Source organism: Nonomuraea sp. NPDC048916 (assembly GCF_040649575.1).
Classification (GTDB): domain Bacteria; phylum Actinomycetota; class Actinomycetes; order Streptosporangiales; family Streptosporangiaceae; genus Nonomuraea.
Map to the genome: position 1 here is coordinate 1 of NZ_JBEZFS010000022.1, position 56,330 is coordinate 56,330.

The following is a 56,330-nucleotide window of genomic DNA, read 5'->3' on the forward strand; positions in this document are numbered from 1 at the left end:
GCACCGACCGCGGTTGCATCGACATCACATGCCCATCCTGCGGCCGGTCGAGGGGAGGGTCACGGCACGCAGGGGCGATCTTTCACCCCAGCGCCACCCAGAACTCGGAAGTCGCCCGGCGTGTCAGCAGAATTCGGCAACAGGGTCACCGGTGAAGAGTTTGTCGTCGTTCTTGCCGTAGGCGGTGTAGCCGTAGGTGGCGCGGGTGTCACCGGTCTCGGAGGTGATCTGTTCGACGTCGGAGTGCGGGTTGTAGCCGTAGTAGGAGGATTCCTCGCGGTTGTCGTCGGTGAATTTCACCTGGGACAGGCGTTCGCCCCACGGCGAGTATTGGAAGGACTTGACCAGCCTGCCGGACACCTCTTCGTCCAGCACTTCGGCGGACAGGCCGAGGTAGGAGTAGGTGGTGGTTTTCGCTGAGGCGGTTCCTTCTTTCTCGGTTTTGGTGGTGGTGCGGTCGAGCGGGTCGTAGGTGTACACAGGATGAATTCGTAGGGTCGGTCGGTCATGTGATCGAAGGGTGTTCGATCGCCAGGCCTGTCTGGGCGAGGCACCCGTCGAGCAGGTGGGGTCGATACTGAATCTTCTTGAGTTTGCGTTTGATGATCCGGACGAGTCCGTGCAGGTCGGCCACGACGAAGTTGGCCGTGGCCCGCTTGAGCAGTGACCAGACACCTTCAGTCGGCTTGTCACAGTGCGGTGAAAGATGGACAACCGGGTGTAACCGCGCCGATTATCAGCAGTGAGGGCTTGCTTCGGCTGGTTGAGGTGGTCGAGCAGTTGAGGGCCCGTGATCACGGCGAAGGTGGCGCATCTGGACAGCGCAGGCGAGGACGGTCCCCCCAGATCCCGGTAAGCACGCTGTGGGTGGCGTTCCCGGAGATGAACCGGCAGGAGGTGGTGCGGACCCTGATCATGCTGGTGGAGCGGGCCGCGGCCGATGCGGGCGGCCTGGCGGGGCAGGGCGGGGGTGAGGGCGATGCCGCGCGAGCGTGAGCAGGGAAAGATCCTGGGGCGGCATCGTGACCGGCTGGCGGTGGTGTATGTGCGCCAGTCCACCCGCCAGCAGGTACTTGATCACGGTGAGTCGACGCGGCTGCAGTATGGCCTGGTCGAGCGGGCGGTGGCGTTGGGCTGGCCGGCCTCGCGTGTGATCGTGATCGATGAGGATCTGGGACGATCGGCGGCCACTGCGGCTCAGCGTCCGGGGTTCGCGCGGCTGGTCACCAAGATCACGATGGGGCATGTGGGTCTGGTGCTGGGCACCGAGATGTCGCGGCTGGCCCGGGCCGGGCGCGATTGGCACCAGCTGATCGAGCTGTGCTCGCTGTCAGGAACGCTGCTGGCCGACACCGACGGGGTTACGATGGAACCTCCCCCCGGGGTGTGGACACCTTGAGTACCAGATGATGGAGATCCGGAGACAAGGAGTTCCACGTGGCGATGAAGTCGTATCCGCCGGAGGTTGTCCGCCGAGATGCTGGCCCTGCGCGGGGCCAACGCCCTGGCGGTCATCCGCACGATCAACCCGATCGTGCGGGGATGGGCCGCCTACCACCGAGGGGTGGTGTCCACAGAGACGTTCCACGCGCTGGATCATCATCTGTGGCGCCTCACCTACAAATGGGCGCTCTACCGCCACAACCGGTTCACGTCCAGGGAGATGGTGTGCGGGTGATCTAGCCCATGCTGTGGTGCGGGTGAGATCCATGTGACAAGAGACGGCCACTCCGTAATCCTTCGATTCGCTCACATCAACACGAAGGGGACGAAGTGGCCGTCAATGACATTGTGCCCGCTGCCGGGGAGTACTTGGAAGACACCCTCGCCACGGCGAGCCCGGACCTGCTCCGGACGATGATCCGCGAGTTCGCCCAGCGGATGATGGACGCCGAGGTCGAGCAGTTGTGCGGCGCCGGCTACGGCGAGGTCAGCAGCGAGCGGGTCAACGCAACGGCTATCGCACCCGTCCGTGGGACACCCGGGCCGGGTCGATCGAGCTGGCCGTGCCACGGCTGCGGACCGGCTCGTACTTCCCGGACTTCCTGCTGGACAAGCGACGCCGGGCCGAGCGGGCGCTCACCACGGTGGTGGCCACCAGCTACCTGCTCGGGGTGTCGACGCGGCGGGTGGAGAAGCTGGCCGAGGCGATGGGCATCACGAGCCTGTCCAAGTCGCAGGTCTCGGCGATGGCCACCGACCTCGACGGCATGGTGGAGCAGTTCCGCTCCCGGCCGCTGGACGGCGGCCCTTACACCTTCGTCTGGATCGACGCGCTGACGCAGAAGGTGCGCGAGGGCGGCCGCACGGTGACGGTGCACGCCCTGGTCGCCACCGGCGTCAACGCCGACGGCCAGCGGGAGATCCTCGGCCTGGACGTCGTCTCCTCCGAGGACGGCGCGGGCTGGCTGGCGTTCCTGCGCGGCCTGGTCGCCCGCGGCCTGTCCGGAGTGGTGATGGTCACCTCCGACTGCCACGCCGGGCTGCGCGACGCGATCGCCTCCACGCTGCCCGGCGCGTCCTGGCAGCGGTGCCGAACGCACTACGCGAGAAATTTGCTCTGCCGCGTTCCGAAGTCGGCGCAGCCGTGGGTGGCGACCATGCTGCGCACCGTCTTCGAGCAGCCCGATGCCGCCTCCGTCTACGCCCAGCACCGGCACGTCGTGCAGACGCTGGAGGCCAAGTACCCGGCCGCGGCCGAGCACCTGGACGAGGCGCGCGAGGACATCCTGGCCTTCGCCGCCTTCCCCAAAGCCGTCTGGCGCCAGACCTGGAGCAACAATCCCCAAGAGCGCCTGAACAAGGAGATCCGCCGCCGCACCGACGTGGTGGGAATCTTCCCCAACCGCGACTCGATCATCCGGCTCGTCGGCGCGGTGCTGGCCGAGCAGAACGACGAATGGACCGAGCAACGCCGTTACCTGGGCCGGGAGATCCTCGCTGAATGCCGGAAGAAGACCGACTCCAAGAATGAGACAAACGATGCTAAAGTGACCATTGAGGCGATTGCCTCCTAATAGTCCACCGGATTACAGGTGGCCTTCTCAAACACCATCTCCCTGGGCGCGGCCCACAACCGCAGGTCAAAGCACCGGATGGTCAGCCGGTGCTATGGCCAGTTCCATCCGACCAGACGAGATAAGTGGGTGTTCGGCGACCGGGAAACCGGAGCCTATCTGACTCGCTTCGGCTGGACGAAGATCGTCCGACATGACCTGGTCAAAGGCCGGACATCCCCTGATGACCCTGCCCTGACCGGCTACTGGTACCTGCGCCGTCGCAGGAACACCAGCCAACCGCCGATCGGCGGCCCCCGTTTTCGCCTCCTCAAGAGGCAACGAGGCCGCTGTCCGGTCTGCGGAGGTCTCTTGCTGCACGCCGACAACCAGCCGCGCAGCCCACACGAATGGGAACAGTGGGCATCGGCGATCCGTAAGGCGATCACCTTGAACGCGATCGCCATCACGGCCAACAGCCCGTCAGGCGAGAAGGAACAGCGTCTTGTCCACGAACACTGCCGACGGCGTCCCAACGCCCGAGGCAGTCAGGTACACCTGACAGCCTGCGAGCCTTCAGGGTTTGCTTGAGCCGTGATGCCCGGAAAGCGGGCACGTCCGGTTCTGAGGGGACCCTGGCGCAGCAATGCGCCGGGGTTACCTGACCGCGACATCCGACCGGCCAAGACCCAGCAGAAGATCTCCGGCTGCCACCAATCCGAAGACGGGGCCACCGCCTGGTTGACCGTCCGTTCCTACCTCGACAGCGCCCGCAAGCACGGCTTGGGTGCCTTCGACGCGATCCGCCGCGCCTTCACCGGAAACCTCTGGATGCCACCCGTCTCCCTGCCCGGATAACCAGCGCAGATCACACTCCGTCGATTCTGCTGCTGAATGCTTACCGGCTTCTTCGCCACTACCTTGCCTTCCGGGTGTCACGTAAACCCTACTTGGGTCCGTGTCCGGAAAGATCGGGGCACCCCAGCGGACTTCGGCGCAGGCTGCGCTGCTCCGGGCTGACTCACCCGAGCAGCCGATTCCTCGGCCTTCGATGCATGTCTGAGCACCCCGACCGGCGGACCCGGCTCGGTTCGACCAGAATTCCTGTCCGAACCGAGCCCGGCTTAGTACTTCGCCCAATAGATCATCCGACCATACGAACGCAGCATCGTCGGATTGGGGGCTCCATCATGGACTCTTGGCTCGATGAGCGGACCCTCTCCAGAAAGGAGAGCTTCCATCTCAGAGACCGCATCTTGAATGTCCTCGTCGAGTTCGCTCGTACGGCGTCGAACCCAGAAACTCAACTCGACGCGATCCTTCTCCACGCGGACCGCTACGGCAATCACATCTGGAGAGATAAGGCCCAATAGCGCCTGGACAGCGTCCAGAACTATCCCATTCTCTCGCTCGAGTTCCTCGGGACTCGCCATTATTCACTCTAGTTCGGGTTCATCGGCACCACGCTCGGACTCGTTGTACCTTTGATCATGAAGATGTTCGTGGGTACACCGAATCGGCCCATGCGTGGATTGTTGTCGTAGCCGGTAACGGAATTGACTCTGATTTTGATTTGCCCTCCCTTGGTAAGCCCCAGGATCTGCGCTTTTCCGCTGAGGTACGCATCAAGTACGGCCTGAGCATCATCGTGAGAGTTGAAATATCCACCGTCCCGATATCCTCGGCCATTCAGGATGTGCCGATCCTGCTTCTGTCGACTGATAGTGTTCTTGACCGCCGGAAGTTCGACTACGCTACCAGAGGAATCGACGACGAACCTTGGGCAACTCGAATTATGGACCAGGACGGAAGTCTTGCCAGCCAGCACGTAGTACGTGTGCAGGTCGGCGACTGTCATGTTGTGGACCCGTTGGACGGTGGCCCATCGTTTGATTGCCTTGATCTGGACGTGGGTTCCCGCGGAGGTGCGTAGCCACATTCCCGGCGCGAGGTCGCTCGCGTGGAGCCATCTCCGCAGTTCGGGGACCCAGAAGGGGTGGTGATCCGTGGCGATCACCGTACTGCCGGCCTCACCGTTGTCGATGCTGATCTGGACGAGGTGCTTGTCACCCTTACTAGTCATGATCGCTGTGACGGGTTCGGCCCTGGTCTCGCCGGTTTCGGGATCGGTTGCCAGTACCTCGTCGCCGACCATCACCTCTTCGATCGGCTTATGCGTTCCATCAGCCATAACGACTTGGGTTCCCGGCACGAAGCTATGGCAGGGAATTGCCTTGGATTTGTGGGGAGTGTCTGGGGCGTGGGGATTGTTCTTGAATCTGGTGTCGAGCGCGGTATCCAGACAGGCTTCGGCATCGCCCTCCTGCACGCATGTGGTAGCTGTTTTGGTGTTATTGAACCAGCTCCACATGATCAGGATGTAAGTCTGTTCCCAAATGTTGAATCCCTGTCGACATTCCCCGCCTGAACAATCCAGATATACGGTCGGAGTGTTGGCGTCCTCCCGCTTTTTGAAGTTCTTAAGCATCTGGTCATGCCCATCGCGGTTTTCCTTGTTCGCTGCCTCTATCTCTTTATCACTGGTCGGGCAATTCACACCCGGCTGGCAGTGGCCGGGGCGTGGTTCGTGCCCGTCCATCTCGATGCCGGTGATGGGGTTGCCGCCGGTGAAGGCGTAGCGGTTGCTGGTCCAGGGGTCGGTGCCGAGGTTGAGGTCGTCGAGGGCGCCGTTGTAGGTGTCGCGGAGGAGGTAGCGGTTGAGGCCGGGGTTGTAGTCGCGGAACCCCATGTCGTACATGCCGGTGGAGTTGTCCCAGCGCTTGGCGTTGAAGCGGTAGGGGTTGTATTCCTCTTTGGCGGTGGGGTCGATGGGGTCGGGTTTGTCGATGCCGGTGAAGAGTTTGCCGTCGTTCTTGCCGTAGGCGGTGTAGCCGTAGGTGGCGCGGGTGTCGCCGGTCTCGCTCGTTATTTGTTCGACGTCGGTGTGCGGGTTGTAGCCGTAGTAGGAGGACTCTTCGCGGCCTTCGTCGGCGATCTTCACCTGTGACAGGCGTTCGCCCCAGGCGCCGTACTGGAAGGATTTGGTGAGTTTGCCGGCCACCTCTTCGTCCAGGACTTCGGCGGATAGGCCGAGGTAGGAGTAGGTGGTGGTTTTCGCGGAGGCGGTGCCTTCCTTCTCGGTTTTGGTGGTGGTGCGGTCCAGCGGGTCGTAGGTGTAGCTGGTGACTGTGCTGGTGACGCCGTCGCCGCCGAGTTTCTCGTGTTTGGTGATGTGGTCGAAGCCGTCGTAGGTGTACTTCTCCCAGGTTTTGCCGCCGCCTTGAATGGTGCGCAGCCGGCCGTAGGGGTCGTAGGTGTAGGTGGAGGTCTGACCGCTGCTGACGGAGGTCATGAGGCGGTTGCGGTCGTAGGTGAAGGTGGTCTGCTTGCCCAGGACGGTTTCGTCGTAGACGTTGCTGTTGGCGTCGTGGGAGTAGGTTTCGGTTTCCGCGGTGCCGCCGCCGATCGGGGTTTTCACCGTTTTGGCGATGCGGTCGCGGGGGTCGTAGGTGTAGGCGTATTCGTGTTCGAGGTAGGCGCCTGGGGTGTCGGCGTTCTGGATTTTGGCGGTGTCGCGGGCGCGGTGCAGGTTGCCTTGGTAGCCGAGGGTGTGTTCGGCCACGACGGTGGCGTTGGGCTTGGTTTCCAGGCTGTGGCGTAGGACGCCGGACAGGAAGTAGTCGTAGGTGACGGTGTTGCCGTTGGCCTTGGTCTCGCTCAGGCGTTCGGCGCGATCTGCTGCGGCAGTTGCGGCAGGTGGTGGCTGGCCGATTTCCAGTTGTTGGTGACGGTGTCTTGGATGTCCCAGACGAGGGAGGCGGCGTCGGCCATGTTGCCGGAGTTCAGCACTGGGGCCTGGACCTGCGCCTGGACAGTGACCGTGTCGAGGGGTTCCAGATCGGCGGTCAGCGGGGTGAACAGCTGGGTGGTGCCGGTGACGTCGGTGCCGTCGGGCAGTTTCCAGAAGTAGCTCAGCCGGGTGGTGCCGGCGGTCCAGGTTTCGTTGGTCGGGTTGGTGATCGTCACCGGGACGGTCTGCTGCTCACCGCCGGACAGCCGGGCGGGCGTGTCCGGGGCGTGGTAGATCAGGGCAGGGTCGTAGTAGGAGACCGACAGCCACGCCCGCGTCTCCGGCTCGCCGGTCTCGGAGGAGGTGAAGGTGGCACCGTTGCCGCTGGCCGGGCAGGCCTTGCTGTTCTCCTGGTCAGCGCGTACCAGCAGGCCGTGGTTGGTGGCCGGGTCGCTCACCCAGCGCTGCGCCACCGAGCCGAAGCCGTCCATCTGCCACCAGATGGAGGAGTCATCCGGGAAGCCGACGTGACCCTCCCCCACAGCGGTGGCCTCGTAGTCGCCTCCCGCTTTGGTCCAGGCCACGCCGGGGGCGGCGCTGGTCCAGTTCGCGGCGGCTTCGTCGAAGGGGCGGGTCAGCGGGTAGGCGTGGAAGCCGGCGTCGCTGCCGCGGTAGCCCACCTGGAACAGCCGCAGATTCGCCGACACGCCCTGCACCCCAGTGGGGATCATCGAGGTGTCGAACTTCAGCAGCGCCCGGGTGTTGCCGTACGCGGTGCCGCCGAAACCCGCTGACAGGTTCGGCCGCCCGCCCAGCTCGTCGTGACCGACGCTGGGCTGACAGCTGGACAGTGTGGTGTCGACGCTGGCCGGGATGGTGGCATGGGTCACGCCGACGTTCGGCAATCCCTCCCGGATCGGGTTGGACGCCGAGGCCTGCCCATCGGCACGCACCGCCACGATCCGGTACGTCGCCGCGCCCTCAGGGGTGGCCGAGGTGTCGACGTAGGAGGTGGCCTGGCCATCCAGCGGCGCCACCAGCGTGGCCGGTGACGGAGTGAAGGCGGCGTCGGGGCTGCGATGCACCTGGTACTCCACCACCTCCCCAGGCCCGTCATACGCCTTCCAGGACAGCTCCGCACCGGTCGCGTGCACCACCAGCGCCCGCGCCAGCTGCACCGACGGCATGCCGTAGGTCAGCGTCAGCTTCGGCATCGGGTGCTCCGGGAACCCGGCCGCGTACTCGCCGCCGGAGTAGCTCGGCCCGCCGCCCGCGACGCTCTCGTCGACGGCCTTGACCATCACGCCGTGGTTGGGCCGCGAGCCGTCCACCCAGCCGCGCACCACATCGGTGATGGGGTAGCCGTGCCACAGGCTGGCTCGCGGCGGCTGGTAGGTGGCGGTGCCCGCCACCTCACCGATGGCGGCGCTGATCGAGTTCCAGGTCGCCGTGCTCTCCTCCCACGCACTGGTGACCGCCCGGGCCTCCAGCGGCACCGGGGCGGTGCCGGTGGCGGCCAGCGTCTGGTCGTAGTAGAGCCCGAGCTCCGCCTTGTCGATCACGGTCCCGGCCGGCACCAGCCCGGCTAGATCGAACTGCACCAGTGACCGGTTCACGCTGGTGCCCGAGCGGCCCACCATCAGCCGAAAGTCGTTGTAGTAGTTGGTGGTCGGCGCCGAGGAGACGATCGTGACGTCCTTGGATATCCCGGCGGTCGGCGCCACCACCACCGTTGGGTCGATCGTCACCGGCCAGGCACGCTCCGGCCCCGCCAGCCAGGAGGCGTCGGCGTTGATCGTGACGTTCACCTGCTCGCCCTGCTGACTCACCGTCTGGCCGACCGCGGCTGAGAACCGCTTGCCAGTCGGCGCGGCCGCGTCATCGGCCGAATCGACCATGAACGGCTTCGGGATCGTGAACATCGGCCTCTCACCCGACGGCGACAGGAACGCGATCGACCCGTCCTGGCCGGCCTGGGCCCGCAGCCCGCCCGCGACCGTCAGCGTGAAGGCGAACGACGGCGCGCCCGCCGGAGCCCGCGAAAGCACGATGCTCTCCTTCACCCCGGACGCGGTCACCTCGTACACCAGATCCGCGCCGTCCCCGAACGCGCCCCGGTAGGTCACCTTCGCCCCGTCCACCTCCGGCGTGATCGCCCGTGACTCGCCGGGCAGCGCGAACGTCAACTGCGCGTCGCCCTGCCCTACCCGCAGCAGCTTGTCGCTGCGCTCCCCGAACCGCACCACGAACCCGGTCCGCTCCGCGCCCAGCACGAACCCGTCCTCGGTCTGCTCGCGCACCCGGGTGTCGATCGGCCGCCACCGGCCGTCCTCGTCCTGGACGTGCTGCCGCACCGCCGCGATCTCCACCTGGCGGCGGCCGTCCTCCAGCTCGAAGGTCTTGCTCACCGCGGTGCGCTGTCCGGTCAGCTCCTTGACTCGTTTGCCCGGCTCCTTGACCGGATCCAGCTTCAGCGGCGCCGCCCCGCCGTCCCGCCCCAGCAGGGCGATCGGCGCCTCAGCCGGGCGCATCTCCCCTTCCGGTTCCTCGGCGAACCAGCCGCCCACCGTGCCCGCCAGCCAGGAGGCGACCCGGGTGATCAGACCTGGCTCGGCCGAGACCGCCGACGGCGTCTGGGCCAGCGCCGGGGTGGGTGGCGCCAAGGAGGCCACCAGGGTGAACGCGATCATCACGGCAATGGCGCGCCGCCGCCGTACGTGACGACGGCGACGGCGCGACACCTGCTCAGGACGCTTGTCGGGGGGTAACAGCGGCACAGGGCACTCCACTCTTCTCGCGACCGCCAGGGCCGCAGATAAAGAAGATCTAAAGATCAGAAGCGCCGTAATCACGCCACGGAATGACATATCCGGTCAAGAGTTACGGAAGGTGACGTACCGGACTTTCGACCACACGATGCAGGTGTCGGCGAAAGGTGTTCTCTGCCGTGAAGATCCACCCAAGAGCGACCAGAAGCTGACGAACAGTCAACATGACTGTCCGTAAACAGCGCAGGTCGCATCGACCGGCGGGTGCCGCACCGTGATCAGACTCCCAGCAAACTCACAGCAAACCGACAATCCCTAGAACGGCCGCCGAAACAACTCCCCACCTACACAAAGCCCCCAGCGCCCATGCATGCCACACCAAAGATCACGAATACGCGCTCCGATCAGATGGCCACGGGACCGTGCTCCCGAGAACCCACGGGCCACCGGCTCGCGAAGACGCCGCCTCGACAGAATCCCGTCAACCGTCTTGACGACATGCCGCATCCCATGTCTAGATCAATTCGGCTTCTCAGCAGATCCCGGAGGTCCAACTTGGCACCAACCCGGCACTCACCCTCGTGACCATCCGCAAACCACCACCGCCCGACGACCGCCCCAGCCTCGCCGCCGAAGCCCTCAAAATCGCCACCGTCCTGGCCGGGCTCATGCACCTGGCCCTCGCCGCCATCCTGCTCGGCATCCCCAGCAGCACCCCCACCCTGGACTCACTCGACACCCCCACCAGCAACACCCCCACCCACACCGCACCCCCCCTGCCCGCAGCCGCCCTGACCCGGGACCACGCCACCGCCACGCCCACCGCACGGACCATCCCCGCCACCTTCGTCACACCCTCCAGCACACGACCTACGCCCGAACAAACCAGCAAACCCACCCCTGAGAAGACCAGAGACCCCGCACACCCCACCACCCGCGCACACCCCACCACCCGCGCACTCCCCGACGACGACAACGCCCCTCGAACGACCGGCCGAACGCCGCACCCGACGAAACCAGTCACCACTCCCACAGCCGAAGATCCGCCGGCCACCACCCTCAAGCGGACGCCTCCGGGGCAAACTCGCGAACCTCCCGGCCAAGCCGCCGACAAAACACCTCCAGGCCAGACGAAACAACCCCCCGGCCAAGCCGCCGAGAAGCCTCATGGGCCGAAAAACAAGCCGCCCGGCAGCGTCGACCACCCCGGCGCACAACATGGCATCCCCAACAACACCCGGCACGGCAACACCGCCGCACCAGTGCGATGAGACCTCCTGGTCAACCCCCTGAAGGCGGCCGGACTCGTCTGCTGGAGGAGATGCAGGTCAAAGACGACGCGGTCGGCACTATCGAATGGAGCTTCGGCATCGCCTCCACGATCGCCCGCGCCCACCAGCACGCGGACACGCATCCGCCCCCGGCCCCGCCGCGCCCGTCTCCACCTGATCCTGCTGGTGGAGAACGGGCCGTGGCGGTGTCCGGGGGCGGATGCGCGGGCGCCTGATCGGCTACGGTGTCACTGGGTGAGGATCGCCTCGTACGCCTTGCCCTTGGGGCCGTCGCGCAGGTCGGCGCACTGGCCGGCGCCGGCGCCGCTGAGCTTGTTGGGCACGCCGAGGTCGGCCGGGGCGGGCGTGTTGCCGGTGCAGGCGAGCGCGCCCTCGACGGTGCTGCCGGAGACGATGGGCGCCTCGTTGCCGGTGAGCATCGCCGCGCCGCGGATGTCGGCGCCCACGATCTGCAGCGACGTGGTGCGGTCGGCGGCGAGCGCGCCGTCCAGCCTGGTGTTGAGCAGGTGCACGGCCGCGGCCTGGTCGGCGGTGAGCGTGCCGGAGACGTGCCCGCCGGTGACCACCAGCGACGCGCCCTTCTTCACGCTGACCGGCCCGGTGACGCGCGCGCCGTCCAGGCAGGTGACGCCGTCGGTGACGGTCAGCGCGCCGCGGTGCTCGCCGGTGACTGTCCGGGTGCAGGCGGGCGGCGGCGCGATCGTGGTGACGGTGAAGTCCTTGGCCGCGCCGTAGTTGCCCGACGCGTCGATCGAGCGGTACTCGATCGTGTGCCTGCCGCGCGGCAGCTTGCCGTAGACGAGGTGGTCGATCGTGGTGCCCCCCTCGCTGAACGTCCAGGGCAGCTCCGAGGACGTCGGCCAGCCGAAGTAGTTGAACCAGCCGTCGCCGTTCACCCTCGACTCCGACACCACGTACCCGTCCTGGTCGTCGGTGCCGGTGAGCCGCATGGTGAACGGGCCGTTGTAGACGTAGGTGTCGCCGGAGCGGACCAGCGGCTGCGACAGCTCGTAGGCGGTGGCCGGCGGCGCCGCGTCGATCGTCCAGGTGAGCGTCTGGTCACCGAGGCTCGCGGTGAGCGTGTGGGTGCCGGGCGTCAGGTCCAGCGACTTCAGGTCGAGGTCGCTGCCGTTGCCGCCGACGCTCTTGCCGTCCAGCTTCCAGGCGATTTCGGGCACGCCGGCCGCCGGGTGCGTGGTCTCCACGTAGACGACCTCGTCGCGGCCGACGGGCCGGTCGGTGGGCCTGGAGGAGACGAACGCGGGCGCGGCGCCGTCGGGCGGCGTGGTGATCGTGGTGTCCACCGTCCAGGTGCGGGTCCTGCTCAGGGCCGCGCGGATGGCGGGATCCCGGACGAACTCCGTGGGGTCGCTGACCGTGGCCGTGACCGTGTGGGTGCCGGGCGTGAGCCCGAGCGTGCGCAGGTCGAGGGTGTCGCGGTCGCCGGGCACCTGCTTGCCGTCCACGGTCCAGGTGGTGACCAGGCCGTGGCTGACGGGGCGCATCGGCTCCACCCACAGCACCCGGTCGGCGCCGACGGGCGCGCCGGAGGGGGTCGCGTCCTGGATGAGCATGGTCTTGGCGGTGATCTTCTGCACCATGATCTCGCGGCTGACCTGGTCGTAGTAGTAGCCGAGCGACTTCATGATGGAGTGCGCGCTCGGCCGCCACACGCCGGTGGTGTTGTAGAGGCCGCCTTCGTGACGGCCGATCGTGCCGCCCGACTCGCTGGGCTCGCCCAGCCAGCGCCACCACTTGCGCTGCTGGTCGCGCATCGCCTGCTCGGTGAGGAGCGTGTGGTGCGCCGACGACGGCTCCGAGCCGGAGTAGTTACCGCCGGGGACGCCGCGCTGGTAGTAGTCGTACTCGTCCTGCAGGCTGCCCAGGGAGTGGCCGATCTCGTGCGGACTGATCAGGGCCGACATGGCGTTGCTGCCGGAGGCGGTCGCGTACGTGCCGCCCGCGCCGCCGTAGGTGCCGCTGTTGCCCAGGGCGAGGATCTGCCGGTTGCCGGTGACGGTTCCGGTGACCAGGTTGGCGTACCGGATGGCCGCGCTGTTGTCCATGGTGATCAACCGCTGCACGCTGTTGGGGTTGCAGCGGCCCCAGAAGCCCATGCTGAGCGGCGTGGTCTTCCTGGGCGAGGTGAGGTCGGGGTCGCAGCTGATGCCGGACGCGCCGGAGACGATGTCGATCCGGTAGACGTTCAGGTAGTTGCGGTAGGACTTGTAGGGCTCAATGGACCACATCACATTGAGATGACGGTCCACGTCCTGGCGAAACTTGTCCTGTTCCGCCTCCGTGTAACCGTCGCCCATGATGATCAGGTTGAACCTCTTGTCGGGCGCGCCGGTGACCTGTACGGGCACCACCGTGGCGTCACCCGGCTCGACGGCCGCCTGGGCCGGAGGCGCGTACAAGAACGCCGCAGCTAAGACAAGAACCGCTAATTTCCGCATGTCATGCACTATCAGCCCGGTACCCCCATCAGGTCTCATCCCATAAGGGGATAACTTTGACGTGATAGCTTCTGCGGGATGCAGCTGGAGCTGAGGCACCTCAAGACGCTGCGCGCCATCGCCGACCAGGGGAGCGTGACCAAGGCGGCGGCCGTGCTCGGCGTCTCGCAGCCCGCGCTCACCGCCCAACTGCGCCGCATCGAGAGGGTGCTGGGCGGTGCCGTCTTCACCCGGCACCACCACGGCGTGACCACCACCGCGTTCGGCGAGTTCGTGCTGGCCAAGGCGCGGGTCGTGCTCGCCGGGGTGGACGACATGCTCGCCGCGGGCCCCGTGCAACTGGCCGGGCAGGCCGTGCGGGTGGGCAGTTTCGAGAACCCCGTCGTCGTCACCCTCGTCGCCAACCTCGCGCGGGCGCTGCCCGAGGCGCGGATCACGCTGCAGAGCGAGCACTTCGTCCGTGTCCTGGTCGACATGGTGATCAACGGGCGGCTCGACGTGGCGCTGGTGGCGGACTATCCGGGACACGAACTCCGGCCGCACCCGTCGCTCGGGCTGGAGGTGGTGGCGGTGGAGCCGGTGTTCGTGGCGCTGTCGGCGGACCATCCGCTCGCCTCCCGCGACGAGGTGGACCTGGCGGAGCTGGGGGCCGAGCCGTGGGTGATGCCGCCGCCCGACGGGATGGGCTGGCCGGAGCACCTGCTGCAGGCGTGCGCGCGGGCGGGCTTCACGCCGAAGGCCCGCTACCAGCTGGTCGAGGCGGAAGTGCGCAGGGAGCTGATCGGGGCCGGGCACGCGGTGTCGGCCTGCCAGGCGCTGCACGACCCGGGCAAGGGGGTCACGGTGCTGCCGCTGCGTGGCGACCCGATGTGGATGCGGCACGTGCTCATCTGGCGGCCGTCGTTCGCGCCGTACGCGCCGGCGCTGGTGGAGAGCGCTCGGGCGGCCCACCTGGCGGTCGCCTCCCGCCGTGCCGCCTACAGCGCCTGGCTCTCCCGCCACGGCACCCCGCTCCCCGGCTGACCCGGGCGGATTCCCGCGGCCCGGGCGACGGCCCGGCTCAGGCCGCGGGAAGTTCGGCGAACAGGATGGGCTGCGTCGTGGGCCGCTCGGATCCCCCGGCGGGCTCGACCGTGAGCCCGACGTGGCCGTCGTCGTGGAGCCGGGCGAGCACGGGCGTGGTGAGACCGTCCCGCAGCCGGTCGAGCGACCCCACCGGCCGCATGCCGTCCGGGCCCATCAGCCACAGCACGTAGACCTTGGACGGGGGCAGCTCGGGCAGTCCGGACGAGGTGAACACCAGGCGTCCCCGCCTCCGGGACAGCACGGCGACGCCGGTGCCGCCGGAGGCGACCCGCTGCCGTACGGTCCGCGCGTCGGGCGCGGCGAGCACGGCGCTCAGCGCGGCGGACGTCTCCGCGTCGCGGGTTCGAAGGTCGCCGAGGTCGCGGCGCGCCTCGAAGGCGACCACTCCGAACGCCACCGCGGCGGCCGTCGACACCGCCGCCAGCCCCGCCAGGGCCTTCGCGCGCCACCGGCTCGACGGCACGACCCCCGCTCCGGACGGCCCGCGCGCCTTCGGCCCCACGGGGAGCTCCTCCGGGAGGCGGACCGGCCGGCCGGGGGCGGCCCGGCGTGCCCGGTGCGCGGCGGCGAGGAGGCGCGGGCGGAGGGCCGCGGCCGGCGGCTCGGCGACCGCGAGCGCGAGCCGGGCGGCCGTCTCGCGCAGCCATCGCACCTCGGACCCGCACGTGGCGCATCCCGCCAGGTGCTCCTCGAACAGCACCTCATCGGCATCCGGCAGGGCGTGCACGGCGTAGGCACCGGACAAAGCGTGGAGGTCGTCGGTCATCGGTTCCCTCCCGTGTCGCTCCTTACCTTCTTTACTTCGGTTTCTCGGGCGTGCCGGATGGCGGGAAGCCCTTGTTTTCCCACGATGCGCGCGACTGGGGAAAGGCTGCGGAAAAGTGCGTTCTCATAACGTGGACATCGGGGTCGGTCAGGTCGGGTGAGTGGAATACCCTCGTATGTCGTGAGCGCACAGAGCAATCTCGATTCCTGGCGAGCCCTGCCCGCGGCCCAGCAGCCCGAATGGCCTGACCGCGGCCTGCTCGCGAAGGTCGTCGCCGAGCTCGGCGGCCTGCCCCCTCTCGTCTTCGCCGGTGAGTGCGACCTGCTCAAGGGGCAGCTCGCCGCCGTGACGCGGGGCGAGGCGTTCGTGTTGCAGGGAGGCGACTGCGCCGAGACGTTCTCCGGGGCGACCGCCGACAATGTGCGCAACAAGCTCAAGACGCTGCTCCAGATGGCGATCGTGCTCACCTACGCGGCCAAGGTGCCGGTCGTGAAGATCGGCCGGCTCGCCGGGCAGTTCGCCAAGCCGAGGTCCAAGGGCACCGAGACCCGTGAAGGCGTCACGCTGCCCGCCTACCGGGGCGACATGGTCAACGGGTTCGACTTCACCGAGGAGTCTCGCGAGCCCGACCCGTGGCGGCTGCTGAAGGCCTACCACTCCTCGGCCGTGACGCTCAACCTGGCCCGGGCCTTCACCAAGGGCGGCTACGCCGACCTGCGCCAGGTGCACGCCTGGAACCAGGACTTCGTGGGCGAGTCGCCGGCCGGTCGCCGCTACGAGCAGCTGGCCAGGGAGATCGACCAGGCACTGGCCTTCATGCGGGCCTGCGGGGCCGACCCCGAGGAGTTCCACACGGTCGAGTTCTTCTCCTCGCACGAGGCGCTGATCCTCGACTACGACCGGGCGCTGACCCGCATCGACTCCCGCACCAGCCTGCCGTACGACGTGTCGGCGCACATGGTCTGGATCGGCGAGCGCACCCGCCAGCTCGACGGCGCGCACGTCGACTTCTTCTCCCGCATCCAGAACCCGATCGGCGTCAAGCTGGGCCCGACCACCACGCCGGCCGAGGCCCTGGCGCTGGTCGAGAAGCTCAACCCGGCCAACGAGCCGGGGCGGCTCACGTTCATCACCCGGATGGGCTCCGCCAAGATCCGCGAGCACCTGCCCGCGCTGGTCAAGGAGGTCACCTCGGCCGGAGCGCAGGTCGCCTGGATCTGCGACCCGATGCACGGCAACACCTTCGAGGCGCCGAGCGGCCACAAGACGCGGCGGCTCGACGACGTGCTCGACGAGGTGGCGGGCTTCTTCGAGGTGCACCGCTCGCTCGGCACCCACCCGGGCGGCATCCACATCGAGTTCACCGGCGACGACGTGACCGAGTGCGTGGGCGGCGGCCAGGAGATCGTCGAGGACGACCTGTCGCGCCGCTACGAGACGGCCTGCGACCCGCGGCTCAACCGCGGCCAGTCGCTCGATCTGGCCTTCCGGGTGGCCGAGCTCTACCGCTCCAGCTGACGCGGGGCACGGGCCGCCCAGGTGGGCGGCCCGATCTTTCTCCCGATCGAGGGACGCTCGCGTTCGGCCGTCTCCTATGATCGTCCCCAAATACGTCTATTTGGGGAGAGCTCGTGGAAACCGCGCCAGAGGGAGTCGATCCGAGCGTGCCCAACGTCGCCCGGATGTACGACTACTACCTCGGCGGCAAGGACAACTTCGCCGCCGACCGGGCGGCCGCCGAGCAGATCCTGCGGCTCTTTCCCGACACCAAGGAGGGCGCCCTGGCCAACCGGGCGTTCCTGGGCCGGGCCGTCCGGCACGTCGCCGGCTCCGGCGTGAGCCAGATCGTGGACCTCGGGGCGGGCCTGCCCACGCGGGGCAACACGCACGAGATCGCGCCGGGCGCGCGCGTCGTGTACGTCGACTACGACGCGGTCGTGTGCTCGCACGGGCGGGCGCTGCTGGCCGGCGGCGAGAACGTCGACATCCTGCAGGCCGACATCCGTGAGACGGACAAGCTGATCGAGCGGCTGGGCGAGCTGATCGACTTCGAGCGGCCGGTGGCCTTCCTGATGCTGGCCGTCCTGCACTTCATCCCCGACGACGAGGCGTACGGCATCGTCTCGAGGTTGCGTGACGCGAGCGTCGCGGGCAGCCATCTGGTCATCAGTCACGCCGTCGACGCCGCGCCGGACACCAGCCCCGAGGCGCTCAAGGTCTACCGGCAGGCGACGGCCGCGCTCAACCTCAGGACACCCGAGCAGATCACCCGCTTCTTCGACGGCTACGAGCTGCTGGAGCCGGGCCTGACCTTCCCGCAGGACTGGCGGCCGGACGAGGATCCGTGGCCGGGCTCCGACAGCACCAACTTCGGCTACGTCGGCGTGGGCCGCAAGGCCTAGCGACGCGAAGGCCCCGCCGGGGAGGCGGGGCCGGTCGCCCGGGTCAGTTCTGCTCGGCCTGCTTCAGCTCCTCACTGAGCTCGGCCCTGATCGCCTCCATGTCGAGCGCGCGGACCTGCCTGATGAGGTCTTCGAGCGCAGGCGCGGGAATGGCGCCGGGCTGGGCGTAGACCACGATGCCGTCACGGATGGCCATCAGCGTCGGGATCGAGGTGATGTCGAAACCCTGCGCCAGCGCCTGCTGGGCATCGGTGTCGATCTTCCCGAACGTGATGTCCTCATGCTTGTCGGACGCCTTCTCGAAGATCGGCCCGAACGTCCGGCACGGGCCGCACCAGGCCGCCCAGAAGTCGAGCAGGACGATCCCCTTGTCGGCGATGTCGTTGAAGTTCGTCTCGGTTACTTCGATAGTCGCCACAAGTGGCTCCTCGTATGTGTCGTGGAAGTCTGTCGTAGGGAGTCGGAATCGTGGTGAAGATGCAATCGAGTCAACCACGTACCCACCGCCAGCATTCCATGCCGGGACCCGGCCGCGTCGGGAAAGGTTCAGCGGCCGGGCAGGGTGAGGCCGATGACCACCGGGTCGTGGTCGGAGGAGCGGTAGGCGTCCGGCCTGTAGAGGCCGGGCGGGTTGAACTCGGTGTTGTAGTCGAGGACGCGCGGCTCGTCCGCGTTGATGTGCCAGATCGTCGCGCTGGTCACCCGGTTGAGCAGCTGACTCCCGACGAGCGCGTGGTCGAGCTCGCCCGCGAGCCCCTCGAACAGGTAGCTGTAGCGCTGCGCGGCCGGCACGAACCGCTTGGTCACGCTGGTCAGGCCGCCCGCCTCCAGGGTGTCGATCGGGTCCTCCTCGCCGTAGGCGTTGAGGTCGCCCAGCACCATCGGGTTCGGCAGGTCCTCGACCAGCCCCAGCAGCGCCCGCGCCTGCTGGACGCGGGTGGCGTTCCAGCAGCCCTGCCCGTCGCCCTGGTCGGCGTCGGGGCCGCCCGCCGGGCAGCTGCCCTTGGACTTGAGGTGGTTGACGATCATGGTGAACGGCTGGCCGCCCGCCGTTGTGCGGAACGTCTGGATGAGCGGCGGCCGGCTGAAGACCGGGTCCTGCGACGCTTGGGGCTCGCCCACGGGCTTCAGCCTGCCGGGCTTGTAGATGAGCCCGACCTGGATCGCGTCGGTGCCGGGGTAGGGGTGCGCCAGCGCGGCGTAGGTGCCCGCCCCGACCTCGGCGTTGACGGCGTCCACCAGGGCCCCCAGGGCGGTCTGGCCGTTGTTCTCGACCTCCATCAGGGCCACCGCGTCCGCGTCGAGGCCCTTCAGCGCCGCCACGAGCTTGGCCAGCTGCCTCCGCTGCTCCTCCTCGGTGTTCGCGCCGCGGGAGCCGAGGGTGGTGAACCAGTTGAGCGTGTTGAACGAGGCCACCTTGACGTTGCCGATCACGGGGAAGGGCCGCGCCGGGCGCGGGTTGGCGGCGTGGTAGGCGATCGGCTCGGTGGGCTGCAGGCGGTAGGTGTCGAAGCCGTAGCCGAGCACGCCGGTGATGCCGGCGGCGAGGTCGCCGGTGCGCACGATCGGCGGCAGGGTCCCGGGGTTCTGCCTGGTCGAGCCGTCGTCGACGAGCAGCGAACGGCGCCGGTTCAGCTCCGCGTCCACGCCCTGCCGGTCGGTCGGCTGGAACAGCCGCCCGTGCGAGGAGACGGTCACCTCGCCGAATCGGCCCAGGTTGTAGTGCTCGGTGACGGTCAGCGGCTGCGGGAAGGTGAGCAGCATGTTCTCGACGGGCTCCAGCCCGTCGGAGGGCAGCGCGTACGGGAGCGGGGCGATCTCACCCGCGCCGCAGACGTCCACCGCGGTCACCGGCGACAGCTCGGTCCAGCCGTTGAACTCCGTCGCCCGGCCGGTCACGATGACCCGGTCGCCGGGCCGGACGTCCTTGACCGTGTCGCGGGCGAACGCGAACAGGCCCTCGGAGGTCTTCGGGTCGCCGTCCGGCTTCGGGTCCTGCAGGAAGAACCCGCTCAGCTGGTCGCCGCGCTGGAAGTCGCCGGTGACGACGCCCTCGACCCGCACCGTCTGGCCGGCCAGGGGGGTGGCGTCGCCGCTCCCCTGCACCTGCGCGATCCGGTGGGTCGGCGGGGTGTCGCACGGGGTGGCCGGTGCCGCCGCGGCGGCGGGGGTGGCGGTGAGGGCGGCCACGACGAGCGCGGCGATGGTGGCCCGGGATAAAACGCGCATGACCGGCACTTTAGGCGCAGAAGCGGTCACAGGTTTCTACATAAATATAGATATAGCCTTAAATTACCGAACCTTGACATGGACCGATTCCGGGTATGACCAGTCCATGGACTGGGTCACCTGCGCGCACTCGGCCACCTGCACGGGAATCGCGCGCCAGCCGTACGGTCGTTGCCTGTCTCATCTGTCCCTGGAACAACTCGCCGCCGCGCTGGCGCAGATGTCCCCCGGCCGTCCGCTCGACCTGCGGGGCACGGCGCTCGGCGGCGACCTGCTGGCCCAGGTGATCGAGGCGACCGGCGGACGGCCCGGCCGCACCCGGCTGGAGCACGCGCGGTTCACCGGAGACGTGCGGCTGGCGGGCGTGACGTTCGCCGGTGACGTGTCGCTCGACGAGGCCAGGTTCGACCGGCTGGCCTCGTTCTTCGGCGCCCGCTTCGAGGGCAACGTGTCGCTGGCCGGGGCCAGGTTCGCCCGCGAGCTGTCCTTCCACGGCGTCCGGGTCCGCGGCCACGTCTCGCTCGACCGGGCGGTCATGTCACGCGACGCGCTGTTCAGCCAGGCGGCCTTCGGGCACGGCCTGTCGTGCGAGCGGGCCAGGTTCGACGGCTACGCCACCTTCGACGGCGCCAGGCTCGGTCACGGCGCGACCTTCCGCGGCGCGCGGTTCGGCCGCACGGTGTCGTTCCGCAAGGTCAGCGGCAGCGCCGGGTTCGACGCCGCGCACTTCGCCGCCGACGCCTACCTCTCCGCCACCGGCAGGTTCTCCGCCACCCGGGCGCGCGCCGACGGCATGCTGGACCTGGCGGTCGCGGGCTGCGGGGTGAACCTGCGGCGGGTGGAGGTGGCAGGGACGACCACGCTGCGGCTCACCGACTCGCGGGCCGACCTGGAGGGCGCGGTCCTGCGCGGCCCCGCCACGGTGACGGGACGGGGCGACTCGGCGGTGACCTCGCTGCGCCAGGTCGACGCGGCCAGCCTGAGCCTGTTCGGGCTGGACCTGTCGGCGTGCGGGTTCGCCGGGCTGGCGCATCCGGCGGGAGTGCGGCTCAAGGACTGCCACTACGCGCTCAGCCCGCGCGGCGTGCGGGTGAACATGCGCTGGCCGATGTTGCGCTGGTTCTCCCGACGCGCCGCGTCCAAGGACGATCAGCACGTGATGATCCTGGCGGCCATCGCGGCGAGCGCGCTGCTGCTGCCGCCCGCGCCCACCGGCCGCCCCGAGGCCGGCCGGGCCGGCCCGGCCGCCCCCGTGCGCCCCCGTTAGAGCGTGTCCAGGACGTCGGCGAACGCTCGGATGTGAGACGAGCGCCAGCCGCCTCCCATGATCCTGCGCGACATCTGCTGCAGCTCGTCGTCCGGGTCGAAGCCCTCGTGGTCGAGGAACAGCCGGGTGCCGTGGCCCTCCGGCTCCAGCCGCCAGGTGACGGTCCAGTCGGCGGCCTTGCCGTCGCTCCAGCTGATCCTCAGCAGCTTCTCCCGTTCCAGCTCCAGCACCCGGCAGTGGACGATCCCGTCGAAGCCCACCGCCTTTCTCGGCTTCGTGGTGAAGGTGAAGCGGTGACCGACCTCGGGCCTGAAGTCGTTGGGCATCAGCCAGCGGGCGATCAGATCCGGCTCGGTGAGCGCCCGCCACACCTTGGCGGGCGGATGCGCCAGGAACTGGTCGAGCCGGATCGCGCGCGGGTCCTCAGCCATCGTCCTCAACCATCGTCATCGTCCATTGTCCTCAGCCATCGTCATCGTCCATCTCGTCGAGCAGCGTGCTCAGGCCGGCGAGCCGCTCTCTCCAGAAGCGCTCGTACGGGGTGAGCCAGTCGCGGATCTCCATCAGCGGCGCCGGCTCCAGCCGGTAGTGCCGTTCCCTGCCCCTGCGGGTCTCGGCCACCAGGCCCGCGTCTCTGAGCACCTTGAGATGCTCGGAGACGCTGGGGCGGGTCATGTCGAACCGCTCGGCCAGCCGGCCGGCGGGCTGCGCGCCCTCGTCGAGCAGCAGGCGCAGCAGTTCCCGCCGGGCCGGGCTGGCCAGCGCGGCGAACACGTGGTCGGCCGTCACGACTGGCTGACCACGAACCCGTTGCCGTAGGGGTCCTGGAACAGCAGCTGGCGTCCCCACGGCTGGTCGTCGGGCCCTTCGACGGCCGTGCCGTGCTCGCGCAGCCGGGCCGCCAGCGCGTCGAGGTCGGGCGAGGTGACGACGAGGCCGCCGATCGGCGCCATGTCGGGGAACCAGGAGGCGAGCAGGAGCGAGGTCTCGGCGCCTTTGGGCGCGACGGTCAGCCATCTGCCCATCGGGAAGGGGTTGTCGCTGCGGACCTCCAGGCCGAGCACGCCGGTGTAGAAGTCGAGCGCCCGCTCCTGGTCGGCGACGGGGACGGTCACGGTGAGGATCGATGAGATGTGCATGCCGGCCACTATATGTAGGAAATTTCCTACATATCAAGCATCCCTGGTAAATCAGGGAAAACCCTGATCGATCCCCAAGGGCCGGCTTCATAGACTTGGGGGCATGGTGATCGACGACTACGTGACCGACCTCGGCAGGGCGCTGTCCGGCCCTCCCGGCCCCAAGCGCGACCTGGTCGTCGAGGCCCGCGACAGCCTGGCCGACGCGGCCGACGCCCTGCAGGCCGCGGGGCTGGACCGCCTGGAGGCCGAACGGCTGGCCGTGCACGAGTTCGGCGAGGTCGCCGAGGTGGCGCCGGGCTACCAGCGGGAGCTGACGGCCACGGCCGGGCGGTGGCTCGCGACCCTGATCTTCCTCAGCGTGCCGGTGACCGTGCTCATGTGGTCGGCGCTATGGCACTTCTACCCCGTCGCCTCGGACACCTGGGCCGCCAGGCCCGATTGGTACTCCACCGTCTCGCTCCTGCTCGATCTCACGCAGCTCGGCATCGGCGTCTACGGCGGGCTCGCGCTCTTCGCCTTGGGCCGCGGCAACCGCTGGATCGGCGGGCCCCGCCTGGTGACGAGGTCACTGGGCATCGTGGTGCTGGTCGCGCTCCCGGTGACCGGAGGGCTGGGCCTGCTGCTCACCCTCGGCCCCAGCGTGCCGCACAGCGTGGGCGACTTCGCGCCCCTCGCGCTGGCCAACCTGCTGACCTCGGCCTCCTGGGCTCTGCAGCTCTACGGGGCGGCCCGCTGCGTCAGGCTCACCCGGCCGGCCTGACTCCGGGCCGCAGCACGTTTCCGATCGTGCTGGCGAACTCGTGCCACGCCGAGCGCTCCTCCTCCAGGTGTTTCCTGCCGGAGCCGGTCAGCCGGTAGGTGCGCCGCCTGCGCCCGCCGACCGTGGCCCACTCGCTGGTCAGGTGGCCGATGCGCTCCAGCCTGCGCAGCGCCGGATAGACCGTGCCCGTCGGCACGCTGAGCGCTCCTCCGCTCCGCTCCTGCAGCGCCTCGATGATGGCGTAGCCGTGCAGCGGCTCGTCCTCGATCACGGACAGCAGGAGGGCGTCCATGTGACCGCGGAGCGCGTCAGGGTTCATGGCCTCGATCCTAGGCAATCGCGCGTCATGTAGACAGTCTATATGTAGACTCCCTATATGTAGGCAGACGCAACTAGGGAGTTGACTTGATGGACGTGCTCGACCTGGCCCGGTTACAGTTCGCGGTGACGGGAAGCCTGCACTTCCTGTTCGTCGTGCTCACGCTGGGGCTGGCGCCGCTCGTGGCGATCATGCACACTCGCTGGGCGCTCTCCGGCAGGGCGGCGCACCAGCGGATGACCCGGTTCTGGGGCCAGATCTACGTCATCAACTACGCGCTGGGCATCGTCACCGGGCTGGTGATGGAGTTCCAGTTCGGGCTGTCGTGGAGCGGGCTGTCCCACTACGCGGGTGACGTGTTCGGGGCTCCGCTGGCCATGGAGACGCTAGTGGCGTTCTTCCTGGAGTCGACGTTCCTCGGACTGTGGATCTTCGGCTGGGGGCGGTTGCCGAAGTGGCTGCACGTGGCCTGCATCTGGCTGGTGACGGCCACGGCCTACGCCAGCGCCTTCTACGTCATGGTGGCCAACTCCTTCCTGCAGAACCCGGCCGGGGCGGTGGTCAGGGGCGACCGAATGGAACTGGCCGACATCGGCGCGCTGCTCACCAACAAGACGCTGATCTTCTCGTTCCCGCACGTGATCGGGGCCGGGCTGTTCACCGGGGCCATGGTGCTGGTCGGGGCCAGCGCCTACCAGCTGCGCCGCCGTACCGAGGAGACGGAGTTCTTCACCACCTCGCTGCGCACCGGCGTCGTCATGGCCTCGATCGGCATCATCCTCACCGTGGCCTTCGGCTACGCCCAGTTCGGCGGCATCCAGGACGGCAAGTTCGACAACGGCGCGGCCGGGGTGCCGCTGGGGCTGATGATGGGGGGCGGCGACCTGCTCTCCCTCGTCGTGCTCTTCTTCATGCTGCCGCTGATCCGCGTGCTGCCGCGCTGGCGGTGGACCCATCCGCTGCTCATCGCCCTGACGCCGTTGCCGTTCGCGCTGGCCATCCTCGGCTGGCTGGCCCGGGAGATGGGGCGGCAGCCGTGGATGATCTGGGAGCGGCTCACCGTGGCCGACGCCATGTCCCCCGGACTGACCACGGGCATGATCACCACCTCGCTGACCGGCTTCACCGTCGTGCTGGGGCTGCTCGCGGTCACCGACTACGTGCTCATCGCCAGGACGGTCAGGCGCGGCCCGCGCGACCTCGCCCTCGGCGCCGCCGACGACCAGCGCGCCCCCGCGCTGAGCCTCTAGGAGACCCGGAAATGGAACTGATCTGGTTCGCCGTCTTCGCGCTGCTGCTGGCCGGCTACTTCGCGCTGGAAGGCTTCGACCTGGGCGTCGGGCTGCTGATGCCGGTGCTCGGCAGGACCCAGGAGGGCCGCGACCGCATGGTCGCCGCCATGGCGCCGTACGTGCTGGCCAACGAGGTGTGGCTGGTGGCGCTGGCCGGCGCGCTCTTCGGCGTCTACCCGACGCTCGAAGGGGAGATCCTGTTCGGGCTGTACCCGCTGGTGGTGGCCATGCTGCTGGGCTGGATCACACGGGACGCCGGTCTGTGGTTCCGGCGCCGGATCGACGGCGCGGGCTGGCGGCGGTTCTGGGACCTGATGATCACGCTCGGCTCGCTGGTGCTCTCGTTCGGCTGGGGCCTCGCCCTGCACGCCGTCGCCGCGGGGCCCGGCTCGTCACCGCTGCACCCGCTGGGGCTGCTGCTGGGCGTGGTGATGACGCTGCTGTTCGCCTGGCACGGCTGGACGTTCCTGGGATGGCGGGCGCCCGGCACGGCCGGAGTCTCCCGCTCGGGCCGCGACCTGCTGCTGTCCGGGGCGGCCGCGGCGTTCCCCGCCGTCGTCGTGCTCGCGGGCGGCGTGCCGTACCTGCTGGAGCACAGCGCGCCGGGGACTACGCTTAGTGTGCTCAGCATCATGGTCCTGCCGTTCGCGCCCGTGATGGTCGCCGCGCAAGTATGGGTATGGCGCACCTTCCGCCCGGGAAAGGACGCCGACCGGATTCCGTCGTTCTTCTGAGGGCACGTGCACAAAGATCTTCTGCACCTGATGCGGGCCGAACGGGCGGTCCGCCGCCACCTGGCCGTCACGCTGGCGGCGGCCGTGCTGGCGGGCCTGCTCGTGCTCGTCCAGGCCGAGCTGCTGGCCGGGGTGCTGTCCGGCCGGTTCGCCGTCACGGCGCTGGCCGGCCTGGTCGCCGTGGTGGGCCTGCGGGCGCTGCTCGCCTGGACACAGGGCGTGTTCGCCGGCCACACCGCCACGGGCGTGAAGTCGGCGCTCAGGCACCGGCTGCTGGCCCGGCTCCAGGAGCTCGGCCCCGCCCGGCTGACCGGCCACCGCTCGGGCGAGCTGGTGACGCTCACCGGGCGCGGCCTCGACGGGCTCGACCCCTACCTGACCGGCTACCTGCCCGCGATCGCCGTCGCCGCGGTGGTGCCGGTCGCGGTGCTCGTCCGGCTGTTCGCGGCCGATCTGGCCAGCGCGATCATCGTGCTGGTGACGCTGCCGCTGATCCCGATCTTCGGCGCGCTGGTGGGCATGACGACCAAGGCCGTCACCGAGCGCCAGTTCCACGCGCTGTCCCGGCTCGGCGGCCACTTCCTCGACGTGGTGCGCGGCCTGCCCACGCTGCGCGCCTTCGGCCGGGCCCGCTACCAGGCGACGGTCATCCGGCAGGTGGCCGACGCGCACCGCTCGGCCACCATGCGCACGCTGCGGGTGGCGTTCCTGTCGTCGCTCGTGCTGGAGCTGTGCGCGTCGCTGTCGCTCGCGCTGGTGGCGGTGCCGATCGGGCTGCGGCTGCTGGGCGGCTCGCTCGACCTGACGACCGCGCTGCTGGTGCTGCTGCTGGCGCCCGAGGCGTACCTGCCGCTGCGCATGATGGGCACGCGCTTCCACGCCTCGATGGAGGGGGTGGCCGCCGCCGACGCGGCCTTCACCGTCCTCGATCGCACCCCGGACACCGAGCCCACCACATCCGACGCCACACCCCTCGTCGCGCGTGATGCCGCGTCCGCGCCGCCGCCGCGGCCGGACGGGAGGCGTGGGGGCCGGGTGGAGGCGGGCGCGCGGCCGGCCGGCGCCCCGCGGATCCACCTGGACGACGTCACCGTCCGTTATCCCGGCCGTGACGACGCCGCGCTGGAGCAGGTCACCCTCACGATCGAGCCCGGCGAGCACGTCGCCCTGGTGGGCGAGAGCGGCGGCGGCAAGAGCACCCTGCTGCACCTCATCCTCGGCTTCGTGCGTCCCTCGCAGGGCCGGGTGCTGGTCGGCGAGACCGACCTGCATGACCTCGACCTCGACGCCTGGCGGGCGTCGCTGGCGTTCGTCCCCCAGCGCCCGCACCTCTTCACCACCTCGGTGGCCGGCAACATCCGCCTGGGCGCCCCCACGGCCTCCCTGGAGGAGGTACGGCAGGCCGCCACGGCGGCTCACGCGGACGAGTTCGTCCGGGGGCTCCCCGAGGGCTACGACACGCAGGTGGGCGAGCGGGGCGCCAACCTGTCGGCGGGCCAGCGCCAGCGCATCGCGCTGGCCCGCGCCTTCTGCCGGCCGGACGCCACGGTGCTGCTTCTGGACGAGCCGACCGCCCGGCTGGACGGCCGCAGCGAGGCGGCCGTGGTGGCGGCGACCGCCGATCTCAGCCGGGGCCGCACGGCGATCATCGTCGCCCACCGCCCCGCCATGATCGACCTCGCCGACCGCGTCGTCCGCGTGCACGAGGGCCGGCTCGTCTCCGACACCGCGGCCGACCTGGGGAGCGTGCGATGAAGCGGCGGATGGGGATCCGGCTCGGGTGGGCCGTGCTCGCGGGCGCCGGCGCCGACCTCGCCGGGCTGGGGCTGATCGCCGCCGCCGCGTGGCTGATCACACGGGCCGCCGAGCAGCCGCCGCTGACCGCGCTCAGCGTGGCGATCGTGGCGACCAGGGCGTTCGCCACCGGCAAGGGCGTCCTGCGCTACGCCGAACGGCTCACCGGCCACGACGTGGCGCTGCGTGCCCAGGCCGGCACCCGCGAACGCCTCTACGAGTCGCTCATCGCGCCTCAGCGGCCCCGGCACGGCGGCGCCGACCTGCTGAGCCGGATGGTCGACGACACCGAGGCCGTGCAGGATCTGCTCGTCCGGTGCCTGCTGCCGGCCGCGGCGGCCGCGCTCACCGCTCTGGCGGCCGTCGTCATCGGGGTGATCGTGCTGCCGGTCGCCGCGCTGGCCCTGGTGGCCGGGCTGGCCGTGGCGGGTGTGGTGCTGCCCGCGGTCACGGCCACCGCGGCCCATCGAGGGTCGGCCAGGATCGCCCCGGCGCGGGCGGCGCTGGCCGGCCGGGTGGCCGACCTCGTGCACGGCTCGGCCGACCTGGCCGCGTACGGCGCCGGCGGCCACGCGCTGGCCGAGGCCCAGGAGGCCGACACGGCGCTGGCCGCGCTCGAACGCCGCCAGGCCCGGGTGCACGCCCTCGCCCTGGCGGGCGGCATGCTCACGCAAGGGGTCACGGTCGCGGCCATCGTCCTGCTCGCCCAGGGCGCGGGCGTGGGCAGCGTGGCCATGGCCGTCCTCGCGCTCACGGCGCTGGTGTCGTTCGAACCGGTGCTGCCGCTGGCCGCGGCGGGTGAGCGGATGGCGGGCATCACGGCGGCTCTGCGCCGCTTGAAGGACGTCCGAGCCGCGAGTCCCGCCGTCACCGAGCCTCCCTCCCCCGCTCCCGTCCCGTCGGCGCCCCTCACCGTCGAGGTCAAGGACCTGGTGGTGCGCCATCCGGGCACGCGGGGGCGGCCGGCCGTCGACGGGGTGTCGCTGACCTTGAGCCCCGGCAGGCGCGTGGCGCTCGTGGGGCCGAGCGGGGCGGGCAAGAGCACGCTGCTGGCCGCCCTGATGCGGCTGGCCGAGCCGGAGTCGGGCGACGTCCGCGTCAACGGCACCGACATCCGCGAGCTGGCCTCCGACGACGTCCGGACCCTGATGACCGGTCTCACCCAGGATCCGTACATCTTCCAGACCACCCTGCGCGACAACCTGCGCCTGGCGGGGCCCGAGGCCGACGAGGCCGGGCTGACGCGGGCCGTGCGGGAGGCACGGCTGGAACACTGGGTCGAGCGCACGGGCTGGGACACCGAGCTCGGCGAGGACGGCCGGACCGTGTCCGGCGGCCAGTTGCAGCGGCTGGCCCTCGCCCGGGCCCTGCTGTACGACCCGCCGGTGCTGCTGCTGGACGAGCCCGCCGAAGCGCTCGACGAGGCGACGGCCGACGGCCTCATGGCCGACCTGCTCGACGCGACCCACGACCGCACCACACTGCTCGTCACCCACCGGCTCAGGGGCCTGGAACGGGTGGACGAGATCATCGTGCTGGAGGAGGGGCGCGTGATCCAGCGCGGCCACCACGACCGGTTGGTCGCCGAGCCGGGCTACTACCGCGATCTGTGGGAGTCCGAGGTCCTGACCAGGCGCTGAGCGGCCGGTCCCGCAACCTGAAGCCCATCGGGCTTGTGTTGACGTCGCAAGCTGGTTTAAAGTACAAACTAGTTTGGCGATGAGAGAGGTTGCGATGGTAGACGAGAACGAGCGGGCACCCAGTCCCGAGGAGACGCTCCGCCTCATCGAGCGGCAGCGAGCCGACACCGTCAAGCGGCTCAGAGGCGACCCGCTGCTGCAGTACGTGCCGTGGGGCGTCGCCTGGGCGCTCGGCTTCACCGCGTTCTTCCTGCACTACGGGCTCGACGGCAGACCGTACGCGCCGATCACCGAGACACACGCGCTGGCCGTGCTGATGGGCGCGCAGGTGCTGGCCGGAGCCGTGGCCGCCTACGGGATCGTCAAGATGAGCGGGCAGACCCGCGGCGACAACTCCGCCCGCGGAATGATGTACGGCTACACGTGGTTCGCCGGGTTCCTCCTGGTGGCGGTCATCGCGACCCGGATCTCCCCCCTGCTGCCGCCGGCCGAGACCGGGCTCGTCTGGGCGGGCGCGTCCCTACTGGTGGTCGGGATCCTCTACATGGCCGGCGGCGCGATCTGGCTGGACTGGCGGATGTTCTTCGTCGGCGCCTGGGTGGTGGCCGTCGACGCGATCGGCGTCCTGCTCGGGCCGGGATGGCACGCGTTGCTGACCGCCGTGCTGCTGGGTGGCGGGTTCATCGTGGCCGGCCTGTGGTTCCGGCGGCGGCCTTGACAGCCGAGGGCCCGCTGCCCGAGCTGGATCCGGTGATCCACGCTCAGGCCAGGCTGCGGGTGGTCGCCGCCCTCAGCACGCTGGCCGACGGCAACGAGATGGCCTTCCCGGCGCTCAAGGACCTGCTCGGCATGACCGCCGGCAACCTGTCCGTCCACCTCACCAAGCTCGAGGACGCCGGCTACGTCCAGATCACCAAGACCCACAAAGGCCGCACCCCCGTCACGTACGTCTCGCTGACCAAACGCGGACGGCTGGCCTTCGACGACTACACCAGGGCCATCCGGGCCCTGCTCGACACCGCTGGAGGCACGCAATGACCGTCCTCGCCAGATCGGCAGAGGTCACCCGCCGCTACGGCGGTGTGCTCGCGCTCGACCGGGTCTCGATCGACATCCGCGCGGGCGAGCTGGTCGGCCTGCTCGGACCCAACGGAGCAGGCAAGTCCACGCTCATCAACCTGTTCGTGGGCCTGCGCCGGCCCACCTCCGGCACGGTCGAGCTGTTCGGCGGCTCCCCTCTCGATCCGCTGATCCGGCGGAACATCGGAGTCACCCCGCAGGAGACCGGCCTGCCGGAGGTGCTGCGGGTCGGCGAGATCGCCGACTTCGTCTCCGCGCACTTCCCGGACCGGGTCGGCACACCGGAGCTGCTGGAACGGTTCGGGCTGCAGGACCTGATCAAGCGCCAGGTCGGCGGCCTGTCCGGCGGGCAGAGGAGGCGGCTGGCGGTGGCGCTGGCGTTCGCCGGCCGGCCGAAGATGGTGTTCCTCGACGAGCCCACCACCGGGCTCGACGTGGAGGCCCGGCGCGCCCTGTGGGACGGCATCAGGGCCTTCCACGACGACGGCGGCACTGTCCTGCTCACCAGTCACTACCTGGAGGAGATCGAGGCCCTCGCCCAGCGCGTGGTGGTCGTCGGCCACGGCCGTGTCCTGGCCGACGACACCGTCCGGGCGGTGCGCGACATGGTGGGCGTGCGGCGCGTCTCGCTGAACGCCGGCGCCCTGCCCGAGCTGCCGGGCGTCCTGGGCGTCGAGCACGACGACGGCCGGACCCACCTGGTCACCACCGACCCCGATCGGCTGGTCGTCGAGCTGGTGCGGAGCGGCACGCCGTTCTCCGGGCTCGAGATCAGGCCGACCACCCTCGAGGAGGCCTTCCTCGCCATCACGTCGAAGGAGAGCACGCGTGTCTGACCTGATCCTCGTCCACACCCGCTATCAGGTGCTGGAGCAGATGCGGATCCCGATCAGCTGGGTCGCGAGCGCCTTCTTCCCGGCGGCGTCGATGCTGGCGTTCGTGGTGCCGTTCGCCGCGGACGATCCCACCGCCGCGACCCGGGCGACGGGGGCGATGATGATGATCGGCGCTATCTCGGCCGCCCTGATCGGGCTGAGCATCACGGTCTCCCAGGACCGTGAGCAGCCGTGGAACCCCTACCTGCGCACCCTGCCCGCCGGTCCGCTGCCGCGCTTCGCCGGGCGGATCATCACCACCATGGCGATCATGGTGGTCGCGGTGATCCCGGTGCTGGTCATCGCGGCCCTGTTCACCGAGGCGGCGATCACCTGGCCACGGCTGCTGATGGGCGTCGCCGCCCTGCTGGCCGGATCCGTCCCGTTCATGCTGATCGGGCTGTTCATCGGCTTCGTACTGCCGTCCAAGGCGGCGATCGCGGTGTCGCAGTTGCTGTTCTTCCCCATGTGCATCCTGGGCGGGCTGTTCCTGCCGCCGCAGATGATGCCGGACTTCGTCCAGACCATCTCGCTGTACGTGCCGAGCCGCGGCGCGGTCGAGCTGGTCTGGAGCGCCACCACCGGGACCGCCGCCGACACGGTCGGTCTGGTCATGCTCGCGGTGTGGACGGTGGCCGCGGCGGTGGCGGCGGTCTGGGCGTACCGGCGCGACGAGGGCCGCCGGTTCGCCTGACCTCAGCGCCGTAGCGGCCGGATGGCGATCGGGTTTGAAGGATCTGCAGCTCCTTCAAACCTCATCCGGCGAGGTTCAGCTCAACCGGGCGTGCGCGTATGCGGCCATGGCGTCGCGCATGTACTCGGCGAGGCCCTCGGCGATCCGCTCGTAGTTCGCCCTGAACTGCTCGTCGTCGACCTGCATCCGGCCCAGGTGGGCGTATTCCACCGCGGTCGGCGTCCAGAATCGGGTCATGTGCCGGTAGTGAGCGTCGAGCTCGGCGAAAACCGCAGGATCGTCGGTGGGTGTGCCGGCGGCCATGAGCTCGGCCATCCGGATCATTCCCGCCGTCGCTTCCTGTTGCATGCGGTCGATCTCCTGCGGAGTCAGGGTGTCCAGGAGCTCCTGCTGCCCGGACCGCTCCCAATGCTCCGGCCACCGTTCGCGGGCCTTCGCGCCGTACCGCGCCCCGTCGAACCCCTCGAACAGATTCTCCGGCCTACTGATTTTGGACATGTCACCCTTCCCGTTGTTCTCCTGGAGTTCGGCGATGGTGCGAGCCACCATGCGGGCCACCGCGTCCAGCCGGTCGCGCTCACCCAGCAGCCGCTGGTGATGCTCGCGCAACGCCGCCACCGGGTCGGTGTGCCGGTCGACGATCTCCTTGATCTCGGCGAGACCGAGGTCGAGCTCCCGCAGCACCAGGATCTGCTGTAACCGCAGCAGCTGATCCTCCTCGTAGTGGCGATAGCCGTTGCCGCCCACCCAAGCCGGTGTCAGCAGCCCGATCTCGTCATAGTGGCGCAGGGTCCTTGACGACACTCCCGACATCCGCGCCACCTGTGCGATCGACCATGCCATGGCCTGCTCACCCGTCCCCCGCCCATCACCGTGCCGGTTCTTCCGGCTCGTCCATGACGGTAGATGTTGACGTAACGGCAAGGTCAAGCCGGGATCGAACGGTCAGGGAACGCACGAACGGGGGCCGGCCCGGTGATGGCCACAGTCGGGAGCCGTATGCGCCGGCAGCTCCTGCCGGCCGGTACGTCTCTTCCGCCGCGATGAGAACGCCGGAAACGGGGGGTGTGCCGCCAAGTCCGCAGCGATCTCGACGGCACACCCGTCCGTGAGGGGGTCCTGTTATTTCTTCTCTTCGAGGGTGACGGTGACGTTACTCGTCCGACCGTCCCTCATATATGAGATCTGTACCTGTTGGCCCACTTTGAAACCTCTGACCTGCCCAACAACCGTGTCCCCGCCGTCGACCGCCTTGTCACCGATCTTGGTGATGAGGTCTCCCTGCTTCAGTCCCGCCTTCTCCGCCGGGCTTCCGGCGGTCACCTGACGGATGAGCGCGCCGGGCACGTCGCCGGAGGCGTCGGTGACGCTCACCCCGAGGAACGCGTGGCTGACCTTGCCGCTGCTGATGAGCTGGTCCGACACCTGCTTGGCGGTGTTGATGGGGATCGCGAAGCCGACCCCGATGTTGCCGGTGCCGCCACCGGTGGCGATGGCGGTGTTGATGCCGATCAGCCGGCCCGCGGCGTCGACCAGGGCGCCGCCGGAGTTGCCGGGGTTGATCGCCGCGTCCGTCTGGATGGCGCCGCCGATCGTGGTGGCCTGGCCCGCCTGACCGCGCTGGCCCCAGCCGGGCGGCAGTTGCTGCTCCTGCTCGCCGCCGACGGTGAGCGTGCGGTCCAGCGCGCTGACGATGCCCGCGGTGACCGATCCGTCGAGGCCGAGCGGGCTGCCGATGGCCAGGACGGCGTCGCCGACCTTGAGCTGGTCGCTGTCGCCGAGCGTCGCGGCGATCAGCCCCGACATGCCCTCCGCCTTGATGACCGCGAGGTCGGTGGCCGGGTCGGTGCCCACGACCGAGGCCTTGGCCGTCTTGCCGTCGCTGAACTTGACGGTCATCTGACCGCCGCCCTGCCCGGCTCCCGCGACCACGTGGTTGTTGGTGAGGATGAGCCCGTCGTCCGACAGCACCACGCCGGAGCCCTCGCCGGTGCTGCCCTGGATCATCACGACCGACGGCTGCACCTTCTCCGCGACCTCGGCGACGGTGAGCTGGTTGCCCGCCTGCTTGAAGACCGGACCCGGCGCGGAGGCCACGCGGTCGTCCTGGAACGAGGTGGCGACGACGGCCCCCACGGCGCCGCCGCCGATCGCCATGGCGGCCAGGGCCAGCCCGGCGATGGCCTTCCGCCCCGCGGAGACGCCCGGCTTCCTGGGCGAAGGCGGGGGTGGGGGTGGGGGCTGCTGCATGATGACGGTGTCGCGCCGGGGGAAGCCCCCGGCGGAGGGCGGTGTGTCGCCGAACTGGCTCCAGCCGCCGGTGCCCTGCTCGCGAGGCTCGTTCGCGTTCATCTCGTTCTCCTCAAGTCCCGATGACTCAAGAGTGCCAAGGCGCGTGTAAGTGCACGTTAAGGCGATGATCGAAGGTTCGTGAGACGCCTGACGCGCGCTTTATCACCGCTGGTGGGCGACCGGTCACAGGCGGGAGGAACGCCTGCCGTTTCGGTGTGAGACCGGCCACATCGGGCGGCGGAAGGTGCACCGGGAGGAGATCGTGGAGCTCGCCGAGCCGCACGGGCCGGACCGGGCGGAGGGCGAGGAGACGGCGTGACCCTCCACGCCCTCCGTGCCGGCCGGCTATGCCCTGGCGGGCCAGTATTCGTCGCGCAGCAGCCGCTTGTAGAGCTTGCCCGTGGGGTGGCGGGGCAGTTCGTCGCGGAAGTCGACCGACTTGGGGCACTTGTAGTGGGCCAGGTGCTCGCGGCAGTAGGCGATCAGCTCGGCCTCCAGCTCCGGCCCGGCCTCGGCCTCCGGCATCGGCTGCACCACGGCCTTGACCTGCTCGCCCATCTCTTCGTCCGGCACGCCGATGACGGCCACGTCGGCGACCTTGGGGTGGACCGATAGGAGGTTCTCGGCCTCCTGGGGGTAGATGTTCACGCCACCGGAGATGATCATGTACGAGCGGCGGTCGGTCAGGTAGAGCAGGCCGTCGGCGTCCAGGTAGCCGATGTCGCCGAGGGTGGTCCAGCCTCTGCCCTTGGGGTCCTGGACCGAGCGGGTCTTGTCGGGGTCGCCGTGATACTCGAAGCTGCTGCCGCTCTCGAAGTAGATCGTCCCCTGCTCGCCGGGCGGCAGGTCGTCGCCCTCCTCGTCGCAGATGTGCACGGTGCCGAACAGCGATCGGCCGACGGTGCCGGGGTGTGCGAGCCACTCCTGGGGGCCGGCGTACAGGAAGCCGTTGCCCTCGGTGCCCGCGTAGTACTCGTGGACGATCGGGCCCCACCACTCCATCATCTGTCGCTTGACCGGGACCGGGCAGGGGGCGGCCGCGTGGATGGCGCACTGAAGCGACGAGATGTCGTACTTTTTCCGTGTTTCTTCGGGCAGCTTGAGCATCTTGATGAACATGGTCGGCACCAGCTGCGAGTGCGTCACCCGATACCGCTGCACCAGCTCCAGGTACTGCTCGGGATCGAAACGTTCCATCACCACGACCGTCGCGCCGAGCCGCTGGAACGTCATGCAGTAGCGCAGCGGCGCCGCGTGGTAGAGCGGAGCGGGCGACAGGTAGACGCTGTCGGCCGTCGGCGCGAACAACCCCGTGATGAGCTGGAGCAGCAGGCCCGGTTCCGACATCGGGGCCTGCGACAGGACCGGCTTGACCCCCTTGGGCTGGCCGGTGGTGCCCGAGGAGTAGAGCATGTCGGCGCCCTGGCACTCGTCGGCGATCGGCGTCACGGGCCGGCCGGCCACCGCCTCCTCGTAGGACTCGAAGCCCTCGGCGATGCCGTCGAGCATCAACCGCAGCTCGACGCCCGGCGTGGCCGCGGTGACGGACGCGGCGACGTCGGCCAGGCTCGCGCTGGAGATGAACACCCGGGCGCCGCAGTTGCTCACGATGTAAGCGAGCTCGTCCGTCCGCAGCCGGGAGCTGATCGCCGTGTAGTACAGGCCGGCGCGGTGCGCTCCCCAGGCGATGGCCAGGAAGAGGGGGTGGTTGGGCAGCATGAAGGCGATATGGTCACCGGGCCGCAGGCCCGCGTCGCGGAACAGGTGGGCCAGCCGGTTCGATTCCTCGTCGAGCTGGCGATATGTGACGACCTGGCCGGAGCCCGCCATGATCACAGCGGGCTTGTCTGGGGTTACTGCTGCGATGGCTCCCGGATGCATGAACCGAACACTATTCGGTCGCCTCGCCGGGCGCCAGGGTATCCGGGCACGACGAAATCGCGACCTCACCGTCGAGATCGCGATTCCGTCAGACCCGGTCAGGGAGCGGCGTGGTAAACGTCCTTCCAGCCGGAGTGGTGACCACTCGGGCCGCCGAAGTGACCCCTGCTCACGTCCACGTAGATGTGGGCGGCGTCCTTACCGGAGAACGAGTAGTGGGCCGGGAACTTCTCGCAGTTGCGGAAGCTCTTGAAGTACGCGTGACCGTCGTGGTTCACGACCTTGAAGGTCTCCCATGCGCACTTCTTGTTGCCCCACCACTTGTTGTTGTAGAGGGTGCTGTCGACGGTGAAGACGTAGCGGTGCTTCCAGACCCACGCACGCTTCTTGTGCTTCTTGAAGACGACCTTGCACACCTTCTTGTCGCCGGACTTGCCGGCCTTGCACACCTTGTGCTTGACGACGTAGGTCTTCCAGTACCAGTGCTTGTAGGCCTGCTTGTCCACGGTGACGTGGCCCTCGGCCTTGGCCTTGTGGTCGCTGGAGAAATAGGGCCCCCAGTCGTCCTCGAAGTAGGGCGACGAGGTGGGGGCCGTGGCGGTTGTCGCGTTTGCTGCGGACGTGGTCGCCGCGTTGGCGGCGACGGGCGCGCCGACGGCCACCATTGAGGCAGCGGCGGCGGCGCCGATCAGGATGCGCGAAACGAGTCGCACTTGGGTCCTCCTCGGGAGAGGTTTTGCTGTCCCCGCATTGGTATGCCGAGGGGATTGCCACCCGCTTACATTTCGCTTTAATTGCGCTATCGCCCCTGATATAGGGCTTTTTCCGATCTTGTCCGCATTTTCAACATCATTCTGCGGGGATCACAGAACCTTCATACTTCTGCTGGATGAAATCCTTGACTCTCTGGTCCTGGAGGAGCTTTCCGAGGGTCACGATGTTGGCGTCCTGCTCGTGCCCGGCCGGCACGACCAGCCCGTTGACGTACGGGTTGGCCTCGGTCTTCTCCAGCGCCAGGGCCTGCGACGCCGGCTTGAGACCGGCCTCGATGGCGTAGTTGCCGTTGATCACCGCGGCGTCGACGTCATCCAGGGAGCGCGGCAGCTGGGCGGCCTCCAGCGGCTTGAAGGCGAGCTTCTTCGGGTTGCCGGCCACGTCGCGCTCGGTCGCCGAGGTGCCGGCGCCCTCCTTCAGCGTGATCACGCCGTTGTCGGCGAGCAGCTTGAGCGAACGGCCCAGGTTGGTGGCGTCGCTGGGCACGGCGACGGTGGCGCCTTCGGGCAGCGCGGCCAGGTCTGCCGCCTTCCTGGAGTAGAGGCCGAGCGGCTCCAGGTGGACCGGGGTGGCGAAGCTCAGCTCGGTGCCCTTGGAGGCGTTGAAGTCGTCCAGGTAGGGCTTGTGCTGGAAGAAGTTGGCGGTCAGCCGGCCCTCGCCGAGCTGCACGTTCGGCTGCACGTAGTCGGTGAACTCGATCACCTCGAGCTTCAGCCCGGCGGCCGGGGCGAGGTTGTCCTTGACGAAGTTCAGGATCTCGGCGTGCGGGACCGGGGTGGCGCCCACCTTGAGCACGGTGTCCGCGGACTCCGCCGCCGGGGTGGTGGCGGACTGCGACGCTCCGCACGCGGTGAGCAACAGCGACAGAGCGGCAGCGCCCACGATGGCACGAATTTTCATGATTTTCCTTACTTACTTATGCGATAGACGCCGGGCGACCGCGTCGCCCAGACTCTGGATCAGCTGCACGATCACGACCAGCAGCACCACGGTCACGATCATGAGCAGGGTCTCGAACCGCTGGTAGCCGTACCTGACGGCCAGGTCACCCAGCCCTCCCCCGCCGACGGTCCCCGCCATCGCCGAGTAGCCGATGAGCGCGACGACGGTGACGGTCAGCCCGGCCACCAGCCCGGGCATCGCCTCGGGCAGCAGCACCTTCCGGACGATCGCCGTCCGGCCCGCGCCCATGGCCTGGGCCGCCTGGACCACGTCCGCGCCGACCTCGCGCAGGGCGGCCTCGACGAGCCGGGCGAAGAACGGCACCGCGCCGACGGTGAGCGGGACGACCACGGCGGCGGTCCCGATGGTGGTGCCGACGACCAGCCGGGTGAACGGGATGATGGCGATCATCAGCACGATGAACGGCAGCGACCGGCCGATGTTGACGACGACGCCCAGCACGGACTTCAGCACCGGGAGGGGCCGCAGCCCGCCCTGGTCGAACACCACCAGCGCCACGCCGATCGGCAGCCCGAACAGCACGGTGAACAGCGTGGACCAGCCGACCATCAGGGCCGTCTGCCAGGTCGACTCCCACAGCAGCGGCGCCATCTCGTCCCAGGTCATGCGGCCACCTCCACCAGCAGGCCGCGCTCGCGCAGGTAGGCCAGCGCGGGGGCGGTCTCCCCGGTGAGGGCGACGCGCAGCCGGCCGACGGCCTCTCCCGCGAGGTCCTCGATCGAGCCGCCCAGGATGCTGACCTCGACGTCGAACTTGCGCACCAGGTCCGACACCACCGGCCGCTGCGGCTCGCCGGTGAAGGTGAGCGTCACCGACCCCGCCGGCGCCGGCTCGGGCAGCGGGAAGATCTCCCTGGTGAGCCGCGATCCGGGCGTCCTGATCAGGCCGGCGATGGAGCCCGACTCCTCGACGCGGCCGCCGGCCATGATGGCGACCGAGTCGCAGACGCTCTTGACCACGTGCATCTCGTGGGTGATCAGCAGGATCGTCAGCCCGAGCTCGGCGTTGAGGCGCTTGAGCAGGTCCAGGATCGACTGGGTGGTGGCCGGATCGAGCGCGGAGGTGGCCTCGTCCGACAGCAGCACGGCGGGGTTGCCGGCGAGGGCCCTGGCGATGCCGACGCGCTGCTTCTGGCCGCCGGACAGCTGGTGCGGGCGGTCACCGCCCCGGCCGCCGAGGCCCACGAGGTCGAGCAGCTCCGCGACCCTGCGTTCGCGCTCGGCCCGGGCGACGCCCATGATCTCAAGGGGGAAGGCCACGTTCGCCGCGACGGTGCGCGAGGAGAGCAGCGCGAAGTGCTGGTGGATCATGCCGATGCGCTGGCGGGCGAGGTTCAGCTCGCCGCTCCGCAGCGCGGTCAGGTCCTGCCCGGCGACGCTGACCGTGCCCTGGTCGGGCCGTTCGAGCAGGTTGACGCAGCGCAGCAGAGTGCTCTTGCCGGCGCCGCTCCGGCCGAGCACGCCGTAGATCTCGCCTTCGCGTACGTGCAGGTCGACGCCGTCGAGAGCGACGGTCTCACCGTACGACTTACGCAGGCCGGACGCCTGGATCACGAAAGAATCCCCACCGAAGAGAGCGGCCACGCCGCTGGACCGACAACGCCATCGTCGAGAGAGCCCGAAGGGCTCAGTGCATGCCCGGGTGGTAGGGCAGATGGCTCAGCCTGCGCAGCACGAAAACAGGGGCGATCATGAGCGACCTATCGGAGGAGGAACGGGTCGGGGATTGCTCAGCGGGCCTGACAGCCCATGGCGCACATTCGCCCCATACGCATGCGACAACACATGACGCCTCGGGCGCCCAGGTCGTTCGCGTATGCCTCGTTCATGCCCGTGCCAACGTCCCCCGGCGCACCTCCTATTCCGGCTCTCGGCGTGATCTAGGTCACTGGGCCGGAAGGTGCGGATCTGAGGTGACCCGCTCGGCGACTGCGACCGCCCCGCCGTGCCCCCCGAAGGGGATGCGGCGGGGCGGGCCGGATGTCAGGCCGCGACCGTGGAGGCGACCTGGGCCGGGGTCAGGGCGATGTCGAGGACCTCGCGCACGTCGCTGACCGTGTGAATGGTCAGCTCGCCGCGCACCTCCTCGGGCACGTCGTCCAGGTCGGGCTCGTTGCGGGCCGGGATGAGCACCGTGGTGATGCCCGCCCGGTGCGCCGCCAGGAGCTTCTGCTTGACGCCGCCGATCGGCAGGACCCGCCCGGTGAGCGAGATCTCGCCGGTCATGGCCACGTCGCCGCGGACCTGGCGGCCCGACAGGAGCGAGGCCAGCGCGGTCGTCAGCGTCACACCGGCCGAGGGGCCGTCCTTGGGCACGGCGCCGGCCGGGAAGTGGACGTGGATCGAGCGGTCCTTCAGCGCGGTGACCGGCAGCTCCAGCTCCGCTCCGTGCGAGCGCAGGTAGGACAGCGCGATCCGGGCCGACTCCTTCATGACGTCGCCCAGCTGGCCGGTCAGCGTGAGCCCGGTGTCGCCGGTCTCGGGGTCGGCCAGCGACGCCTCCACGTAGAGCACGTCGCCACCGGCGCCGGTGACCGCGAGGCCCGTGGCCACGCCGGGCACCGAGGTGCGCTGCTTCGCCTCGGGCAGCGACGACTCCGGCACGAACCGGGGCCGGCCGATGTAGCCGGTCAGGTCGTCCTCGCCGACCGTGACGGGCAGCTCGCCGCCCGCCGCGACCTTGCGCAGGATCCGGGCGACCGAACGCTCCAGCGACCGGACTCCCGCCTCGCGGGTGTATTCGGCGGCCAGCCTGCGCAGCGCCGAGTCGTCGACGGTGACCTCCTCGGCCGTGAAGCCGGCCAGCTCCAGCTGCCTGGGCAGCAGGTGGTCGCGGGCGATCGCGACCTTCTCGTCCTCGGTGTAGCCGTCGAGCGTGACGACCTCCATGCGGTCGAGCAGCGGCCCGGGGATGGCCTCCAGGACGTTGGCCGTGGCCAGGAAGAGCACGTCGGACAGGTCCAGCTCGACCTCGAGGTAGTGGTCGCGGAACGTGTGGTTCTGCGCCGGGTCGAGCACTTCGAGCAGCGCCGCGGTGGGGTCGCCGCGGTAGTCGGCGCCGACCTTGTCCACCTCGTCGAGCAGCACGACCGGGTTCATCGAGCCGGCCTCGCGGATCGCGCGGACGATGCGGCCGGGCAGCGCGCCGACGTAGGTGCGCCGGTGGCCGCGGATCTCGGCCTCGTCACGGATGCCGCCCAGCGCGACCCGGACGAACTCACGGCCCATCGCGCGGGCCACCGACTCGCCCAGTGACGTCTTGCCCACTCCGGGAGGCCCGGCGAGGGCCAGGACGGCGCCGCTGCGGCGGCCGCCCACCACGCCGAGGCCCTGGTCCTGGCGGCGCTTGCGCACGGCCAGGTGCTCGATGATCCGGTCCTTCACATCGGCGAGGCCGGTGTGGTCGGCGTCGAGCACGGCCCGAGCACCCACGATGTCGTAGTTGTCCTCGGTCCGCTCGTTCCAGGGAATGTCGAGGACCGTGTCGAGCCAGGTGCGGATCCAGCCGGTCTCGGGAGACTGGTCGGACGTCCGCTCCAGCTTGTCGACCTCCTTGAGCGCGGCCTCGCGGACCTTCTCCGGCAGGTCGGCCGCCTCCACGCGGGCCCGGTAGTCCTCCTCCTCGGTCTCGGCGGAGTCACCGTTGAGCTCCTTGAGCTCCTTGCGGACCGCGGCGAGCTGCTGGCGCAGCAGGAACTCCCGCTGCTGCTTCTCCATGCCCTCCTGGACGTCCTTGCGGATCGTCTCGGCCACGTCGAGCTCGGCGAGGTGGTCACGCGACCATTCGATCAGCCTGCCCAGCCGGTCGGCCGGGTCGGCGGCCTCCAGCAGCTCGACCTTCTGGGCGGTGGTCAGCCAGGGGGTGTAGCCGGAGCTGTCGGCGAGCAGCGAGGGGTCGTCGATCTGGTTGACCTGGTCGACCACCTGCCAGGCGCCGCGCTTCTGCAGGATCGTGGTGGCCAGGGCTTTGTACTCCTTGGCCAGCTCCTGGGCGCGCTCGCCCACGGCGACGGGGTCGACCGTGATCGCTTCCACCCAGAGCGCGGCGCCGGGACCGGTCGTCCCGCTGCCCACGCGCACCCGGATCACGCCGCGCACCACGGCGGCGGGCTCGCCGCCGGGCAGCCTGCCGACCTGCTCCACGACGGCCTGCACGCCGACCGCGCCGTATCGCCCGTCGATGCGGGGAACGAGCAGGACCTGCGGCTTGTTGAGCCCGGATGCCTGGGCGGCGTCAATCGCCGCGCGCACCTCGGAGTCGGACAGGTCCAGCGGAACCACCATGCCGGGCAGGACGACCTCGTCGTCCAGCGGCAGCACCGGAAGGATCAAGCTCTCACTCATACGAACTCCCCAGGGTTGAGTTATACAGACTCAATTCATTGGAGCCCATCGATGTTCCCTTCCCTGCCGATGTTCGCTCACAGCGATCGTAATTATGTAAGCCATACCTGAGGTGGACGGACCTGAGGGTGACGCCAGGCGAGCCCCGTCCTCGTAGGCTGGTCAGGTGATCTCGGCAGTGATGAATCCCCTCGCGCTCGCGCTCTTCCGGGGTGAGGCCGACCCGCCGCCGCCTCGCTCCCGGCGGCTCAGCCCGGCCGTGCCGGGCCGGCTCCAGGTGATCGCGCCGTTCCAGAGGTTCGACCTCGTGCTGGTGGCCGACCTGCTGCTGGCCTGGATCCTGTTCGCCACCGCGAGCGGCGAGGTCGTGACGGGATACGCGAGCGCCGGCGAATCCTACTGGGAGGGCCTGCCCTACCTGGCCGCCCTCGCCATCGCCGCGCCGGTCGTCCTGCGTGACCGGTGGCCGCTCGCGGCCTGGCGGACGGCCGTCGTGCTGCTGCCGTTCTCGATCCATGTGGGGATCACGATCAAGTCACCGGGCGGCATGCCCTACACGGCCGGTGCCACGATCATGTATCTCCTGGTGCTCTACTCCGTGTCCGTCCGCTGCGACCGGCGCATCACCTTCGCGACCTGGGTCGTCACGGTCCTCGCTCTGTGGATCATCCACCCCGACAGCGTGGCTCTCGGCACGGTGATGGTGACGGTGGCCGTCGTGTTCGGTTACAACGTGCGCGTGCGCCGCACCGCCACGGCCAGGCTGGTCGAGGAGGAGCGCCGCACCCAGGTGGCCGAAGGCGCCCAGGCCGTGCTCGCCGAGCGTTCCCGCATCGCGCGGGAGCTGCACGACGTCGTCGCCCACCACATGTCGGTGATCGCCATCCAGGCCGAGGCGGTGCCGCTGAAGGCCGAGGGCGATCCGGCGCAGCTGGAGGCGGGCCTGGCCGAGATCCGGGCGCTGTCGCTGGAGGCCATCGCCGAGCTGCGCCAGGTGCTCGGCGTGCTGCGCGACCAGGACGGGCGCATCGACACCGCGCCGCTGCCCGGCCTCGACCGGATCGACGACCTGGTCGCCCACGCCCGCGCCGCCGGGCTGGCCGTGCTGCTCAAGCGGCCCGGCTCGCTCGACGGCCTGCCGCCCGCCGTGGGCGTGTCGGCCTACCGGATCGTGCAGGAGTCGCTCAGCAACGCGATGCGTCACGCGCCCGGCGCCACGGTCGCGGTCGACATCGCGCGCGACGATCGCGACCTGCGATTACGCGTCGCCAACGGGCCCGGTGTCTCACCCGGCGGCGCCCCGGGGGCCGGCCACGGGCTGGTGGGCATGCGGGAGCGGTCGACGCTGCTCGGCGGCGTCCTGGAGGCGGGGCCGACGCCGGGAGGCGGATTCCAGGTGACGGCCAGGTTGCCGATCGCGGGAACGGAGGAGACGGGGTGATCCGGGTGCTGATCGCCGACGACCAGGGCATGGTGCGCACCGGGTTCAGGGTGTTCCTGAGCGCGCAGCCCGACATCGAGGTGGTGGGAGAGGCGGCCGACGGCGCGCAGGCGGTCGAGCGGGCCGTCGCCCTCGCGCCCGACGTGGTGCTGATGGACGTCCGGATGCCGGTCATGGACGGACTGGAGGCGACCAGGCGGCTGCTGTCCGGCGGTGGCGGCCCGAAGGTGCTCATCCTCACCACGTTCGACCTCGACGACTACGTCTACGAGGCGTTACGGGCGGGCGCCAGCGGATTCCTGCTCAAGGACGCCTCGGCCGCCCAACTGGCCGAGGCGGTGCGCGTCGTCGCGGCCGGCGACGCACTGATCGCTCCGGCGGTCACCAAGCGGCTGATCCACGAGTTCGCCAGGCTGGGCGCGCCTCGCGCTCCGGCGGCTCGGCGGCTGGCCGACCTGACGGAGCGCGAGACCGAGGTGCTCACCCTGGTCGCCCAGGCGATGTCCAACCAGGAGATCGCCGGCACGCTGGTGGTGGCCGAGCAGACGGTCAAGTCACACGTGGGGCGGGTGCTGATGAAGCTCGGCCTGCGCGACCGGGCCCAGGCGATCGTCTACGCCTACGAGACGGGCCTGGTCCGGCCGGGCGAGTGACGCCTGCCGCCGTGCCGGCCCTGGGCGATCAGCACGATGTCAGGGCTGTCGATCGCTCCGTTCTCGATGGCGTGGCAGCCGAGCCTGGCCTGCAGCAGCCTCTCGTACGCCTCGACGGCCGCGGGGTGCAGGGCCAGCTCCCTGGCCAGGCGGTCGCCCTGCCTGAAGTCGGCCCAGGCGGCCACCACGCCGGGCAGGTGCTGCCAGACGAAGGCGATCGCCGCGAAGGCGTAGCCGGCCCCCATCACCCATCCGGCGTACTCCAGCGCCGCCGCCGACGGCGCGTCCAGCCAGACTTTGGCGGCGAGCCCCGAACCACCGCCCAGCGCGGTCGGCGAGACCAGCAGCCCGATCGTCGCGCCCCGGGGCGGGCGCCTGACCTGCGTCCTTCGCGGCGAGGCCATGCCGGCCGCCTATTCGGGGGAGTCATCACCGTCGGCGGCCTCGTCGGCGTCGGGCGTCGGAGTTCGGGTCACGTTGGAGTGACCGAGCAGATACGCTGAGTAGCCGACAACTATTGGGGTGGCACCTGCCTCATTCGGGGTGACGAACATGGGGAATTGGTGTTGAGTCATGTCGAGTCGCCTTTGTTGTGCCTGACGGGGCGTCGACGGGACGAGGGGGACGACTCCTGCTGCAACAGGATGCCATCGCCCCCCTCGTCCCACGCACGCATGAGTTTGTCTTAATACGCATAACGGGCCTCCCGTTTCCCCGTTCAGAGGAACTCGAGAGACCCACGCGAAATGGATCTTAGATCCACTTCCACTACAGGTCGGGTGTTTCCCGAATAGAGCCGAACATGAAAGAGAATCTCGTTCACGTTCAGCTCAGAGGGCATGTTGGGCCCGCCTGACGGAAGAGTACATAACATCAAGTCCGCCTCGCTCGCGTACTCGTGAATCAAGCTCAGATCAATTCCGCCACACATACCTCATTGATCACACTCCATTCCCCATCCCGCCATGTCGCCGTGCCGCCTTTCCGGTCTGATGTGATATTTCCGGCGCCCTGTCCCCCGCCCCCACCCGGGCCGCAAGGCCGAGGTCCGGGCGGTGCGCGATCGGCGGCCAGGCCGTACGGTCGGGTGATGGACCCGGTCGCGCTCTTCCACCAGGTGGCCGGCGAGTTCGCGCACTACGTGCCGGAGCCGCTCCGGATGCCCTTCATCCGGCTGAGGGAGGCCGGCGACCCCGAATACTTCCCACCCGGCGCCAAACACCGCTACACCCGCCGCCCGTGACATCCCTCCAGGCCGGGGCGGAGGGCGGCGATCCGGCGCGACCGGGCCGAGGGCGGCTGGAGGGTCCTCCGCACACACACAAAAGGAGGGAAGAATGCCCTCATGAACGCACCAGGTCGCCCCGTGCTCTACATCGTCGTCTGCGCGACCCCGCGCGCACGCGTCATCGGCGAGCTGGTCGAGCTGGCCGCCGGACGCGGCTGGACTCCGTGCGTGATCGCCACGCCCCAGGCGGTGAGGTTCATCGACAGCGCCGCTCTCGCCGAGCTCACCGGCTATCCCGTGCGCCACGAGTACAAGGATCCCGACGCGCCGGACGTGCTTCCCGACCCCGACGCCATCCTCGTCTGCCCGGCGTCGTTCAACACGATCAACAAGTGGGCGGCCGGCATCAGCGACACCCTGGCGCTCGGCCTGATCACCGAAGCCATCGGCATGGGCCTGCCGCTCGTCGCCGCCCCGGCCGTCAACAGCGCCCAGGCCGCCCACCCGGCCTTCGAGCGCAACGTCGACGAGCTGCGAGCCGCGGGAGTCACCATGCTGTACGGGCCCGGCGTCTGGGAGCCGGCGCCGCCACGGAGCGGCGGCACGCCGTTCCCCTGGGACCTCGCTCTGAACGCCCTCGACGAGGTCCGCGCCGGGCTCGGCACGTAGCCGCCCACGGCGCGGCGCACGACCCGGTCGCCGGCGAGGGTTGGGCGGCCGTCGCGTGCCCGCTGATTGCTGACGAAGAGTTTAATGACATAGTGTCGTCATCGCCTTGACGTCGCCGGAGCAGCTTTGTGACACTGTGTCATGAAACTGCCGAACACGTTGGGGTGAAAGTGTGACGTCGTTCTCCGAAGCCTTGAAGCACGCCACGTGGAGCGACCACGAGACGGCCGAGGGCGAGAGCTACCTCAAAGAGCTGATGGGCGGCCGGCTGACCGCCTCCGAGTATGGCGAGATGGTCGGCCAGCACTACTTCGCCTACGTCGCGCTCGACGGCGTCTCCAGAGCGGTGGCCGGCCACCCGGTGGCCGGGCGGTTCGTGTTCCCCGAGCTCTACCGGGAGCGGGCTCTGGAGCGGGACCTGGCCACGATCTACGGCGTGGGGTGGCGTGACCGGATCACCCCGTCCAAGGCCACCCAGACCCTGGTCGCCAGGATCCACCAGGTGTCCGACTGGCCGGGCGGCTACATCGCCCACCACTACACCCGCTACATGGGCGACCTGTCGGGCGGGCAGTTCATCCGGATGGAGCTGCAGAAGATCTACGGCTACCAGAAGGGCGGCGGCGTCGACTTCTACCTGTTCGACGAGGTCGGCAGCCTGCCCAGGTTCAAGAACGAATACCGCGCGCGACTCGACGCGCTGGAGCTGGACGAGCGGGAGCGGCAGCGGATCATCCGTGAGGTCAAGCTCGCCTACCAGCTCAACACCGAAGTGCTGACCGAGCTCCAGCATGTGCTCGACGCCGTCGCCTGACGACTCGGGCGGCCTACCATGGGCCTATGCCCCGCATCTCCGCCGCCACCATCGGTGAGCATCGTGCCCAGACGCGCGACCGCATCCTGCAGGCGGTCTCGCGCCTGTCGAGGGTGCAGGGGATCGACGCCATCTCGATGACCGACGTGGCCAACGAGGCCGGCATCACCCGGACCGTGCTCTACAACTACTACCCGGACAAGGCGGCGCTGCTGCTGGCCTTCACCGAGCGGGTCACCCACTACTTCATCGAGAGCTACGAGCGGGAGTTGCCCGCCGGCGCCTCTCCCGCCGACCGGCTGCGCGCGTTCGTGCGGCTGCAGCTGGCCGGGCTGGTGGCCCACCCGCACCCGGGCGCGGCCGATCTGAGCGCGGCCCTCGGGCCCGACGCCTACCAGCGGCTGGCCGAGCACGTGGCGCCCATGCACCGCATCCTGGTGGAGATCCTGGAGGGCGGCGTGGAGTCGGGCGACTTCCGGGTCGCCGAGGTCGCGGCCACGGCCCGCATGATCTTCGCGGTGATCGGCGCCGAGCGGCTGCCCCTGATCAACGGCACGATCACCGTCGACAAGGCCGACGAGCTGGTGACGGGCTTCGTCCTCAGGGCACTCGGCGGCGCCTCCTGACCGACCGCTACCGGCAGCGGCGTCAAGGGCGGGCCGGGTTCTTGTCGTGAGGCGGTGACAGGATGGGCCCATGCGCAATGGGCAGGTCGAGCTCAAGTCGGCGCGCGGGCGGTGGATGCTGGCGGCGACCGTGCTCGGTTCGGGCATGGCCATGCTCGACGGCACGGTGGTCAACGTCGCGCTGCCGTTCCTGGGTGAGGAGCTCGGCGGCGGCATGGCGGGGCTGCAGTGGACGATCAACTCCTACACGCTCACGCTCGCCGGGCTGATCCTGCTGGGCGGCTCGCTCGGCGACCGCTACGGCAGGCGCAAGGTGTTCGTGATCGGCACGATCTGGTTCGCCCTGGCCTCCGCGCTCTGCGCGCTGTCGCCGAACATCGAGTTCCTCATCGTCGCCCGCGGGTTGCAGGGGATCGGCGGCGCCCTGCTCACGCCGGGCTCGCTGGCGATCATCCAGGCGTCGTTCGTCCGGGCCGACCGGCCGCGGGCGGTGGGCGCCTGGTCCGGCCTGGGCGGCGTGGCCAGCGCCGTCGGCCCGCTGCTCGGCGGCTGGCTGGTGCAGACGGCGGGCTGGCGCTGGGCGTTCCTGATCAACCTGCCGTTCGCGCTGCTCGTGGTGCTGATCACGCTGCGGCACGTGCCGGAGAGCCGCGACGAGCAGGCCGCGGGCCGCTTCGACGTGCTCGGCTCGGTGCTGGCCGCGCTGGCGCTGGCGGGGATCACGTACGGGCTGATCGAAGGGGACGCGCCGGTGCCGCTGGTCGCCGGCGTGGTGCTGGGGGCGGCGTTCGTGGCGGTCGAGAGGCGCCGTTCGCCCGACGCGCTGGTGCCCGTCGGGATCTTCCGCGACCGGGTCTTCACGGCCGTCAACATCGTCACGTTGATCATGTATGCGGCGATGGGCGTGGTGTTCTTCCTGCTGGTGGTGCAGTTGCAGGTGGTGTCGGGCTTCTCGCCGGTCGCGGCGGGGGCGGCGCTGCTGCCGGCGACCATCCTGATGCTGCTGCTGTCTCCGCGCGCCGGGGAGGTGGCCAAGCGCCACGGGCCGCGCTGGCCGATGACGGCCGGCATCCTGCTGGCGGGGCTCGGTTTCCTGTGGATGAGCACGATCGGGGCCGGCGCCTCGTACGTGCTGCAGGTCATGCCCGCGGTGACCGTGTTCGGCCTGGGCCTGTCGGCCGCGGTGGCGCCGCTGACCGCGACCGTGCTGGCCAGCGCCGACGAGCGTTACGCGGGGACGGCCAGCGGCGTCAACAACGCGGTGGCGCGCACCGGCAGCCTGCTCGCGGTGGCCGCCGTCCCACCGCTGGTCGGGCTGGTGGGCGACGCGTTCAGGCAGCCGCAGGTGTTCGACGCGGGCTTCCGGACCGCGATGCTGATCAGCGCGGTCATGATGGTCGTCGCCGCGTCGATCACGTTCTTCACGATCAGGGCGAACGTTCTCGCCCCGCCGGCGTCCGCGCCTGACCACCCCGGCTGACCACCCCGGCTGACCACCCCGGCTGACCACCGCGCCTGACCACTGCGGCTGAGCCGTATCTGTGCCGCATCCGGCAGGCCCCCGGCGGCGCCGGGCCCGGCGCGGACGTCTCGCGGGAGATCGTCGTCAGAAGGTGAACGCCTGGCTGCGGACGCTGTTGTCGAAGTTGGACAGCAGCAGCTCGGGTTCGCCGACCGCGCGGACGCCGGGCAGCCGGGTGAGCAGCTCGCGGAACATCGTGCGCATCTCCTGCCTGGCCAGGTTGGCGCCGAGGCAGAAGTGCGGGCCGGGGCCGCCGAAGCCGACGTGGGGCTTGGTGTCGCGGGTGATGTCGAAGCGGTCGGCCTCGGGGAAGACGCTCTCGTCGCGGTTGGCCGAGCCGTAGAAGAGGACCACCTTGTCGCCCTTCTTCAGCTCCAGGCCGCGCAGTGAGTAGTCTTCGGTCACCGTGCGGCGAAACTGCATGATGGGCGAGATGTGGCGGACCATCTCCTCGATGGCGTTGTTGATGTGCGCGTCGAAGTCGCTCGTCAGCAGCTCGCGCTGCGCGGGGTTGTCGGTGAGCAGCTTGATCCCGTGGGCCATCGTGTTGCGCGCGGTCTCGTTGCCCGCCACCAGCAGCAGCGCGAAGAACGAGCCGAGCTCCTTGTCGGTCAGCTTCTCGCCGTCGGGGTTGGCGGTGACCAGCAGCGAGATCAGGTCACCCTTGGGGTCGGCGACGCGTTCGTGGCCGAGCTTGATGACCATGCGCTGGAGGGCGAGCAGGGCCAGCATGTTCTGGCCGGCCATCTGCACGCTGCGGGCCAGGCTCGGCCGCACGCCGGTATAGGCGGTGGAGATGTCGACGTGCTGGTGGACCTTGGCCCGCAGCTCGTCCGGGATGTTGAGCATGTCGCAGATGACGTGGATCGGGAGCCTGGCCGCGACCTGGCGCACGAAGTCGCGCGGGCCCTCCTTCACGACGTCGTCGACGATGCGGACGCAGGCGCTCTCGATGTCGCTCTGCAGGCCGGCCAGCATGCGGGGGCTGAACGAGCGGGTGACGATGCGGCGCAGCCTGGCGTGGCGCGGATCGTCCATGTTGACCATCGACTCGCCGAACACCTGCTTGACCCAGCTCGGCGGCTCGGGGTTGGTGACGGCCGGTTCGCTGGAGAACACCTTGGCGTTGCGGCTGGCCTCCACGACGTCGGCGTGGCGTACCAGGGCGTAGAACCCCTTGCCCGATCGCAGGAGCGGCACCTTTTTCTCCGGGAAGAACACCGGATGCTCCAGCTGCCGGAGCCGGGCGAAGGCCTCGTTTCGCTCTTTAGGTGGTTTGCGCCAGAAGTCCAGATCGGCGAGGTCGATGTCCACCCGCCTATCCTGGCACGTTCCCACGGAGTTCAGTCCGGGTTCGGGCGGGGCGGACATACCTGACGTATGAACGCGCTGCTCGCCGCATTCCTCATGCTTCCCCTCGCTTCCGGCACGGCTCACGCCGCCGCTCCACCGTGCTCCGGCTCCCCCTCCGACTTCGACGGCGACGGCCGTCCCGACCTGGCCGTGGCGGCGCCGTACGACAACGAGCGGGCCGGTTCCGTGACCGTCCTGTACGGCGACGGGAAGCAGGCGAAGCTCGTCCAGGAAGGAGCGGAGCCGGGCGACTCGTTCGGCTCGGCGCTGGCCGTGGGCGAGTTCGACGGCGACGGGTGCGCGGACCTGGCCGTCGGCGTCTCGGAGGAGTTCGCGGGTGAGCGGGTGCCGGGCGCCGACGGGGACGGGGGCGTCCAGCTCTTCCACGGTTCGCCCGGGGGGTTGCGGGCGGGCGAGGAGCTGGCGCTGCCCAGGCCGTCGAGCGACCGGTTCGGGGCCGCGCTGGCGGCGGGCGACCTCGACGGCGACGGGCGCGACGAGCTCGCCGTGGGCGCCCCCGGCCGCGGCAGGGGCGGCGCGGTCGTCCTCTACTGGATGAAGGGCCGAAAGCCGCAGGAGATCACACAGCGGTCTCGCTGGGTCGGGCAGGCGGCCGACGTCACCGACCAGTGGGGCGCGGCGCTCGCCACGGGCGACTTCGACGGCGACGGGCGGGCCGAGCTGGCCGTCGGCGCGCCCGCCGACACCGTCACCCACGACGGTCAGGGCTCGGTCACGGTGCTCGACCCGCGCCGCTCACGGGCCTGGCGGGTCACCCAGAGCAGCCCGGGGATCAAGGGGTCGGCGGAGAAGTGGGACGGGTTCGGCGCGGCCCTGGCGACCGGCGACTTCGACGCCGACGGCCGCGACGACCTGGCCGTCGGCATCCCCGGCGAGGGGTTGAGCGCCGGCCAGCGGGCGATGGACTACGGCGACGGCGCGGTGCACGTGCTGTACGGCACGCGGCGCGGGTTGCCCGGCGGCCGGAGCGAGATGTGGACGCAACGGCTGCTCAAGGGTGAGCCGCGTTACCACGACCGGTTCGGCGCGTCGCTGGCCACCGGGGACTTCAACGGCGACGGCGACGACGAGCTGGCGATCGGGGTGCCCGGCGAGAACACGGTCCAGGTGCTCGCCGGGACCCGGGCCGGAGGCCTGACCCGCCACGGCGACCTGCTGGTCAAGGGCAGGGGCTCCGTGCCCGCCGCGCTGCCCGCCGCCACGGGCCGCCACCGGCATCCCGTTCCGTACGGGCTGGTGGTGGCGGCACCGGACGAGGGCGTGGTGTCGTACCTGCCCGGCGTCCGCAGGCCCGGCCCCCATCCGGGGCTGGACCCGGGCCGGGCGCGCGAGCTCGCCACGGGTTCCGGCTTGTACGGCTTCGCGCTCGGCTGAGGGCACGTGCCTCTCACATCGCCCGGACCCGCGGGTCGGCGGCCGGGAGGGTGACGCGGAAGGCGGCGCCCTTGCCCGGCTCGGCCGAGGCGGTGATGACGCCGCCGTGGGCCTCGACCAGTTTGGCCACGATCGACAGGCCCAGCCCGGAGCCGCCGGTGCTGCGCGCGGGGTCGGCCCGGTAGAAGCGCTCGAACACCCGCTCAGCCACCTCCGGCGGGAATCCCGGCCCCTCGTCGGCCACCTCGGCCACCACCCGGCCGTCCAGGACGCCCACCCGCACCTGGAAGGGCGTGCCCGGCGGGGTGTGGGTGAGGACGTTGTTCACCAGGTTGCCCAGCACCTGCCCGAGCCGCGGCTCGTCCCCGGTGACGAGCACCGGCCCCTCTCCCCCGTCCAGCCTGACCAGCTCGATCACCCGGTCGGGCACGAGCGTCTGGGCGTCGATCACGGTGGTGGCGGCCAGGCTGAGCAGGTCGACGGGCCGCGTCTCCAGCGCGCGGCGCTGGTCGAGCCTGGCCAGCAACAGCATGTCCTCCACCAGCAGGCCCATCCGCGCGGCCTGCCCCTCGATCCGGCTCAGCAGCCTGACGGCCTCCTCCAGGTCTTTCTCCTCGCCCAGCCGGTAGAGCTCGGCGAACCCCCTGATCGAGGTGAGCGGTGTGCGCAGCTCGTGCGAGGCGTCGGCCATGAACCTGCGCATCAGCTCCTCCGAGCGCCGCGCGGCCGTGGCGGACTGGCGGGCCGCCTCGGCGGCGGCCTCCCGCTCGTGCACGGCCACCTCGATGCGCCCGAGCATGCCGTTGAGCGCCCGGCCGAGCTTGCCGACCTCGGTGGTGCCCGCCCAGAGCGGCACGCGGCGTGACAAATCGCCTCCGGCGATGTCGCGGGCGGTCCGGGCGATCTCGCCGAGCGGGCGCAGGCTCCGGCGTACCAACCAGTGGCAGGCGCAGCCGAGCACGACCAGCGTGGCGCCGCCGCCGCCCGCCACGATCAGCAGGAGCTGGGAGACCGTGGCGTCCACGTCGCCCAGGTTGATCGCGACGACCCTGCCGAAGTCCCCCCGGACCGGCATCGCGACGACCCGCCAGGAGGGGCCGTCGGCGGAGACCGACTCGACGGTGAAGGGGCGGCCGGCGCGGCGGGAGACCTCGGCCGCGGTGAGCCGGGGCAGGTTGGGGATGTCGGTGGAGGTGGACTCGGCGAAGGTCCGCACCACCGTGCCGCGGGAGTCGACCAGCACCTGGTGGAACAGCCCGAAGAAGCGCTGCGGCCGGGCCCCGGGCGCCGGCTCGGGAGGCGGCGCCCCGCGCCAGGGCATGCTGGCGGCGCGCAGCTGCTCGTCCACCCGCTCGACGAGATAGCCGCGCAGCAGCCGGACGGCGAACAACCCGGTCAGCGTGATGGCCAGGGTGACCAGCAGTAGCGTGACCGACACCAGGCGCAGCCAGAGCGGGGTGCGCGCGAGCCGGCGCCTCATTCCGGTCTCATCGCTCTCATTCCGGCGGCGGGCGCAGGATGTAACCGACCCCGCGCAGCGTGTGCAGGTATTTACGCTCGCCGGTGTCGAGCTTGCGGCGCAGGTAGGAGACGTACGACTCGACCAGGCCGACGTCGGTGCGCCAGTCGCCGTTCCAGACGTGGTCGAGGATCTGCGTCTTGGACAGCACCCGGCCCGCGTTGATCACGAAGTACCGCAGGAGCCGGTACTCGGTGGGCGACAGCCGGACCGGCACGCCGCCCCGCCACACCTCGTGCGTCTCCTCGTCCAGCTCCAGGTCGGCGACCTGCAGCCGGTTGGGCAGGGGCACGCCCCGCCTGGTGCGCCGCAGCACCGCCCTGATCCGGGCGATGACCTCCTCCAGGCTGAACGGCTTGGTGACGTAGTCCTCGCCGAGTCCCAGCCCGGCGATCCGGTCCTCCGGCGTGTCCTTGGCCGTGACGAACAACACCGGGACCCGGCGGCCACGCGAGCGCAGCCTGGTCGCGACCGTCAGCCCGTCGAGGTCGGGCAGCAGCACGTCGAGCATCACCAGGTCGGGGCAGCTCTCCTCGGCCACCCGCAGCGCCTCCCTGCCGTCGGCGGCGGTCAGCACCTCGAACCCGGCCATCCGCAGGCTCGCCGAGAACAGCTCCCTGATGTTGGGCTCGTCGTCGACGACCAGCAGCCGGGCCTCGGGCTCGGCCGTCATCTCCCGCCGCCTCCCTGACTGATCGAGACGGCCGACACCGAACCGTCCTGGCCTCGTTCGCCCCGCACGACGACCGTGGTGCCGGCCTTGAGGTCGGTCACCTTGCCCGGCTTGGCGATCTGGACGGTGGTCTCGCCGGTCGTGGTGACGGTGACCGTGGAGCCGTCCATGGCCTTCAGGTATACCTTGCCGTCCTCGACCTTCTCGACGGTGCCCATGGTCCCGCCCATGGTCCCGCCGCCCATCTGCCGGCCACCGCCGGGCTGCTGTTCCCCGGGCCGGCCGCCGCCGCGCTGCTGGCCGTACCCCTGGGGGAGCTGGCCCGGGCGCTGGGCGGCGACGGACGCGTCCGGCCCGCCCAGCGACTTCTGCGCCTGGATGCCGATCACCACGCCGGCCACCAGCACGACGCCGGCGGCCAGCGCGAGCGTCAGCTTGGACGGTGGGCGCCTCGGCCGGACGGCCGGCTCGGCCTTCAGGTCGTCGCGGAACGGCGAGTCGTCGAGCTCGGCCATGGTCTCTGTCTCCTTTGACGCTTCACTCGTGGCGCAGGGCCTGGATGGGCCGCAGCTTGGCGGCCCGGTTCGCGGGATAGCCGCCGAAGAACAGCCCGATGGCGACCGAGACGCCGAGCGCCAGCGCGACGGACGACGGCACGAGCACCGGCTGGATGCCGGCGATGGCGAACCTCGTCCCCACGAACGCCACGAGCACCCCGGACAGTCCGCCGACGAGGCTCAGCAGCGTGGCCTCCAGCAGGAACTGGCCCAGGATGGCGCTCCTGGGCGCGCCGATGGCCTTGCGGATGCCGATCTCCCGGGTCCGCTCGGTGACGGTCACCAGCATGATGTTGGTGATGCCGATGCCGCCGACGAGCAGCGAGATCGCCGCGACGGCGGCGAGCAGCACGGTGAACGTGCCGGTCGCCTGGCTGACGGTCTCCTGCAGGGTGGCCTGGTTGAGGATCCGGTAGTCGGCCGCCGAGCTCCCCGTAATGCCGTGCCGCTGGTTGAGGATGGCCGTGACCTCGGACTGCGCCGGCGCCGTGGCCGACGCGCCGTCGGCCTGGACGACGATCGAGCTGAGCGACCCGAACCCGGTCAGGCTCTGCTGGACGGCGGGCAGCGGCGCGATGGCGACGTCGTCGGCGTCCTGCATGCCGCTCGACCCGCTCTCCTTCAGCACGCCGACGACCGTGAACGGCACGCCGGACAGGCTGACCTGCCGGCCGATCGGATCGGTGGCGCCGAACAGCTCCTCGACCACGGTCTGCCCGAGCACCACGACCTTGCGGGCGGACAGCACGTCGTCGTTGAAGAAGTAGGTGCCCTTGGCCACCGGCTTGTTCGTGGCCTCGAAGTAGCTGGGGTAGGTGCCGACGAGCTGGGAGATCGAATGGCCGGCCGCCTCGTGGGTGGCGGTGGCGGAGCCGGCGGTCACGACCGGCGAGACCGACTTGACCGACGGGGCCACGCTCTTGTCGGTGAGGGCCTCGGCGTCCGCCAGGGTGAGCTGCCTGGCCTGGGTGCGCGGGCCGGTGTTCTGGCCGCCCCCGCCCGGGCCGCCGCCCAGGCCGCCGCGCCCGCCGCCGCCCGAGAAGGACGGCGAGATCGTCAGGGTGTTGGCGCCGAGCTGCTGGATGTTCTGCTGGATGCTCCGCGAGGAGCCCTCGCCGACGGCGACGAGCATGATGACCGCGCCGACGCCGATCAGGATGCCGAGCGTGGTCAGCGCGCTGCGCAGCTTGTTGGCCAGCAGCCCGCGCAGCGCGAAGCGCAGGATCTCGAGCTGGTTCACCTGGCCGCCTCCGCCAGCCGCGGCGGCGGCCCGTCGACCGGAGCCTGGCGGCGGTCCTCCACGATGTCGCCGTCCACCAACCGGATGACCCGCTTGGCGTGCGCGGCCACGTCGACCTCGTGGGTGATGAGCACGATCGTCCGTCCGGACTGGCTGAGCCGGTCCAGGATGGCGAGCACGTCGCCGGTGGACGCGGTGTCGAGGTTGCCGGTGGGCTCGTCGGCCAGCAGCAGGGCCGGCGCGGTGACCAGGGCCCTGGCCACGGCGACGCGCTGCTGCTGGCCGCCGGAGAGCTGGTTGGGCTCGTGCTGGACCCGGTCGGCCAAGCCGACCTGGTCCAGCGCGGCCAGTGCCCGGGAGCGCCGCTCGGACAGGCCGACACCGCCGTAGACGAGTGGCAGCTCCACGTTGGCCAGCGCGCTCATCCTCGGGATGAGATTGAACGACTGGAAGACGAAGCCGACCCTGCGGTTGCGCAGCACGGCCAGCTGGTGCTCGTCGAGCAGGCCCACGTCGGCGCCGTCGATCTGGTAGCTGCCGGAGGTGGGCACGTCCAGGCAGCCGAGGATGTTCATGAGGGTGGACTTGCCGGAGCCGGAGGCGCCCATGATGGCGACGAAGTCGCCGCGTTCGACGTCCAGGTCGACCCCGCGCAGGGCCCGTACCTTGGCGTCGCCCTCGCCGTACTCCTTGACCAGGTCCCGCACGCGCAGGACGGGGGCGGTCATCGCCCGCCTCCCGGCAGGCCGCCTCCGCCGGGGAAGCCGCCGCCGAAGCCGCGTTGCTGTCCCTGGCCGTTGCCCGTGGTCGTGGTGGTGACCGGCGGGACGATCTGGTCGCCTTCCGACACTCCGGACTTGATCTCGGTCAGCGCGGCGCCCTGCACGCCCACCTCCACCTCGGTGCTGACCTGCGTGCCGTCCTTGAGCAGGGTGACGGTGTGCCGGCCACCTGCGGTGGAGACGGCGGTGGTGGGCACGGTGACGACGTTCTCCGCCTTGC

The 56,330-nt window shown here is 70.0% G+C and carries 55 protein-coding genes and 1 pseudogene (1 of these 56 running past the window's edge); 29 read left to right on the forward strand and 27 right to left on the reverse strand.

All coding sequences use genetic code 11. The annotated features are described in order from the left end of the window. Positions 1-123: 123 nt before the first annotated feature. A complete protein-coding gene (locus tag AB0C16_RS23570; protein WP_357686049.1) occupies positions 124-480 on the reverse strand; it encodes a hypothetical protein in 357 nt (118 codons plus the stop codon). Positions 481-520: 40 nt separating this feature from the next. Between AB0C16_RS23570 and AB0C16_RS23575 the strand changes: the two genes are divergently transcribed. The 6 genes and pseudogenes from AB0C16_RS23575 to AB0C16_RS23600 all read left to right on the forward strand — a co-directional run bounded on the left by AB0C16_RS23575 (position 521) and on the right by AB0C16_RS23600 (position 3,854). Beyond that, positions 521-667, forward strand: a complete 147-nt coding sequence (locus AB0C16_RS23575; protein ID WP_357686050.1) for a hypothetical protein — start codon at positions 521-523, stop codon at positions 665-667. Positions 668-979: 312 nt separating this feature from the next. Beyond that, a complete protein-coding gene (locus AB0C16_RS23580; protein ID WP_357686051.1) occupies positions 980-1,399 on the forward strand; it encodes a recombinase family protein in 420 nt (139 codons plus the stop codon). A gap of 54 nt (positions 1,400-1,453) precedes the next feature. After that, positions 1,454-1,678 carry a group II intron maturase-specific domain-containing protein gene (locus tag AB0C16_RS23585; RefSeq protein WP_357686167.1) on the forward strand — a complete coding sequence of 75 codons (225 nt, stop codon included), beginning with the start codon at positions 1,454-1,456 and terminating at the stop codon, positions 1,676-1,678. Positions 1,679-1,788: 110 nt separating this feature from the next. Beyond that, positions 1,789-3,017 (forward strand): annotated as a pseudogene (locus tag AB0C16_RS23590) (IS256 family transposase). A gap of 18 nt (positions 3,018-3,035) precedes the next feature. Then, positions 3,036-3,587: a hypothetical protein gene (locus tag AB0C16_RS23595; RefSeq protein ID WP_357686052.1), complete on the forward strand. Its 552-nt coding sequence runs from the start codon at positions 3,036-3,038 to the stop codon at positions 3,585-3,587. A gap of 3 nt (positions 3,588-3,590) precedes the next feature. Then, positions 3,591-3,854 (forward strand): hypothetical protein, encoded by a 264-nt coding sequence (locus AB0C16_RS23600; RefSeq protein ID WP_357686169.1) that lies wholly within the window; start codon positions 3,591-3,593, stop codon positions 3,852-3,854. A 583-nt stretch (positions 3,855-4,437) separates the two neighbouring features. Here the strand turns inward: AB0C16_RS23600 and AB0C16_RS23605 are convergent. Both AB0C16_RS23605 and AB0C16_RS23610 read right to left on the reverse strand, forming a co-directional pair. Continuing rightward, complete coding sequence (locus AB0C16_RS23605) at positions 4,438-6,618, reverse strand: polymorphic toxin-type HINT domain-containing protein (RefSeq protein WP_357686053.1); 2,181 nt, start codon at positions 6,616-6,618, stop codon at positions 4,438-4,440. A gap of 95 nt (positions 6,619-6,713) precedes the next feature. After that, positions 6,714-9,563, reverse strand: coding sequence for a DNRLRE domain-containing protein (locus tag AB0C16_RS23610; RefSeq protein WP_357686054.1), 2,850 nt, complete (start codon positions 9,561-9,563; stop codon positions 6,714-6,716). A 572-nt stretch (positions 9,564-10,135) separates the two neighbouring features. On the opposite strand from AB0C16_RS23610, the gene AB0C16_RS23615 reads away from it, so the two are divergent. Together AB0C16_RS23615 and AB0C16_RS23620 are read left to right on the forward strand one after the other, a co-directional pair. Further along, positions 10,136-10,825 carry a hypothetical protein gene (locus AB0C16_RS23615; protein WP_357686055.1) on the forward strand — a complete coding sequence of 230 codons (690 nt, stop codon included), beginning with the start codon at positions 10,136-10,138 and terminating at the stop codon, positions 10,823-10,825. 50 nt (positions 10,826-10,875) lie between these two features. Beyond that, the gene (locus tag AB0C16_RS23620) at positions 10,876-11,061 is read left to right on the forward strand and encodes a hypothetical protein (protein WP_357686056.1); all 186 of its coding nucleotides are present in this window, start codon (positions 10,876-10,878) and stop codon (positions 11,059-11,061) included. Between the two features lie 12 nt (positions 11,062-11,073). Here AB0C16_RS23620 and AB0C16_RS23625 read toward each other — a convergent pair whose 3' ends face one another. Beyond that, complete coding sequence (locus AB0C16_RS23625) at positions 11,074-13,266, reverse strand: M64 family metallopeptidase (RefSeq protein WP_357686057.1); 2,193 nt, start codon at positions 13,264-13,266, stop codon at positions 11,074-11,076. A gap of 117 nt (positions 13,267-13,383) precedes the next feature. On the opposite strand from AB0C16_RS23625, the gene AB0C16_RS23630 reads away from it, so the two are divergent. Further along, positions 13,384-14,328: a LysR family transcriptional regulator gene (locus AB0C16_RS23630; protein ID WP_357686058.1), complete on the forward strand. Its 945-nt coding sequence runs from the start codon at positions 13,384-13,386 to the stop codon at positions 14,326-14,328. 37 nt (positions 14,329-14,365) lie between these two features. On the opposite strand, the gene AB0C16_RS23635 is transcribed toward AB0C16_RS23630, so the two are convergent. After that, complete coding sequence (locus AB0C16_RS23635) at positions 14,366-15,157, reverse strand: anti-sigma factor (RefSeq protein ID WP_357686059.1); 792 nt, start codon at positions 15,155-15,157, stop codon at positions 14,366-14,368. Between the two features lie 180 nt (positions 15,158-15,337). On the opposite strand from AB0C16_RS23635, the gene AB0C16_RS23640 reads away from it, so the two are divergent. Next, positions 15,338-16,675: a class II 3-deoxy-7-phosphoheptulonate synthase gene (locus tag AB0C16_RS23640; protein WP_357686060.1), complete on the forward strand. Its 1,338-nt coding sequence runs from the start codon at positions 15,338-15,340 to the stop codon at positions 16,673-16,675. A 113-nt stretch (positions 16,676-16,788) separates the two neighbouring features. Further along, positions 16,789-17,559, forward strand: a complete 771-nt coding sequence (locus tag AB0C16_RS23645; protein ID WP_357686061.1) for an SAM-dependent methyltransferase — start codon at positions 16,789-16,791, stop codon at positions 17,557-17,559. A 43-nt stretch (positions 17,560-17,602) separates the two neighbouring features. Here AB0C16_RS23645 and trxA read toward each other — a convergent pair whose 3' ends face one another. Together trxA and AB0C16_RS23655 are read right to left on the reverse strand one after the other, a co-directional pair. Then, a complete protein-coding gene (trxA, locus tag AB0C16_RS23650) occupies positions 17,603-17,977 on the reverse strand; it encodes a thioredoxin (RefSeq protein ID WP_357686062.1) in 375 nt (124 codons plus the stop codon). Between the two features lie 128 nt (positions 17,978-18,105). Then, the gene (locus AB0C16_RS23655) at positions 18,106-19,788 is read right to left on the reverse strand and encodes an ExeM/NucH family extracellular endonuclease (protein WP_357686063.1); all 1,683 of its coding nucleotides are present in this window, start codon (positions 19,786-19,788) and stop codon (positions 18,106-18,108) included. Positions 19,789-19,894: 106 nt separating this feature from the next. Between AB0C16_RS23655 and AB0C16_RS23660 the strand changes: the two genes are divergently transcribed. Continuing rightward, positions 19,895-21,055: a pentapeptide repeat-containing protein gene (locus AB0C16_RS23660; protein WP_357686064.1), complete on the forward strand. Its 1,161-nt coding sequence runs from the start codon at positions 19,895-19,897 to the stop codon at positions 21,053-21,055. Here the strand turns inward: AB0C16_RS23660 and AB0C16_RS23665 are convergent. From AB0C16_RS23665 to AB0C16_RS23675, 3 genes are read right to left on the reverse strand one after another with little or no spacing between them, the layout of a single operon-like run. Further along, complete coding sequence (locus AB0C16_RS23665) at positions 21,052-21,486, reverse strand: SRPBCC domain-containing protein (protein WP_357686065.1); 435 nt, start codon at positions 21,484-21,486, stop codon at positions 21,052-21,054. The genes AB0C16_RS23660 and AB0C16_RS23665 overlap by 4 nt on opposite strands. A gap of 31 nt (positions 21,487-21,517) precedes the next feature. Beyond that, positions 21,518-21,844, reverse strand: coding sequence for a metalloregulator ArsR/SmtB family transcription factor (locus AB0C16_RS23670; protein ID WP_357686066.1), 327 nt, complete (start codon positions 21,842-21,844; stop codon positions 21,518-21,520). After that, the gene (locus AB0C16_RS23675) at positions 21,841-22,194 is read right to left on the reverse strand and encodes a VOC family protein (protein ID WP_357686067.1); all 354 of its coding nucleotides are present in this window, start codon (positions 22,192-22,194) and stop codon (positions 21,841-21,843) included. The genes AB0C16_RS23670 and AB0C16_RS23675 overlap by 4 nt, the downstream gene beginning before the upstream one ends. A gap of 103 nt (positions 22,195-22,297) precedes the next feature. Here AB0C16_RS23675 and AB0C16_RS23680 point away from each other — a divergent pair, with 103 nt between their 5' ends. Beyond that, a complete protein-coding gene (locus AB0C16_RS23680) occupies positions 22,298-22,957 on the forward strand; it encodes a permease prefix domain 1-containing protein (RefSeq protein ID WP_357686068.1) in 660 nt (219 codons plus the stop codon). On the opposite strand, the gene AB0C16_RS23685 is transcribed toward AB0C16_RS23680, so the two are convergent. Further along, positions 22,941-23,276 (reverse strand): helix-turn-helix transcriptional regulator, encoded by a 336-nt coding sequence (locus AB0C16_RS23685; protein ID WP_357686069.1) that lies wholly within the window; start codon positions 23,274-23,276, stop codon positions 22,941-22,943. The genes AB0C16_RS23680 and AB0C16_RS23685 overlap by 17 nt on opposite strands. A gap of 89 nt (positions 23,277-23,365) precedes the next feature. On the opposite strand from AB0C16_RS23685, the gene AB0C16_RS23690 reads away from it, so the two are divergent. The 8 genes from AB0C16_RS23690 (at position 23,366) to AB0C16_RS23725 (ending at position 31,385) form a co-directional block, all read left to right on the forward strand. Beyond that, entirely contained in the window at positions 23,366-24,526 is a 1,161-nt protein-coding gene (locus tag AB0C16_RS23690; protein WP_357686070.1) for a cytochrome ubiquinol oxidase subunit I, read from the forward strand. A gap of 11 nt (positions 24,527-24,537) precedes the next feature. After that, entirely contained in the window at positions 24,538-25,302 is a 765-nt protein-coding gene (locus AB0C16_RS23695; protein ID WP_357686071.1) for a cytochrome d ubiquinol oxidase subunit II, read from the forward strand. A gap of 6 nt (positions 25,303-25,308) precedes the next feature. Then, positions 25,309-27,057, forward strand: a complete 1,749-nt coding sequence (gene cydD, locus AB0C16_RS23700) for a thiol reductant ABC exporter subunit CydD (protein ID WP_357686072.1) — start codon at positions 25,309-25,311, stop codon at positions 27,055-27,057. Further along, positions 27,054-28,736 (forward strand): thiol reductant ABC exporter subunit CydC, encoded by a 1,683-nt coding sequence (cydC, locus tag AB0C16_RS23705; RefSeq protein WP_357686073.1) that lies wholly within the window; start codon positions 27,054-27,056, stop codon positions 28,734-28,736. The genes cydD and cydC overlap by 4 nt, the downstream gene beginning before the upstream one ends. Positions 28,737-28,830: 94 nt before the next feature. Beyond that, entirely contained in the window at positions 28,831-29,454 is a 624-nt protein-coding gene (locus tag AB0C16_RS23710) for a hypothetical protein (RefSeq protein WP_357686074.1), read from the forward strand. Next, complete coding sequence (locus AB0C16_RS23715) at positions 29,451-29,774, forward strand: transcriptional regulator (RefSeq protein WP_357686075.1); 324 nt, start codon at positions 29,451-29,453, stop codon at positions 29,772-29,774. Before AB0C16_RS23710 ends, AB0C16_RS23715 begins: the two co-directional genes overlap by 4 nt. Next, on the forward strand, positions 29,771-30,652 hold the full coding sequence (locus AB0C16_RS23720) for an ABC transporter ATP-binding protein (RefSeq protein WP_357686076.1): 882 nt from the start codon (positions 29,771-29,773) through the stop codon (positions 30,650-30,652). Before AB0C16_RS23715 ends, AB0C16_RS23720 begins: the two co-directional genes overlap by 4 nt. Continuing rightward, on the forward strand, positions 30,645-31,385 hold the full coding sequence (locus tag AB0C16_RS23725) for an ABC transporter permease (protein WP_357686077.1): 741 nt from the start codon (positions 30,645-30,647) through the stop codon (positions 31,383-31,385). The genes AB0C16_RS23720 and AB0C16_RS23725 overlap by 8 nt, the downstream gene beginning before the upstream one ends. A 75-nt stretch (positions 31,386-31,460) precedes the next feature. Here AB0C16_RS23725 and AB0C16_RS23730 read toward each other — a convergent pair whose 3' ends face one another. The 8 genes from AB0C16_RS23730 to lon form a co-directional block, all read right to left on the reverse strand. Continuing rightward, positions 31,461-32,228, reverse strand: a complete 768-nt coding sequence (locus AB0C16_RS23730; RefSeq protein WP_357686078.1) for a MerR family transcriptional regulator — start codon at positions 32,226-32,228, stop codon at positions 31,461-31,463. A gap of 279 nt (positions 32,229-32,507) precedes the next feature. Beyond that, on the reverse strand, positions 32,508-33,737 hold the full coding sequence (locus AB0C16_RS23735; protein WP_357686079.1) for a trypsin-like peptidase domain-containing protein: 1,230 nt from the start codon (positions 33,735-33,737) through the stop codon (positions 32,508-32,510). 285 nt (positions 33,738-34,022) lie between these two features. Beyond that, positions 34,023-35,558, reverse strand: coding sequence for an AMP-binding protein (locus AB0C16_RS23740; RefSeq protein ID WP_357686080.1), 1,536 nt, complete (start codon positions 35,556-35,558; stop codon positions 34,023-34,025). A gap of 98 nt (positions 35,559-35,656) precedes the next feature. Next, a complete protein-coding gene (locus AB0C16_RS23745; RefSeq protein WP_357686081.1) occupies positions 35,657-36,271 on the reverse strand; it encodes a hypothetical protein in 615 nt (204 codons plus the stop codon). Positions 36,272-36,407: 136 nt separating this feature from the next. Then, positions 36,408-37,232, reverse strand: coding sequence for a MetQ/NlpA family ABC transporter substrate-binding protein (locus AB0C16_RS23750; RefSeq protein ID WP_357686082.1), 825 nt, complete (start codon positions 37,230-37,232; stop codon positions 36,408-36,410). A 12-nt stretch (positions 37,233-37,244) separates the two neighbouring features. Further along, positions 37,245-37,901 carry a methionine ABC transporter permease gene (locus AB0C16_RS23755; protein WP_357686083.1) on the reverse strand — a complete coding sequence of 219 codons (657 nt, stop codon included), beginning with the start codon at positions 37,899-37,901 and terminating at the stop codon, positions 37,245-37,247. Continuing rightward, complete coding sequence (locus tag AB0C16_RS23760) at positions 37,898-38,848, reverse strand: ATP-binding cassette domain-containing protein (protein ID WP_357686084.1); 951 nt, start codon at positions 38,846-38,848, stop codon at positions 37,898-37,900. The genes AB0C16_RS23755 and AB0C16_RS23760 overlap by 4 nt, the downstream gene beginning before the upstream one ends. A gap of 429 nt (positions 38,849-39,277) precedes the next feature. Next, positions 39,278-41,638, reverse strand: a complete 2,361-nt coding sequence (gene lon, locus AB0C16_RS23765) for an endopeptidase La (protein WP_357686085.1) — start codon at positions 41,636-41,638, stop codon at positions 39,278-39,280. 166 nt (positions 41,639-41,804) lie between these two features. Here lon and AB0C16_RS23770 point away from each other — a divergent pair, with 166 nt between their 5' ends. Together AB0C16_RS23770 and AB0C16_RS23775 are read left to right on the forward strand one after the other, a co-directional pair. Then, a complete protein-coding gene (locus tag AB0C16_RS23770) occupies positions 41,805-43,079 on the forward strand; it encodes a histidine kinase (protein ID WP_357686086.1) in 1,275 nt (424 codons plus the stop codon). Beyond that, on the forward strand, positions 43,076-43,732 hold the full coding sequence (locus tag AB0C16_RS23775; RefSeq protein WP_357686087.1) for a response regulator transcription factor: 657 nt from the start codon (positions 43,076-43,078) through the stop codon (positions 43,730-43,732). Before AB0C16_RS23770 ends, AB0C16_RS23775 begins: the two co-directional genes overlap by 4 nt. Here AB0C16_RS23775 and AB0C16_RS23780 read toward each other — a convergent pair. Then, a complete protein-coding gene (locus AB0C16_RS23780; RefSeq protein WP_357686088.1) occupies positions 43,699-44,136 on the reverse strand; it encodes a hypothetical protein in 438 nt (145 codons plus the stop codon). The genes AB0C16_RS23775 and AB0C16_RS23780 overlap by 34 nt on opposite strands. 686 nt (positions 44,137-44,822) lie before the next feature. Here AB0C16_RS23780 and AB0C16_RS23785 point away from each other — a divergent pair. The 5 genes from AB0C16_RS23785 to AB0C16_RS23805 all read left to right on the forward strand — a co-directional run bounded on the left by AB0C16_RS23785 (position 44,823) and on the right by AB0C16_RS23805 (position 48,549). Continuing rightward, a complete protein-coding gene (locus AB0C16_RS23785; RefSeq protein WP_357686089.1) occupies positions 44,823-44,975 on the forward strand; it encodes a hypothetical protein in 153 nt (50 codons plus the stop codon). 102 nt (positions 44,976-45,077) lie between these two features. Next, a complete protein-coding gene (locus AB0C16_RS23790; protein ID WP_357686090.1) occupies positions 45,078-45,629 on the forward strand; it encodes a flavoprotein in 552 nt (183 codons plus the stop codon). A gap of 172 nt (positions 45,630-45,801) precedes the next feature. After that, entirely contained in the window at positions 45,802-46,443 is a 642-nt protein-coding gene (locus AB0C16_RS23795; protein WP_357686091.1) for a biliverdin-producing heme oxygenase, read from the forward strand. A gap of 26 nt (positions 46,444-46,469) precedes the next feature. After that, the gene (locus AB0C16_RS23800; protein ID WP_357686092.1) at positions 46,470-47,069 is read left to right on the forward strand and encodes a TetR/AcrR family transcriptional regulator; all 600 of its coding nucleotides are present in this window, start codon (positions 46,470-46,472) and stop codon (positions 47,067-47,069) included. Between the two features lie 70 nt (positions 47,070-47,139). After that, on the forward strand, positions 47,140-48,549 hold the full coding sequence (locus AB0C16_RS23805) for an MFS transporter (RefSeq protein WP_357686093.1): 1,410 nt from the start codon (positions 47,140-47,142) through the stop codon (positions 48,547-48,549). Positions 48,550-48,675: 126 nt separating this feature from the next. Here the strand turns inward: AB0C16_RS23805 and AB0C16_RS23810 are convergent, their stop codons facing one another. Next, positions 48,676-49,905, reverse strand: coding sequence for a cytochrome P450 (locus AB0C16_RS23810; RefSeq protein WP_357686094.1), 1,230 nt, complete (start codon positions 49,903-49,905; stop codon positions 48,676-48,678). Between the two features lie 66 nt (positions 49,906-49,971). On the opposite strand from AB0C16_RS23810, the gene AB0C16_RS23815 reads away from it, so the two are divergent. Next, a complete protein-coding gene (locus AB0C16_RS23815; protein ID WP_357686095.1) occupies positions 49,972-51,339 on the forward strand; it encodes an FG-GAP and VCBS repeat-containing protein in 1,368 nt (455 codons plus the stop codon). 13 nt (positions 51,340-51,352) lie between these two features. Here the strand turns inward: AB0C16_RS23815 and AB0C16_RS23820 are convergent, their stop codons facing one another. The 6 genes in view from AB0C16_RS23820 to AB0C16_RS23845 are tightly spaced (at most 22 nt apart) and all read right to left on the reverse strand, a layout consistent with a single transcriptional unit that may run on beyond the window. Then, positions 51,353-52,819, reverse strand: a complete 1,467-nt coding sequence (locus AB0C16_RS23820) for a HAMP domain-containing sensor histidine kinase (RefSeq protein WP_357686096.1) — start codon at positions 52,817-52,819, stop codon at positions 51,353-51,355. 16 nt (positions 52,820-52,835) lie between these two features. After that, on the reverse strand, positions 52,836-53,531 hold the full coding sequence (locus AB0C16_RS23825; RefSeq protein WP_357686097.1) for a response regulator transcription factor: 696 nt from the start codon (positions 53,529-53,531) through the stop codon (positions 52,836-52,838). After that, positions 53,528-54,046 (reverse strand): hypothetical protein, encoded by a 519-nt coding sequence (locus AB0C16_RS23830; RefSeq protein ID WP_357686098.1) that lies wholly within the window; start codon positions 54,044-54,046, stop codon positions 53,528-53,530. Before AB0C16_RS23830 ends, AB0C16_RS23825 begins: the two co-directional genes overlap by 4 nt. 22 nt (positions 54,047-54,068) lie before the next feature. After that, positions 54,069-55,328, reverse strand: a complete 1,260-nt coding sequence (locus AB0C16_RS23835) for an ABC transporter permease (protein WP_357686099.1) — start codon at positions 55,326-55,328, stop codon at positions 54,069-54,071. Next, on the reverse strand, positions 55,325-56,056 hold the full coding sequence (locus AB0C16_RS23840) for an ABC transporter ATP-binding protein (protein ID WP_357686100.1): 732 nt from the start codon (positions 56,054-56,056) through the stop codon (positions 55,325-55,327). Before AB0C16_RS23840 ends, AB0C16_RS23835 begins: the two co-directional genes overlap by 4 nt. After that, on the reverse strand, positions 56,053-56,330 hold the 3' end of the coding sequence (locus tag AB0C16_RS23845) for an efflux RND transporter periplasmic adaptor subunit (protein ID WP_357686101.1). The gene runs 805 nt beyond the window's last position; 278 of the gene's 1,083 nt are visible here — the last part of the coding sequence; the start codon falls outside the window, past its right edge; the stop codon is at positions 56,053-56,055. The genes AB0C16_RS23840 and AB0C16_RS23845 overlap by 4 nt, the downstream gene beginning before the upstream one ends.

Excerpts from the sequence above, each read along its gene's own strand:
- AB0C16_RS23580 (WP_357686051.1), top strand. The coding sequence starts at position 980 with ATGCCGCGCGAGCGTGAGCAGGGAAAGATCCTGGGGCGGCATCGTGAC.
- AB0C16_RS23620 (WP_357686056.1), top strand. The coding sequence starts at position 10,876 with ATGCAGGTCAAAGACGACGCGGTCGGCACTATCGAATGGAGCTTCGGC.
- AB0C16_RS23630 (WP_357686058.1), top strand. The coding sequence starts at position 13,384 with ATGCAGCTGGAGCTGAGGCACCTCAAGACGCTGCGCGCCATCGCCGAC.
- AB0C16_RS23635 (WP_357686059.1), bottom strand. The coding sequence starts at position 15,157 with ATGACCGACGACCTCCACGCTTTGTCCGGTGCCTACGCCGTGCACGCC.
- AB0C16_RS23655 (WP_357686063.1), bottom strand. The coding sequence starts at position 19,788 with ATGCGCGTTTTATCCCGGGCCACCATCGCCGCGCTCGTCGTGGCCGCC.
- AB0C16_RS23660 (WP_357686064.1), top strand. The coding sequence starts at position 19,895 with ATGGACTGGGTCACCTGCGCGCACTCGGCCACCTGCACGGGAATCGCG.
- AB0C16_RS23665 (WP_357686065.1), bottom strand. The coding sequence starts at position 21,486 with ATGGCTGAGGACCCGCGCGCGATCCGGCTCGACCAGTTCCTGGCGCAT.
- AB0C16_RS23675 (WP_357686067.1), bottom strand. The coding sequence starts at position 22,194 with ATGCACATCTCATCGATCCTCACCGTGACCGTCCCCGTCGCCGACCAG.
- AB0C16_RS23680 (WP_357686068.1), top strand. The coding sequence starts at position 22,298 with ATGGTGATCGACGACTACGTGACCGACCTCGGCAGGGCGCTGTCCGGC.
- AB0C16_RS23685 (WP_357686069.1), bottom strand. The coding sequence starts at position 23,276 with ATGAACCCTGACGCGCTCCGCGGTCACATGGACGCCCTCCTGCTGTCC.
- AB0C16_RS23690 (WP_357686070.1), top strand. The coding sequence starts at position 23,366 with ATGGACGTGCTCGACCTGGCCCGGTTACAGTTCGCGGTGACGGGAAGC.
- AB0C16_RS23695 (WP_357686071.1), top strand. The coding sequence starts at position 24,538 with ATGGAACTGATCTGGTTCGCCGTCTTCGCGCTGCTGCTGGCCGGCTAC.
- cydC (WP_357686073.1), top strand. The coding sequence starts at position 27,054 with ATGAAGCGGCGGATGGGGATCCGGCTCGGGTGGGCCGTGCTCGCGGGC.
- AB0C16_RS23710 (WP_357686074.1), top strand. The coding sequence starts at position 28,831 with ATGGTAGACGAGAACGAGCGGGCACCCAGTCCCGAGGAGACGCTCCGC.
- AB0C16_RS23720 (WP_357686076.1), top strand. The coding sequence starts at position 29,771 with ATGACCGTCCTCGCCAGATCGGCAGAGGTCACCCGCCGCTACGGCGGT.
- AB0C16_RS23730 (WP_357686078.1), bottom strand. The coding sequence starts at position 32,228 with ATGGCATGGTCGATCGCACAGGTGGCGCGGATGTCGGGAGTGTCGTCA.
- AB0C16_RS23735 (WP_357686079.1), bottom strand. The coding sequence starts at position 33,737 with ATGAACGCGAACGAGCCTCGCGAGCAGGGCACCGGCGGCTGGAGCCAG.
- AB0C16_RS23740 (WP_357686080.1), bottom strand. The coding sequence starts at position 35,558 with ATGCATCCGGGAGCCATCGCAGCAGTAACCCCAGACAAGCCCGCTGTG.
- AB0C16_RS23750 (WP_357686082.1), bottom strand. The coding sequence starts at position 37,232 with ATGAAAATTCGTGCCATCGTGGGCGCTGCCGCTCTGTCGCTGTTGCTC.
- AB0C16_RS23755 (WP_357686083.1), bottom strand. The coding sequence starts at position 37,901 with ATGACCTGGGACGAGATGGCGCCGCTGCTGTGGGAGTCGACCTGGCAG.
- lon (WP_357686085.1), bottom strand. The coding sequence starts at position 41,638 with ATGAGTGAGAGCTTGATCCTTCCGGTGCTGCCGCTGGACGACGAGGTC.
- AB0C16_RS23780 (WP_357686088.1), bottom strand. The coding sequence starts at position 44,136 with ATGGCCTCGCCGCGAAGGACGCAGGTCAGGCGCCCGCCCCGGGGCGCG.
- AB0C16_RS23785 (WP_357686089.1), top strand. The coding sequence starts at position 44,823 with ATGGACCCGGTCGCGCTCTTCCACCAGGTGGCCGGCGAGTTCGCGCAC.
- AB0C16_RS23790 (WP_357686090.1), top strand. The coding sequence starts at position 45,078 with ATGAACGCACCAGGTCGCCCCGTGCTCTACATCGTCGTCTGCGCGACC.
- AB0C16_RS23800 (WP_357686092.1), top strand. The coding sequence starts at position 46,470 with ATGCCCCGCATCTCCGCCGCCACCATCGGTGAGCATCGTGCCCAGACG.
- AB0C16_RS23805 (WP_357686093.1), top strand. The coding sequence starts at position 47,140 with ATGCGCAATGGGCAGGTCGAGCTCAAGTCGGCGCGCGGGCGGTGGATG.
- AB0C16_RS23815 (WP_357686095.1), top strand. The coding sequence starts at position 49,972 with ATGAACGCGCTGCTCGCCGCATTCCTCATGCTTCCCCTCGCTTCCGGC.
- AB0C16_RS23820 (WP_357686096.1), bottom strand. The coding sequence starts at position 52,819 with ATGAGGCGCCGGCTCGCGCGCACCCCGCTCTGGCTGCGCCTGGTGTCG.
- AB0C16_RS23825 (WP_357686097.1), bottom strand. The coding sequence starts at position 53,531 with ATGACGGCCGAGCCCGAGGCCCGGCTGCTGGTCGTCGACGACGAGCCC.
- AB0C16_RS23830 (WP_357686098.1), bottom strand. The coding sequence starts at position 54,046 with ATGGCCGAGCTCGACGACTCGCCGTTCCGCGACGACCTGAAGGCCGAG.
- AB0C16_RS23840 (WP_357686100.1), bottom strand. The coding sequence starts at position 56,056 with ATGACCGCCCCCGTCCTGCGCGTGCGGGACCTGGTCAAGGAGTACGGC.